This is a genomic window from Nocardia sp. NPDC004711 (assembly GCF_053601595.1).
The window spans coordinates 169,890-227,220 of the sequence record NZ_JBSGCB010000003.1 but is presented as its reverse complement, the minus strand read 5'-3'; the positions used below and the strand labels follow the sequence as shown (position 1 = coordinate 227,220).

Genomic DNA, 57,331 nt, shown 5'->3' with positions numbered 1-57,331 from the left:
TGGAGATCGATCAGATTCATCGGCGGGCGTGCGATGCGGAGCACGGCGACATGCTCCGCCACACCCCGGTCCACGGTCACGAATTCGGCCACAGCCGATCACCCTACTTCGGACCCCGGGCACCGGGACGCTCCGCCCGGGCAGGCACTACTCGGGTCGCTGCGAACCGCGGATACGCGAATTGTCGGGCAGCTCGGCGAAGTAGCGGTCGGCGTGCGGGAACGCCAGCGCCGGACCGCCGCCCGACGGGTCGTACACCGGCATGATCGGGGTGATGTCCCGGCCGGCCGCGAGAATCTCGGCGGTGGAGGCGAATTCGTTCAGCGCCGCGAGCTGGGTCCAGGTCGGCGGCAGCAGCACGTCCACGCCCTCGCGCCAGCGGCCGATGGCCTCGGCGGGGGTGCACCAGGCGACCACCTCGGCCTCGGAGGTGGCGCCGTCGGCGAGCTGCCCCTCCGGCAGCACCGCGACGAAGAAGCGGGTGTCGTAGCGGCGCGGCTCGATCACCGGGGTGATCCAGTTGTCCCACGGGCGCAGCAGGTCGGCGCGCAGCACCAGGTGCTCGCGGGTGAGGAATTCGGCGAACGACAGCTCGCGGCGTTCCAGCTGCCCGCGCGCTTCGGCGTAGACCGCGGTGTCGCTGACGACGCTGTCGGCGGTCGGTCCCGCCAGCAGCACCCCGCACTCCTCGAAGGTCTCGCGCACCGCCGCGCAGACCAGCGCCTGGGCCCGGCCGGCGTCGATGCCGAATCGCTCGGCCCACCAGGCGGGTTCGGGTCCGGCCCAGTCCAGCGCGATGGACGCGTCGGACGGGTCGACGCCGCCGCCGGGGAAGACGGTCATGCCGGCCGCGAAGGCCATGCCACCCACTCGACGCTGCAGGAACACCTCGGGCCCGTGCGCACCGTCGCGCACCAGCATGACCGTGGACGCGTCCTTGACGGGCGCGGCCGCGGGCTGGGATTCGGACTGGGCCATTGCTTCGCTCACCTTTCGCACCATAACCGTTGCCCCGGCTAAGCGATACCACGCGCTGCGGGTTCGCCGGTCACTCGGTCACACGGACTGATGGTCAGTCGGTCACACGAACTGATCCGGTGCGGGTTTCGATGACGGCCCGATCGGCGTCATCGCGCCGGGTCCAGGTGCCCTCCACCTTGCCGGTGCGATAGTCCTGCACCTGACTGATCACCGCGCCGGTGTCGTCGGTCCAGGTAACCAGGAAGATGCCGGCCGCAATGGGCGCGACCGCGACCGGCGTGCTCGACCGGTGCCCGGTGTCGGCGGCGATAGAGGTCAGGGTGCGCCCGTCCGCCGAGAAGACAATGGTTCCGCCCGCGCCGCTCTCATAGCTGAGCTGCACCGTTCTACCGTTCAGGTCCGACGGGACCGTGGCCCGGCCCAGGGTCTCCGCGGCGTGCGAATTCGAAACCCGCTGGGCGGCCGGTGGATCGGCCACGCAGCCGGTGGCGACGACCGCGATGGCCAGAATCGTGATGGCGCCGATGCTCCGGCCCACAGCCAGCTCCCTCCATCCGCGACAGTTGCGGACAGTTTGCCCGGCGGTGGCGGCGGATGCAATCGCAGCGCGCCGCGGTTCGCGAGACAGGTTGCGGGAGGCAGCTTTCAGCGGTTGCGGTGCCGCCCGAAGCGCTGGCTGCGGCGCGCGAAGTAGCGCCCCTCGATACGGTCCAGCTGAATCGACTGGCGGAACGCGTCACTCAGGTTCTCGGAGGTCAGCACATCGGTGAGCAGACCCTGCGCGACCACACTGCCCTCATTGAGGAGCATGCCGTGGGTGAAGCCCGGCGGAATCTCCTCCACGTGGTGGGTGACCAGCACGGTGGCTGGCGCATCCGGATCGGCGGCCAGATCGCCGAGCCGCTCGACCAGCTCCTCACGCCCGCCCAGATCCAGTCCGGCGGCCGGTTCGTCGAGCAGCAGCAGTTCCGGATCGGTCATGAGCGCCCGGGCGATGAGCACCCGCTTGCGCTCCCCCTCCGACAGCGTCCCGTAGGCGCGATCGGAAAGGTGTTCCGCGCCCAGGCTTTCCAGAATGTCGACGGCCCGGTCGGTGTCCATGTCGTCGTAGTTCTCCCGCCAGCGGCCCATCACCGCGTACCCGGCCGAGACCACCAGGTCGGCGACCTTCTCGTCGAGCGGCACCCGGCTGGCGATGGCGGCCGAGGACAGGCCGATGCGCGGGCGGAGCTCGTTGATGTCGACCCGGCCCAGGGTCTCGCCGAGCAGGTTGGCGACCCCGGAGGTGGGGTGCATCTCGGCGGCGGCCATGCGCAGCAGCGAGGTCTTGCCGGCGCCGTTGGGGCCGAGCACGACCCAGCGCTCGTCCAGTTCCACCTGCCAGGTGACCGGACCGACCAGGGTATGTCCGGAACGTCGGACGGTGACGTCGCTGAAATCGATGAGCAGATCGGGATCCGGTTGCGGCACGGGGTCCATCTTGGCCCACCGCCCTGGACGCTCGTCAACGTGGTGGGAAAACTCGGTGCGTGTCCTCTCCGGAATTGCGATGGCGATAAGCGATTTCGTGTGCGCCACCATCGAATTCCGATGGTTCGCGCTCCGGGCCCGCCAACCCGCGGTCCCGCGCATCCGCCCGGGTGGACCGGAACATGCGCGCCAGAATGAGTGCCGCCGGGACCGAGAGCGCCGCCCACACGATGAGAACAACCAGCAGTGTTGTCATTTCGGTGGTTTCCTTTCGAGGAAACGTGAATCGATCCTTGCCGACCCGTCCCGGGAAGTCGATATGCACTGCCCATATAGGTCAGTGCGCCGACCATCCGGTTTCGCTAGTGCGACATCCGCACTACGCCACCGCGATCACGGTCGTCGACCCCGGTGCCACCTCGGTGAAACCGGCATCGCGCACCGCCACCGCGCTGCCCTCGGCCACCCCCCGCTGCAACTCCGCCCAGCGGCCCGGATCGGCCTCCGCGACGGTGCACCGGAATCCCTGTGCGGCCCACGCATACGCCCGCTGCACCGGCAGAGCGCCTGCCAGCAACATACTGGCATGCCCTACCTGCGCCGCGGCCTTCCCTACAGTCATACCCAGTTCCGCGTTCACCCATAGCACCGGAGATTCCGGATCGATTGCGATCTCCTCCTCGACGGGCAGCTCGGTGCCGCTGATCTGGAGGCGCCGGATGCGCGGATCCACCTCGCCGACCGGTCCCGGCACCAGCGCCCGCGCCTGCGCACCCGCGAAATCGACTGTGACACCGTCGACTTCCTGCGCCGCCAGCCACTGCGCCCCGCGCGCCCGCCGCGCCACCTTGCGAATACGCGAGCGTTTCCAGGTCAGATAGCGCTCCTCCCACGCCCCATCGGGCCCGACCCGCTCATCGAGGCACAGCGCCACCACCGCCGAGGCGGCGGCTGCCAGAAGTGCGCTGCGCGCCGGTGGATCGTTCTTCGGAATGTGCAGCACCATCTGCATGGCCTGTACCAGCGCCGGGTCCGCCGGATCGCCTCCGCCGCCATACCCCCGCGCCAATTCCGCGTGCCTGGCCACGAAACCGGCATCGATGGTGGATCCGACGCTCGACACAACCACTCCTACACAACTGTTCGGGCTAATGAACCGTCAGGTTCAGGGTGAAGCTCTTGGCCGGCTCCACACCCGGTTCCCAGGCTCGCTTGTATTCCAGGCTCAATCGGGTGGAACCCGCCGCGACCGCCACGAAATTCGACACCGATGTGCCGCCGACCCCGACCTTGCCGTCCGGATTCGGGTCCTGTTCGTATTCCGGCGAGCCGTTCTGCTTCACCACGTTCTGATCCAGACCGCCCAGCATCCAGGCGTATCCGGTGGTCGGGTTGGCCTCGAGGGTGACGATCAGTCCCTGACCGACCGCGAGACTCACGTCCTTGCCGTCGGAGTCGGCGCCGACGCGCACCGGCTCGTGCTCGGACGAGGTCGAATTGCCGCAGCCGGCCAGCGCCAGCGCGGCCATCACCACTGCCAGCGGCATACGCACGCGCACGGACTCTCCTTCGATCGTGACCGGACTCCCCGACCACGGTACCGAGAGCGGAGCTGCGAGTGCCGCAACCGAATTGGACGCGTTGCGGGTCTCAGCCGAGCGCCTCAGCGCGGCAGCGGCACCCGGCGGATGCCGCCGTCGCGGGCATCGGCCGCCTCGACCTCGTCGCGGGTGACGCCCAGGATGAACAGCACCGCGTCCAGGAACGGATGCGACAGCGCCGCGTCGGCGACCTCGCGCAGCGCGGGCTTGGCATTGAACGCGATGCCCAGCCCGGCGGCATTGAGCATGTCGATGTCATTGGCGCCGTCGCCGACCGCGACGGTCTGATCCATGGCCACCCCGGTCTCGGCCGCGAATCGGCGCAGCGCAACGGCTTTCGCCTCCCGGTCAACGATCTCCCCGACCACCGCGCCGGTCAGCTTGCCGTCGCGGATCTCGAGGGTGTTGGCCTGTACGAAGTCCAGTTCCAGCTCGTGCGCCAGCGGCTCGATGACCTGACGGAAACCGCCGGACACCACGCCGCAGCGGAAACCCAGGCGGCGCAGGGTGCGAATGGTGGTGCGGGCGCCGGGGGTCAGCTCGATCCGCTCGGCGACCTCGTCGATGACCGAGGCGTCCAGCCCGGCCAGCGTCGCCACCCGCTGACGCAGGGATTCGGAGAAGTCGATCTCGCCGCGCATGGCCGCCTCGGTGACCCTGCGGACCTCCTCCTCGACACCGGCGTGCGCGGCCAGCATCTCGATGACCTCGCCCTGGATCAGGGTGGAGTCCACGTCGAAGACGATGAGCCGCTTGGCCCGTCGCGCCAGGCCGGCCTTCTCGACGGCGACGTCCACGCTCTCCTTGGCGGCGACCGTGGCCAGCGCGGTGCGCAGCTCGGTCTCGGCGTCCGCGTCGGCGGTGGGGACGGTGACCATGAGTTCCAGGCCGGTGACCGGATAGTCGGCGATGCCGCGAATGGAGTCGATGTTCACCCGCTGCGCGGCCAGCTTGCGCGCGATGGCGCTGAAGGCACGGGCAGTGACCGGCGAACCCAGCACCACGACCGCGTGGGTGGACAGCTTGGCACCCGAGACAGCGCTCGCGCCGATCTCCACATCGACATCCATGCCGATGGAGGCCATGGCGTCCTCGAGCTGATCCTGCAGCGCTTCGGGATCGGTGGGACACGACACCAGCACGCCCAGGGTGAGCCGGCCGCGAATCACGACCTGCTCCACATCCAGCAGACTGACCGCGCTATTGGCCAGGGCGGCCAGCAGTACCGATGTGACGCCCGGCTTGTCGGGTCCGGTGACCGTGACCAGAACCGTCGTGTCAGCGCTCCGCCTCCCCGCGCTTGCACTCAATTCGATAACTCCGTTCCATGCGACTGCCTGTCCCGCCCGGCATGCGGCGGCAGCTCATTCTGTCAGGTCGGCGCGAACGAGACAGCGCCGACCGCCGCCGACGGTGGCGGGCATCACGCCACCCGAGGTCAGCGACCGGGCCGCCGGAGGTCAGGGCGACCGCCGACCGAGAGTCGGTGCGTCAGCGACCGAGCAGGCGTGCGGCGCCGGAACACATTTCGGTCAGCACGTCGGCGACCGGGCGCACCGCGGTGACCAGGCCGACGCCCTGGCCCGCGTCGACCGGGGCGATACGCGGGTCGTCGGCGGCATTGGCGATGGTCAGCTCGGACCGCGCGGCGGTGTCACCGGCCAGCTCGCCGAGGTGGTCGTGCCAGCGCGCGGTGAAGTCGTTGCGCAGCACCCGGGCCGGAAAGCGCTGCGGCCAGGGCAGTTCCATGCCGACGTCGAAGGTCCGGGTCACGATGGTGTCGGTGTCCTCGGCCGCGAGCAGGGCCCGCCGGCCGCCCGGCGACAGCAGCGATTCGGCACAGGCGGCCAGGGCGGTCCCCAGCCACACTCCCGAGGCTCCGGCGGCCAGCATCGCGGCGATCCCGCGCGCCGACCCGATTCCGCCGGCGGCCAGCACCGGACCCGGCACCGCGTCGAGCACGGCCTCCAGCAGCGGCAGCGTCGCCAGTTCGGGAGCGCCGTGCCCACCGCCCTCCAGACCGCGTGCCACCAGGACATCGATGCCGGCATCGCGCGCACGCCGGGCATCGTCGACGGTGTAAACCTGTGTCGCCGTGCGGATTCCGGCGGCGCGAGCCCGGTCGGCCCACGACAGGTCGGACCCGAAGCTCACCGACAGCAGCGCGGGTGCGGCCGCGAGGGCGAGCTCGAACAGCCCGGGACGGGCGGCCGTCACCCAATCCACCAGACCGATCCCGACGGGACCGGCAGCGTCGGCGACGTACGGCAGTTCCCGCTCGAGGGCCTCCGCCGACCCCGCACTCCCCATCCCGATCATGCCCAGGCCACCCGCCGCCGCGACCGCCGCCGCCAGCCTGCCACCGGCGACCCCGCCCATCGGTGCGTTCACCACCGGCAGCCGCAGCCCCAGCCCACGCGACCACTCGGTGGACAGTCCCGTTTCCGACATCGCTCCCGGATCCTCCATCAGCCAATGTTGCATCGTGGGCCTGTATAGGGAGAGTCGCCCTGCAAACAACGCGGCACCCGTCGTCAGACGGGTGCCGCGTTGGTGTTCAGGTGCCGAGACTAGCTGGAAATCTTCTCCAGCTCCTTGACGGTGTGGGACTTGGAGCCCCAGCCGACATGGGCCTCGGCGCGCATGCGCTCGACCATGTGCGGGTAGTGCAGCTCGAACGCGGGTCGCTCGGAGCGGATGCGCGGCAGCTCGTAGAAGTTGTGCCGCGGCGGCGGGCAGGAGGTCGCCCATTCGAGGGAGTTGCCGTAGCCCCACGGGTCGTCCACGGTCACGACCTCGCCGTAGCGGTAGGACTTGAAGACGTTCCAGATGAACGGCAGCATCGACGAACCCAGGATGAAGGCACCGATCGTGGAGATGGTGTTCAGGGTGGTGAAGCCGTCCGAGGGCAGGTAGTCGGCGTAGCGACGCGGCATACCCATGTTGCCCAGCCAGTGCTGCACCAGGAACGTGGTGTGGAAGCCGACGAAGGTGGCCCAGAAGTGCCACTTGCCGAGGCGCTCGTCCATCATGCGGCCGGTCATCTTCGGGAACCAGAAGTAGATGCCCGCGAAGGTGGCGAACACGATGGTGCCGAAGAGCACGTAGTGGAAGTGCGCAACCACGAAGTAGGTGTCGGACACGTGGAAGTCCAGCGGCGGCGAGGCCAGGATGACACCCGACAGACCACCGAAGAGGAAGGTCACCAGGAAGCCGACCGACCAGAGCATCGGAGTCTCGAAGGTGAGCTGACCGCGCCACATGGTGCCGATCCAGTTGAAGAACTTCACACCGGTCGGCACCGCGATGAGGAAGGTCATGAACGAGAAGTACGGCAGCAGAACGGCACCGGTGGCGTACATGTGGTGCGCCCACACCGCGATGGACAGCGCCGCGATACCCAGCGTCGCGTAGACCAGCGTGGTGTAACCGAAGATCGGCTTACGGCTGAAGACCGGGAAGATCTCCGACACGATGCCGAAGAACGGCAGCGCGATGATGTACACCTCGGGGTGGCCGAAGTACCAGAACAGGTGCTGGTAGAGCAGCACGCCGCCATTGGCCGGGTCGTAGATGTGGCCGCCCAGGTGGCGGTCGTAGGCCAGGCCGAACAGGGCCGCGGTGAGCAGCGGGAAGGCCAGCAGCACCAGCACCGAGGTGACGGCGATGTTCCAGGTGAAGATCGGCATCCGGAACATGGTCATACCCGGGCAGCGCAGGCAGACCACGGTGGTGAGCATGTTGACGCCACCGAGGATGGTGCCCAGACCGGAGACGGCCAGACCCAGGATCCACAGGTCGCCGCCGACGCCCGGGGAGTGGACGATGTCCGACAGCGGGGCGTAGGCGGTCCAGCCGAAGTCGGCCGCGCCACCGGGGGTGATGAAGCCGGCGGTCGCCATGGTGCCGCCGAACAGGTACAGCCAGTAGCTGAACGCGTTCAGACGCGGGAAGGCGACGTCAGGGGCGCCGATCTGCAGCGGCAGGATGATGTTGGCGAAGCCGAACACGATCGCGGTCGCGTAGAAGAGCAGCATGATCGTGCCGTGCATGGTGAACAGCTGGTTGAACTGCTCCGGCGACAGGAACTGCATGCCCGGGCGGGCCAGCTCGGCGCGCATGAGCAGCGCCATGATGCCGCCGACCATGAAGAAGGACATGGCCGTCACCAGGTACATGACGCCGAGAACCTTCGGGTCCGTCGTGGTGACCATCTTGTAGATGAACGATCCCTTCGGACCCGTCCTTTGAGGATAGGGCCGAGCCGCCTCCACAAGGCTGGCCGGCCGCGGTTCTACGGCAGTCACGAAACCTCCACAGGTATGCCATCGTTCGTACGCTGCTTCCGGCGTCCGGTTCGGCATATGACGAACGACGGTGGCTTGCGCTGTGACAGATCGTAAACCGTGTGCCGACAGCGCTCGCTCCGGGTCCTACTCTGTGTCGTAATTGGGAGTCGCCGGGCACGGCTGTAGGCTGCCCCGCATGCCGGTGCGCGAGTCCGCTTCCACCCGAAACACCTTCGCCTCCACCTTCTCCCCCCTGGTCGCTCCCCATTGGCGATCTTTGCGGCATTTGCGCAGTGTGGGATTGGTCTCGGCGGCCACGCTGCTGACGGTGGGCCTGGTCGCGGGATGCGGCAAGACCGATGACAACTCCGCCTCGATCGTGCGCACCACCACGAATATCGCGGGTGCGGGCGTGGTCGGGATCGAGCGCGACACCTCCAAGGCGTGCCCGCTGCCGTCCAGCCCGGACTCGGCCGCGGGCACGAAGACCGTCGCCCATGCCGCGGGCACCTCGGAGGTGCCGGCCGACCCCAAGCGCATCGTGGTGCTCTCCACGTCCGCCTTGGACGCCACCTGCGCGCTGGGGCTGTGGGAGCGCGTGGTCGGCGCGGCCACGCTGGCCGGTCCCGCGCCGCAGCCCGGTTACCTGGGCACCGGCGTCGTCGATATTCCCTCGGTCGGCCTGATGGGCAACCCGGATCCGGCGAAGATCGCGGAGCTGAAGCCGGATCTGATCATCGGCCCGGCCTCCGACAGCTCGCACTACGACGCTCTGAAGGGCATCGCCCCGACGGTGCTGGTCGGTGCGGAGAACGGCTGGCAGGCCACCTTCACCGGTTTCGCGGAGGCCATGGACCGCAAGACCGCCGGGGTCAAGGCGCTCGACGACTACCGCACGGCCGCCAAGGACGCGGGCGTCGCCGCCAATGCCGCCCTCACCCAGGCGTCGGTGATCCGCTTCGAGCCCAATGTCATTCAGGTGCAGGGCGGCAACAGCTTCGCCGCGCAGGTGCTGGGTGACGCGGGCGTGCAGCGGCCGCAGCCGCAGCGCGGGGACTCCTTCGACGTGACCAGCCTGAGCAGCCAGGACGCCCGCAACCGGATCGAGGGCGACCTCATCTTCCTCATGTTCGACGGCAAGGACGGCCTCGACTACGGCAAGTCGATCATGAAGGGCGACAACTGGAAACAGCTCGCCGCGGTGAGCGACCGCCGCGAGTTCGCCGTCGACGACACCATCTGGCACGGCAGCGGCATCACCGCCGCCCGGGCCCTGCTCGACGACGTCCGCAACAACCTCAACGGATACGTCACGGACTGAGCGCTCCCGCCTCCCCGGACCTTCAGCGCGCGGCCGAGAGCCGTGAACCGTTGGGCACGCGTGCCGGCGGTTGGGGAGCAAACCGATTCTGGCCGTACCCGACGAGTTACCCCGAACGTTGCGAAATCAGTTGCTGCGGTCAGCAAACGGCCCCGAGCGAATCGTTGCTCGGGGCCGTTTGCCATGTCTGCCTGTGGGGAACACCCGTGATCACGAAAAGTTCACGATCTCGCTGGTGAACTTGGCGGTCGGTGCTCGGCCGGGTGGCGACTTCCCCGCGTCATCGGGTCGAGCGCCGTGACTTGTCAGAACTCCCAGTCTTCGTCTTCGGTGTTGACGGCCTTGCCGATGACGTAGCTGGAGCCGGAGCCGGAGAAGAAGTCGTGGTTCTCGTCGGCGTTGGGCGAGAGGGCCGAGAGGATGGCCGGATTGACGTCGCACTCGTCCTTGGGGAACAGGCCCTCGTAGCCGAGGTTCATCAGGGCCTTGTTGGCGTTGTAGCGCAGGAACTTCTTGACGTCCTCGGTGAGGCCGACCTCGTCGTAGAGGTCCTGGGTGTACTCGACCTCGTTCTCGTACAGCTCGAACAGCAGCTCGAAGGTGTAGGCCTTGAGCTCCTCGCGCTCGGCCTCGGAGACCAGTTCGAGGCCCTTCTGGTACTTGTAGCCGATGTAGTAGCCGTGCACGGCCTCATCGCGAATGATCAGGCGGATCATGTCGGCGGTGTTGGTGAGCTTGGCCCGCGAGGACCAGTGCATGGGCAGGTAGAAGCCGGAGTAGAAGAGGAACGACTCCAGCAGGGTGGAGGCGACCTTGCGCTTGAGCGGGTCCTCGCCGTTGTAGTACTCCAGCACGATCTCGGCCTTGCGCTGCAGGTTCCGGTTCTCCTCGGACCAGCGGAAGGCCTCGTCGATCTCGCGGGTGGAGCACAGCGTGGAGAAGATGGAGCTGTAGCTCTTGGCGTGCACCGACTCCATGAAGGCGATATTGGTGAGCACCGCCTCCTCGTGCGGGGTCAGCGCGTCGGGGATGAGGCTGACCGCGCCGACCGTGCCCTGGATGGTGTCGAGCAGGGTGAGGCCGGTGAAGACCCGCATGGTGAGTTGCTTCTCATTGGCGGTCAACGTGTTCCAGGACGGGATGTCATTGGAGACCGGGACCTTTTCCGGCAACCAGAAGTTGCCGGTGAGCCGATCCCAGACCTCGGCATCCTTCTCGTCCTGCACGCGGTTCCAGTTGATCGCCGTCACCCGATCGATCACCCTAGTTACACGCTGCTCAGGCGACATGGCTCTGCCCTTCCATCCCGATGCTCGGCACCCGATCGATCAGTTTCACGCCCGCTCACACACCCTTCTCAGCTCACCGGACCCTGCGGAATTCCCTTACCCTGAACACTACTACTGGTAGGTGACATCCCCATGCAGCACAAGAAGTTGTGTCTTCACGTGTCCTCACACTGTCCTGCGAGAATGCGAAAAGGGGATGGGCAAGCACGCCACCGACTGCAGAAAATTACAGCGGTGCAATCCGTCACAGCGACCCGGGGTCGGCGTGTCCGAACCGCCCCTGGTTTGCCGATCAGATGCCCAGCACCACTTTCGCAGTCGTGAAGTAGATGACCAGCCCGGTCGCGTCCACCAGCGTGGTCACCATGGGCGCGGAGATGACGGCCGGGTCGATGCGCAGTTTCTTGGCCAGCAGCGGCATGGTTCCGCCGATGGTCGCCGCCCAGGCGCAGATGATCACCAGCGCGATGCCCACCACCACGGCGATCTTCACGCCCACGAACAGCGTGCCGATCACCATGCCGACCGCGGCCAGCATGCAGCCCAGCAGCAGCCCGACCCGGCATTCCCGCCAGATCACGGCGAACAGGTCCGAGACCCGGACCTCGCCGACCGCGAGCGCGCGCACGCAGGTGGTCGCGGCCTGGGCGCCCGCATTGCCGCCGGAGCCGATGAGCAGGGGGATGAACAGCGCCAGGTGCGCGGCCTGCTCGAGGGTCGGCTCGAAGAAGTTGGTGACGGTGACGGTCAGGGTCGCGGCGACCAGCAGCAGCATCAGCCACAGGGCGCGGTAGCGGGCCAGCTGGAACACGCCCGCCGCCATGTAATGCCCGGACCACGGGGTGGTGCCGGCCTGCCGGGCCATGTCCTCGGAGTCGGCGGCCTCGATGACCTCGACGGCGTCGTCGATGGTGAGCAGGCCCACCAGGCGGTCCTCGCTGTCCACCACCGGCAGGTTGATCAGGTTGGCGCCCTGCATGAGCCGGGCCGCCCGCTCCGCCGAGTCGGTGGCGCGCACCGAGACCGGTTCGGCCGCAACCAGATCCGCGATCATGGCGTCCGGTGAGCCGAGCACCAGATCACGCAGTTCGACCACCCCGATCAGGCGGCGGCCCGCGTCCACGACCGGCAGCGTGTAGACGGTCTCGGCGGTGCCGCCCTTGGTCCGGACGGTCTGCAGCGCCTCGGTGACGGGCAGATTCCGCGGCAGCGCAACGACTTCCGGCGTCATGTAGAACCCGACCGACCCCTCCGGGTAGCCGAGCAGGGTGGCGGTCATCCGCCGCTCGCGCGGGCTGAGCCCCGCCAGTACCTTCTTGGCCACCTTGGCCGGCGCCTCGCGCAGCATGCGGGCGCGGTCATCGGGGTCCATGTCCTCGACGAGGTCCCGGAAGCTCTGATCGCGCAGGCCGGACAGGATCTGCTGCTGGTCGACGGGCTCGAGTTCCTCGAAAACGGCCAGCGCGCGGTCCTTGTCGAGCAGCCGGAAGGCCATGCCGGCGGTGACCGCGTCCATGCGGGCCAGCTGCTCGGCGATGACGTGCGGCGGGTGGTTGTCGAGCCACTCCACGGCGGGGGTGAGGTGGCGGCGGTCGACGATGTCGCACAGCGAATCCCCTTCGGGGCGGCGCACATCGGAGACGACAGGGTGCAGGTCGGTCTGCGTCATGGCGGAGTCCTCGGCCGGACGGCGAGTAAAAGAGTAGATGGGAGGCACCGGGGCACACCGCGGGCACCGCACCCACCGCCGCCAGCGAAGTTAAGGACGGATTCGGGGGGCGATGCCACACGGCCTTCGACTGGGAGGTTCGCCGCGCATGCACCTCACCCCCTCTCGGTAGCCGCTGACAGAAACAACCGCGTTGAGGATACAGCGGGTTGCCTGCGGCCCTCGACCTGGCGGGCGGTTCCGTGAGAGGGTCGGAAGCCGGTGGTAGCGCGCCGGTTTGCCGTCGGATCATTTTCCGATCATTTTTCGCCTATCCGGTCGCCGCAGCCGTTGGGCAGGCGTCCGAGATGCCCTACTCTCTGCCTCTGTGCGTGTTTTGGTGCTAGAGGACGACCACCAGCTCTGCCGTGAGGTGACCGATGGGTTGCGCTCGGCCGGGTTCGCGGTGGACCTCGCCCAGAGCATCGCCGACGCGGATTTCAAGATCGCCATCAATCGCTACGACTGCCTGGTGGTGGATCGCGGACTGCCCGACGGCGACGGCCTGGACCTGGTCGCCGGGGCGCGCAGCGCCGGGCACACGGTGCCCGCGCTCATGCTCACCGGCCGCGACGGGCTCGACGATCGGCTGGCCGGTTTCGAGCACGGCGCCGACGACTACCTGACCAAACCCTTCGCGCTGCCGGAACTGGTGATGCGGGTGCGGGCGCTGTGCCGCCGCCGCGAACAGCCCACCGCGTCGCGAATCGCGGTGGCGGACATCGATATCGACCTGATGCGCCGCCGGGTCACCCGCGCCGGCATCATGCTGATGCTCACCCCCAAGGAGTTCGCGGTGCTCGAGCTCATGGCGACCCGGCGCGGCAGCGTGGTGACCCGCACCGATCTCATCGAGTGCTGCTGGGACGAAATGGCCGAGCCCGCTTCGAATGTGGTGGACGCGGTGGTGGCGAAGCTGCGCCGCAAGCTCGGGGAGCCGAGCGTGATCGAGACCGTGCGGGGTACGGGATTCCTCATCGGCGGCGGGATCTCGTGAGCGCGCACCGCTCCCCCGCCGTGGCCCGGCTGAAACGGGCCCGCTGGATCATGACCGCACTGGTCACCGTGATCACCGCGACGGCTGTACTGGTGTTCGGCTTCGTGGCCGCCTCCATCGACGCGCACGCGCGCCAGACCCGCGCGCAGGATCAGGCCGAGCAGGTGGCGGGTGGGCTGGCCCGGGCCATTCAGCACGACGACAAGCAGGTGCTGGACCTGTCCACCGTCATCGACGACGAGCTGGCCAAGGGGTCGACGGCGGTCGTGGTGACGGTGCGCAAACCGGGCGAGCCGTGGAAGCAGGCGCACACCTATCAGCGTTCGCTCATGCCCGACGACACCCAGATTTCCACGCTCGCAACGCAAACCGAGGATCACGCCGACGGCCTGCTCTATCAGGGCAGCCGGTTCGCGGGCACCGACATCACCGGCCGCTCGGTGACGGTGGCGGGCGCCCCGGTGTTCTGGAACGACTGGGACAGCATCGTGGTCATCCTGGCCGGGACCGAGTCCATGGCAGACGCCGGGGCGCATCGAATCCTGGTGTGGGAGTTGATCGCCGGCGGTGGCCTGCTGGTCCTGCTGTCGGCGGCGGCCACCTTCCTGCTGTCGGGGCGCAGCCAGCGGCAGGCGTTGCGCATGCTGGACGAGCACGAGCAGTTCCTCGGCGACGCCGCGCACGAATTGCGTACGCCGCTCACCACATTGAAGCTGCTCACCGAATCCCGGCCCAAGCCCGAGGAGGTGCAGCAGACGCTGGCCGAGGCGCGCCGGCTCGCGGATCGGATGGCGCGCCTGGTGACCGGGCTGCTGGCCCGCGCCCGCATGCAGTCCGGCATCGCCGAACCCGAGCGCACCCTGCTGCGGCTGGACCAGCTGGCCGAGGCGGTGGCCGAGGAGGCCGCCGACGAGCGCATCGTGGTGACCGCGCACCCGAGCGTGGTGGTGGGCGATCCGCAGCTGCTGAGCCTGGCGATCCGGAACATGCTGGAGAACGGGCTGACCCACGGCGCGGTGAACCGGGCCGCGCCGGTCGAGGTGCACGTGGCGGAGGGGCGGGTCAGCATTCGCGACCATGGCCCGGGCGTCGATCCGGTCATGTCGGCCAGCCCGTTCAATCGCGGCGCGGCCGGGCGCAGCGGGCGCAATGGCATCGGGCTGGCGCTGGTCGCCTGGGTGGCGCAGGCGCACGGCGGCAATGCCTCCATCGAGCCCGCCGTCGGCGGCGGCACCATCGCCACGCTGTGGCTGCCGCCCGCCGACATCACGGTGGGCAGTCCGGTCGCCGCGCACCGGTAGCGAAACCCGGTGCGCGGACGGGGTTCACTCGGCGTCGAGCGGCTTGCGACCGCTGATCGGACCCCAGAGGCCGATGAGCGCGACCATGATCACCAGGGCCACGGTGATGACGGTGAACACCGCGCCGGGCCCGCGGCGGTCCAGCAGCGGCAGCAGCAGGAACGGCTGCACGGCCGTACTCAGCTTGGACAGTGAAGAGGTGGTGCCCGACGCGGTGCCGCGCACGCTGGTCGGGAAGGACTCCGGCAGATAGGTGTGGATGGCGTCGGAGAACACATTGCCGGCCAGCGTGAACAACCCGCCCGATACCAGGATCAGCGGCACGGCGGTGGCGAAACCGAAGACCAGGCCGAACACCGCCATCAGGGCGGCGCTGCCCATCACCAGGTATTTCCGTTCCCCGCGCTCCATCAGCGGAATGGCCGGCAGCGAGCCCAGCACGGGACCCAGCGGCAGTTCGTCCAGTCGCACCGGCGGACCGGTCCGGGCATCGCGGGCGTCACCGAATGTGGGTCATTGCCCACACTCAACATTTCACCGGGCGGACGGCCATGGTTGCGCGCACGATATATGGGTGGACGCGACGGGAGCGGGACTGCAATCACTGACCATGGTGCGGCACGGCCAGAGCACCGTCAATGCGGCGCCGTACACCGGGGCGGAGGAATTCATCACGGACACACGGGATGCCGACGTGCCGCTGACCGAGCTGGGCGCGGCGCAGGCGGCGGCGGCCGGGAGACGGCTGGCCGGGTTCGATCCTGGCTTCGACCTGGTGCTCTGCTCGCCGTATCTACGCACCCGCGAGACCGCCCGCATCGCGCTCGTTTTCCTGTCGACGCTGCCCGTGCACTTCGACGAGCGGATCAGGGACCGGGAGCCCGGGGTGCTGTTCGGGCTCACCAGAATCGGCATTCAGCGCCGCTACCCGGACGAATTCCGGGAGATGCAGCGCTCGGGCGGCTTCTACCATCGCCCGCCGGGCGGCGAATCCTGGCCCGACGTCGCACTGCGGCTGCGGGCCGTGCTCCGCGAAATGCACGGCCATGTCCTGGTTTTCACCCATGACATCGCAATCGTGCTGACCCGCTACATCTTCGGGGATCTGAGCGAGGCCGAGATCAGCGCCCAGACCAGTGCCCAGGTCCGCAATGCGTCCATAACCCGTTGGGAGCGGGGCGATTCCGGGATGCGGCTCACCTCGTACAACGACACCAGCCACCTGGGCTGATCACCGCCCCGGGCATGTCCACCCGGACTGACAGGATTCCGTTCCGAGGTGGAGTCGGATAGATCACCCCGGTGGCGCTCTCACGCCTCGGGCGTGCGCCCGTTTCACCCGCGTATCCACGCGAATTGCCCCGCGTCGACGCTGCCCGGCAGTCATGCGGAGCCGGCCTGGCGCATGTGAGAAGTCACAAGAGCGCCGAAAGCGCATTACTGTGCCTCACAGGAGGGATCGATCCAGCCGCTGGTATCCGCGGCATGCGTTAGCGTTTCAGGTCCCGGAAGGGGCACAACCCGGGGGTGGAAGGGAGTCACGGATGTCCGTGGGAATTCCGGCCCAGGCGGGGCTCACCGTGTCGGGCAACCCGATATCGTCGCCGCTCAAGGATGTGCGCGGGCTCGCGCAGCACATGGTGGGGCATTTCGTCGAAACCGTCGCGCCGTGCGGGACGCTGCCCGGCGACGCCATTCACGGCGACGTCACCGCCATCACCCGCACCTGCCTGGAGCTGGCGGTGGGCATGCTGGACGGGCGCGACATTCCGGAGAAGACCAAGCGTTTGGAGGAGGCCGCCGCGCAGTGGGCGCGGGAGGGCATTCCGATCGACACCATCCACCACGCCATCCACGAGGGCTTCAAGATCGGGTCGGAGCTGGTGATGGCCAATGCCATGGCCGGGCACGTGCGCCGCGAGGACGACGCCGGCGATGTCACGCTGGTCATCGCGGCCGCCGACATGGACAGCATCATGGGCGGGGCCAAACTCGTGGTGGAACTGCTGGACCGGATGACCTCCGCGGTGGCCATGGCCTACGTGCGGGAGCTGCGGTCGGTAGTGAGCGAACACCACACCGCCGTGCACACGCTCACCTCCGCGCTGCTGGGCGGGCACAGCACCTCCACCATGGCGCGCGAATGCGGGATCGAGATCGCCGAGACGTATCACGTACTGGCGCTGGCGATTCCCGAACATCCCGAGGAGCACTCCCCCACCGTGGACGGTGCGGTGGTGGCACGGCGCAAGCTGCGCCGGGTACAGGCCGAACTGGCCCACCGGTATCCCGACCGGGTGCTGTCGCTGCTGAGCGTGGACGGCGGCACGCTACTGGTGCCGGTCACGGCGCTCGCGGACGAGCAGCTGGACGAACTGGTCGAGCAACTGTCGCGGGCAGCCCGGGTGCCGATCACCGCGACGCTGGTTTCCGCTGCGCCGCAACAGATTCCGGATGCCGCCGACCATGCGCACGAGCTGCTCGACATCGTGCACCGGCTGCGGCTGGTACGCGGGCTGTTCCGGTTCGACGAACTGGCACTGGAATATCAGCTCACCCGGCCGGGACCGGGCCGCGATCATCTGGGGTCGCTGCTGGATCCGCTCGACGAGCACGCCGAGCTGCTGGAGACGCTGCAGTCGCACATCAGCAACAACCTGAACCGGCAGCGCACGGCGCGCATGCTGCACGTGCACACCAATACCGTGGATTACCGGCTCAAGCGGATAGGGCAGCTGACCGGGTTCGATCCCACCCAGGCGTCGGGGCTGTGGTACCTGCGCTCGGCGCTGGTGGCCCGCACCTATCAGGCGGCGGGCTGCTGACCTGCGGCGGTCGGCCGGCCCGCCGGTAATCGGCCGGCGGGTTCATCGCCGGGCTGGTGGTCGGCCAGATCGGCGGGGCGGCGTAGGAGGGGTCCGGATCCACAATGGGCACCGTGATCATTTGTGAGCGCGTGTCCAGTCTGGGGTGCCAACATTTCTGTTCCAACGCGTAACAACTACCCTCGCGCGGCGCTTGTGACATTTCCAAGGTCGAATCGGAACACGTTCCCGTGCAAAACAATCCGGTTACTTTCGGTTACAGAGACGCGCAGCCGCCGCAGGTGTCGGCTCGCGTGTCTCCCCGCCACTATTCGAGGAGCAGCACGCATGGCCGGCATCACCGAAGGCAAGGTTCTGTTCGACAGCAGCGGGGAGGCGCTCACCCATCGCGTCACGGTGTACCTGGGCGGGCCCGACGAAGGGGCCGAGCTCACCATGGAATACGCGGCCACCTGGAAAGAGGCGTCGGACTTCACCGTGGCGGCCGTGCATGCCGGACTCGCCGTGACGGTGGACAGCCGGATCCGGCCGGGACTGCGCCGACTGCCACGCTACGGATTCCGGCACTGAGATACCGTGCGCCCCACATGCATTCGGGCGGTGCGATTACCGCCCGGAGGGCGGGGCGAACGCGGTGGCGAGGGTATCCCAGGCCGGGCCCAGCTCGGCGGAGAAGTCCTCCCAGGCGTGAATTCCGGTCGGCTCGTAGTGCACGGTGGCGGGAATTCGCAAGTCGCTCAGTCGATTCGCGAAATGCTCGGTGCAGACGCGGGCGCCGGCCTCCAGCACCACGCCGCCCCCGGCGGCCTCCAGGGCGGCCGGGATGTCGGGCGACTTCAGCACCTGGGCCAGATCGGGCAGGCCCGGGAGACCGGAGGCGGCCGACAGGTAGATCACGGTGCCGCGCAGGGCTTCCGCCCAGACGGTGCTGTCGTGGATCAGCCAGTCGAAGGTGCCGGGCGGGCCCCACAGGTTCATGATGTTGCCGCCGCGTGAGGCGACGGTGAGCGCGGTGATCGCACTGCCGGAAGGGTCGATGGTCGAGTAGCAGCCGCTCAATCCGGCGACGGCGCGGTAGAAGCCGGGGTGACGGTGGGCGAGCATCATCGCGCCCTGCGCACCCATCGAGACGCCCGCGATGGCCCGGCGGCCGTCGGAGTGCAGATAGGGCTCGATGGCGCCGGGTAGCTCGGCGGTCAGGAAGGTCTCCCAGCGGTTCCAGCCGAGCGCGGCGTCGGCATGCAGCCAGTCGGTGTACATGCTGCCGGTCGCGCCCGCGGGCAGGACCACGTCGACGGGCTTGTCCGCGAAGAATTCCGCCGCATGCCCCTTGGTCAGCCAGTCGGATACGCCCTCGGCGTCCACCCCGTCCAGCAGATAGAGGGTGGGCCGGGGGCCCGCGCCGGAGCCGTGCAGCACATCGAGGGCGACGTTGCGGCCCATGGCAGCCGAGGTGACCTCCACTCGCTCCCAGTTCGGGCCGAACTGATGCACCCGGGTCACATCGGCCGGGGACGCGGCCCGGTACGGCATTCCGGCATGGGCGGTCGCGCCCAGCGGCGGGCACGCGAGTATCGCCAGCGCCACCGCGACCCCGGCGGCGGCCCGGGACCTCACGACTCCGCTCCCATATCGGGATTCATCCGAATCATGTTGTGCGACAAGCTAACTCCTCACGCAGTGCGTGATATCCGAAGAACCCACCGAGCGGGTGCGAGGTTGGCCGCTCGGTGGGTCTTCATCCGATGGGAGTGCAGTTGCGACTGCACCGGCAGTACATGTCTCGAACAAGCAGTCCTCGGCATGCGGGGGCAGGAGAGGACTTCTTACTCACCTCCAAAAACGGGAGTCCTGATGCGATTCCGATTCCGGCATCGCCCGCGCAGTTCGGTGATTCGATACCCGAATCACGGCGAGCCTAACCAGGCTTGAACCGTGATCGGCAGGGCGCGAGCCACGTTCTGGAGAGTTCACAACACTGGGCGGCGCGGTCGTGGGATCGGCCACAGCAGCGGTTATCCCCGCCGCGTCGCCTGCTCGTCAATCCCCCGAAACGCGTTGTCAACCAGCCGTTTTCACCTCGAGAATCACGTTGACCAGCACATTGCCGCCGGGCTAGGTTCGTACCGGATTGTTTGGTCTAGACCATCTGGACCGCTACCCGAGCCGGCTTCGATGCAATCGAGAGGAAGATCACGCGTGCAGTCGATGGGATATCCGATCCTGGCGGTCTCCGTCTTCCTGCACGCGGGCTGGAACGTCGCCCTGGGCCGGCTCCGCCGTAGCGACCGGCCCATCTCCTCCACCGCCGACATGCTCATCGCGGGCGGCCTGCTCTTCCTCCCGATCGCCGTGGCCACCTGGCACTTCGAGCTCTACGCCCTCCCCTTCGCCGCCGCCTCGATCTGCTTCAGCACCATCTACTTCGCACTGCTCGAGCAGGCCTACGCCACCGCCCCGGTCGGCGAGGTCTACCCGATCGTGCGCGGCAGTTCCCCGGTCCTGGTCGTCACCGCCTCCGCCATCCTCGGGACGACCATCGGATGGACCCGCTGGCTGGGCGTGGCCTTCATCGCCTCCGGCGTCCTGCTGATCGCCCTCTCCCGAGCCCGGCCGGCCGCTCCGGGCATCACCGGCGGCCGCCGATCCGTCTTGTGGGGTCTCACAATCGGCTGCTGCGTAGCCTCCTACACACTCTTCGACGGTGTGGGCGTTCATCACGCCGCACCCATTCCCTACCTCGTCACGGTCATGGGCGGCTCCGGAATTGCCCTGAAGGTCAAGGACATAGCCCGCGGCGACCACGCCGGCACGCTCTCTCTGCGCCCGCTTCCCCTCACCGCGATGGGTGGTGCGGCAATGCTCGGAGCCTTCGGTCTGACACTGATCGCCATGACCCAGCTGCCGGTGGCGGTCGTGGCCAGCGTTCGAGAATCCAGCATTGTCGTTGGCGCGATTCTCAGCCGAATCCTGCTCGACGAAAGGATTTCTCGACAAGGTGCGATCGGGATCGCAAGTGTATTAACAGGAACGGTGGTCATTGGATTACCGACTTAAAATAGACGCCGGGGGGGTGTTTAGCGAATTATGTTGCGATACTGGACAATTCGAATTCCTTGAATGATCTTCGGGCGGTAGAATGGGGGTATGAATTGGGGTGGGCAGATCATCGACGACATCACCGCGGTGGGCGCGGTCGGTGTGGTGGGTGACGCGCTCGATGTGCTGATTCAGGATCCGCTGGGACCGATCGGTGACGACGACCTGCTGGACGTGATGCGGGAATGGGAAAGCCACCGCCGTCGCATGGCCGCGTTCGAACACAAACTGATTCGTGAGGTCGAGAACCGGAACCTGCCCGAAAAAGCGAGCGTGAGACAGACTTCGACATTCCTGGCTCAAACCCTGCGCCTGGGACACGCCGAAGCCCGCGCGCGATGCAACGCCGCGCAGTTGCTGGGTGTGCGCCAAGAAGCCGGTCGGGTGTTGGAGCCGTGGCTGACCTGGACCGCTGCGATGCAGGAAATCGGTTTGGTGTCGGTGGATTCGGCACGCATGATCGGCAAGATCATGGACCGGATCCCCGAGAGTGTCGACGCCTGCGGCGTGGTGGCCGAGGCCGCGGGCGGTGCAGGCATCCCGGAGGGCCTCACCTTCGGTGAGGCTCGACCGGGGGTTAGGGGCGTGACCACCATCGCAGCGGTGGGCGGGTGCGGTCGCGGATCTGGGCCAGCTTGGCGGCCATCAACTCCCCGGCGTGGTGGCGGTCGTTGACTTGCGGGGTGCGGGTCGGGTCGATATGTGGTGGCGCGATCCACCCTGTCCGCCCGGCGTGTTCGGAATCCGGGGGCATGACAACGGTTTTCCAGCCGCCGGGCCCGTCGTGGATCATCGCGTGGCAGGCATCGCAGGCCAAGGTGAGGTTGTCGATGTCGGTGGGGCACCACCGCCTCCGGCGGCACCGTCCCCTGGAGGAGGTGTTGCGGTTGGCGCAACAGTCCAAGCCGTTCCTCGCCATCTTCGACCACGCGGGCATGCCATTGCACCTGGGACGCAGTGAGCGGCTGGCGAACTCGGCGCAGCGGCTGGCGTTGATCGCCACCGAACGCGGCTGCACCCGCCCCGGCTGCAATGCTCCGGCCACCATGACCGCCGTGCACCACATCACCGAATGGGCCCACGCCGGCCGGTCTCCACGATCATCACCATGAGCCTGGCCGAGGTCGAAGCCGCCGCCGGGGTCGCCCAGGCCGCGGTGCTTGCCGAGTTTGGTCGGGCCCATTTCCGGGCGCAGGAACGCCACCAGCGCGTCATGGTTGCGTTGCGCGGGGGTGCGGGTGTCACGCTTGGCGGCCGCTTCCAACGCTCTCCCCTCCAGGCATCTTTGTCGTTTGTCTCTTTGGGTTTTGGTTCTTTGGCTTTTGTCTTCTGGTCCTTTGTCTTTCAGCAATTCCCGAACCAGTCGAGGCTCTGCCCGTGCGGGCGCGTATACGCCATCGGAACGCCGTTCGATGCAAGTACTAGATGCACGTCTGCCGGTCCAGCCGGGAGCACATCGGTGCCGAAATCAACTACTCCCGGCGGCTCATTGGTAATCCACTCACATGGAAGCTCTCGCATCATGGCCGGGAAAGCCGCACGATCGGCGCGGGCCAGATAGAGCAGGACAGCACTACCGAAAACGATGACGGGTATATCGGAGGGAGCCTCGTGGACCAGGTCCGCCAGGGCATTGCTGAGATCGCCCCGCACCAGATGCGGCGGGTTCTCCCGAGCGATGGCGGCGGCATTGCGCAAGCGGTCCAGGCGGTTTCGCTGTTCGGGCCAGACGAGAGATTCCAGCCAGCGCATGTCCTCGGGATCCCGGACATCGAGCGGGTTGAGGTCGATACCCGCGCGGTGCACGACGTTCGGTAGTTCGGTGGGCAGTGGCGGGTTGCCGGTGGTGGCGCATGGCAGGACGACGGTGGAGCGCCCGTCTCGTGGGTCGAGGGTGGGGCGGTCGTCGTAGGAGTAGCTGTACCGGTCGGGGTACAGGCACAGTCCGGCAGAGGCACCGAATTCTATGAGCGCCACTGGATCCGAGCCATGCCGGGCGAGCAGCGGCAGCAGCGTCGCGGTCCGGCCCACCTCGTTGGTCTGGGTGCGACGGGCCAGGGCGACATCCCGGACCCCGGGCCAGTTGGTGATCAGGAAGTCCTTGAACTCCTCGAACGGCCCCACCGTCACGCCCAGGTAGCGGGCCGCGCCGAGGATCAGGTTGGGCTGGCGCTTGTGTACGGGCAGGGTGTCGATGAGGGCGAGAAGCTCGGTATCCCCGGCAATTCCGAGGCACCAGTGCTCGTAGCAGGGCGAGTAGCCCCGCACCTCCTTCTCGGCGAATGCCCGGTATCGATCGGCGGTTTCCATCCTGCCTCCCCCACATCGGCTTTCACGAAAAAGGGCGTCCGCGGCAGTTGCCGGGACGCCCTTATCGATAGCACCTGTCAGAGCATGCAGCTCACGCAGCCCTCGACTTCGGTTCCTTCCAGGGCCATCTGGCGGATGCGGATGTAGTACAGGGTCTTGATGCCCTTGCGCCAGGCGTAGATCTGGGCCCGGTTGACGTCGCGGGTGGTGGCGCTGTCCTTGAAGAACAGGGTCAGGGACAGGCCCTGGTCGACGTGCTGCGTCGCCGCGGCATAGGTGTCGATGATCTTCTCGTAGCCGATGTCGTAGGCGTCCTCGAAGTATTCGAGGTTGTCGTTGGTCAGGTAGGGGGCCGGGTAGTAGACGCGGCCGATCTTGCCTTCCTTGCGGATCTCGATCTTGGACGCCACCGGGTGGATGGAGCTGGTGGAGTGGTTGATGTAGGAGATCGAGCCGGTCGGCGGGACCGCCTGCAGGTTCTGGTTGTAGATGCCGTGCTCCATGACCGACGCCTTCAGCGCGCGCCAGTCGTCCTGGGTGGGGATGTGGACGCCGGCGTCGGCGAAGATCTGGGCGACGCGGTCGGTCTTGGGCTCCCACGCCTGGTCGGTGTACTTGTCGAAGAACTCGCCGCTGGCGTACTTCGAGTCGGCGAAGCCGCCGAACGCCGAACCCCGCTCCATCGCAATCAGATTCGAGGCGCGGATCGCGTGGTAGGCGATCGTGTAGAAGTAGATGTTGGTGAAGTCCACGCCCTCTTCGGAGCCGTAGTGGACCCGCTCGCGCGCCAGGTAGCCGTGCAGGTTCATCTGGCCCAGGCCGATGGCGTGGGACTCGTTGTTGCCCTGCTCGATCGAGGGCACCGAATAGATGTGGGTCTGGTCCGACACTGCGGTCAGCGCGCGAATCGCGACCTCGACCGACTTGCCGAGGTCCGGCGAGTCCATGGTCTTGGCGATGTTCAGCGAACCCAGGTTGCACGAGATGTCCTTGCCCACCTTGGCGTAGGACAGGTCGTCGTTGAACTCCGACGCGGTGGAGACCTGCAGGATCTCCGAGCACAGGTTGGAGTGGGTGATCTTGCCCGCGATCGGGTTGGCCCGGTTCACGGTGTCCTCGTACATGATGTACGGGTAGCCCGACTCGAACTGCAGCTCGGCGATGGTCTGGAAGAACTCGCGAGCCTTGATCTTCGACTTGCGGATCCGCTTGTCGTCGACCATCTCGTAGTACTTCTCGGTCACATTGATGTCGGCGAACGGCACACCGTAGATGCGCTCCACGTCGTACGGCGAGAACAGGTACATGTCCTCGTTCTTCTTCGCCAGCTCGAAGGTGATGTCCGGAATCACCACACCCAGCGACAGCGTCTTGATACGGATCTTCTCGTCCGCATTCTCCCGCTTGGTGTCCAGGAACCGGTAGATGTCGGGGTGGTGCGCGTGCAGGTACACCGCACCCGCGCCCTGCCGCGCACCCAACTGGTTGGCGTAGGAGAACGAGTCCTCCAGCAGCTTCATGATCGGGATGACACCGGAGGACTGGTTCTCGATCTTCTTGATCGGCGCACCGGCCTCACGAATATTGCTGAGCAACAGGGCAACACCGCCGCCGCGCTTGGACAGCTGCAGGGCGGAGTTGATGGAGCGGCCGATCGACTCCATATTGTCTTCGATGCGGAGCAGGAAACAGGACACCGGCTCGCCGCGCTGCTGCTTGCCCGAGTTGAGGAAGGTGGGGGTGGCCGGCTGGAAGCGGCCGCCCATGATCTCCTCGACCAGCTCGCGCGCCAGGGTCTCGTCACCGGCGGCCAGGGCCAGGGCCACCATGCACACGCGGTCCTCGAAACGCTCCAGGTAGCGCTTGCCGTCGAAGGTCTTCAGCGTGTACGAGGTGTAGTACTTGAACGCGCCGAGGAAGGTCGGGAACCGGAACTTCTTGGCGTACGCCTGCTTGAACAGCTGCTTGACGAACTCACGGGAGTACTGGTCGAGCACCTCGGTCTCGTAGTAGTTCTCGCGCACCAGGTAGTCGAGCTTCTCCTCCAGATTGTGGAAGAAGACCGTGTTCTGGTTGACGTGCTGCAGGAAGTACTGGTGCGCGGCTTCCCGGTCCTTGTCGAATTGGATCTCGCCGTTGGGGCCGTACAGGTTCAGCATCGCGTTGAGGGCGTGATAGTCCAGTCCCTCGGTCGCGGAGTCGCCGCTGACCGGGCGCTCTACGCGGGCAGTCTTTCCGACCGGTGCTGTTGTCGTTGCCAAAACAATCCCAATCCCTCTCGGACGCGCTCGACGTCCTCGGCAGTTCCCATGAGTTCGAAGCGATACAGGTACGGGACCCCTGCCTTACGTGAGATCACTTCTCCCGCATAGCAGTACGTATCGCCGAAGTTCGTGTTGCCGCTCGCGATCACGCCGCGCAGCAGGGCGCGGTTGTGCGGGTCGTTGAGGAACTTGGCCACCTGGCGCGGCACGAATTCCCTGTCGGATCGCTGCCCACCCAAAACGTGCCGACCACCCCCGTAGGTGGGGACGATCAGCACGAAGGGTTGGTCGACGCGAAGCGAGTCGGCGGTGTGAAGCGGTATGCGAACGGCGGGCAGGCCCAGTCGTTCGACAAAGCGGTGCGTGTTCTCCGAAGCGCTCGAGAAGTAGACCAGATTCGGTGTCGCGCTGGACATCTCGGCCATCTCCCCTCCTTTCGATTCGGACGAACCTGCAGGAGGCCGCCGGCCCTGACCGGCGGCGCGGCGTCAGGCGACGGCGACGATGTCGGCCAGAGCCTTGATGCGGTCCGGACGGAAGCCGGACCAGTGATCGTCACCGGCGACGACGACGGGGGCCTGCAGGTAGCCCAGGGCCATGACGTAGTCGCGGGCTTCGGGGTTCTCGGAGATGTCGATGACGCTGTAGTCGACACCAGCCTTGTCGAGGGCGCGGTACGTGGCGTTGCACTGGACACAAGCGGGCTTGGTGTAAACGGTGATGGTCATTGGTATCCCCTTCTCCTTAGCCTTTGATCTGTCTGCAGTGCACGGCTCAAACAAGATCCACGTAGTAAGTGCGCAAACCCCTGGAAGTGGAACCGAAGCCCCTGGTCGCTCGGTGAACTTCGAGGTGTTCACCTAGTGGCCTTCCAGCTCCCAAGACACTACACCTAGTGGCCGACAGATTCATACAACACGACATGTTGCGACTCACAAAGGTGAAATTCCGGTGTCGTAAGTACCTGGACACTCGATTCGCAACTCGACACGACTGCGACGCACATCACAATTTCGACATTCAGTTCATTTCCAGCAAACACACCATCACCGCTGATCAACACCCATCCCACGAGTCACAGCAGACTCGAGCGACCACCCGGTTTGCCACCCCGCCGAGTCCTGCCCCCAACTCCAGGGTCCCCCGGTCCGCTCGGCATGTCGCGGCGTTTCGCCCGCTCTACCGGATGGTGAAGGACGTGCCGTCGATCGGACCGGGCGTCAGCAACCGATTGGTGGCCGCGATCCCGTAGGCCTCGGCGTCGTAGGCCGCCAGGGGCAGACCGTCGATGGTGATGTCGGTGAAGGTGATCGGTTCGAAACCGGGCAACGCGCCGCTGAGATGGCCCTCGACGATGATCTCCGCGGTGTGGGCGGGCACGGAAGAGGCGGAGACCGTGGTGCGGGACCACTTCGCGGTGCGGTTCTCCAACGTCATGACGTAGCGCCCGTTGTCCCAGCTGACCACCGAATGCATGATGTCGCCCGGCCGGACCACCACGTCGTCGTAACTCACCGGCGCGTCGGGGTAGCGCTCCCACCAGCCGTCGACCTGCGTATCGGGGGTGCAGGAACCACCGAAGAGACCGAGCGAGCACAGGCCGTCCGCGGCCGCGCCCAGCAGGTCGGACAGCTTGCCCCCGGCGTTCATGACCGTCCCGGCCAGATCCGGATCGGCGTACGCCAGGCCCGCGGCGGCGGATTCGACCTGCAGACCCGGCAGGGCCGCGTACACGGCCACGTCACTGGCGCACAGGGATTCGACGCCGGTCTGGACGAGCGGGAGTGCGACCTGGCCGTCGAGCCCGGCGGCGCCGTTCAATCCCACCCAGGGCACCACGCGCTGCAGGATGCCCGGATCGAGACAGTCCACCCGCGGCTGCACCCAGGTGGCGCTCACCTCCCGGAACTCCCCCCGCACCACGTATCCGGCCCAGTTGCCGAGGTAGAGACGGACATACGACTCGGCCGCCGCGTCGGCGGCATTGACCACCACCGAGGCGGCGGAGACGGCCAGGGTAACCGCCATGAAACAACGGCCTAACAGAGTGTTGCCCGTTGATAGCTTCATGGTGTGACGGTAGCCCGATTTGTCCGGGAAAAGCTATAGGCCACGGCTGAAAAGCCGTGGCCTTGCGCTGAATTCAGCGAGTAATCACTGCGTGTGCCGGGCGTTTGCCCAAACTGTCAAGCGTTGACCCGCGCCTGAGTGGTCTCCGCCAGCAGGTGCACGGTGGCGGCCAGCTGGGTCAGGGCCTCCGCATCGTCGGCCGGGTGGGTCTCACCGAAGCGCTGGCCGATGACGCCGAAGTTCAGCGACGCCTCCTCGACCACCTTCGCACCGGCCACGCCGAGCGCCTTGACGGCGTCGTCGTGCGACCACTTGGCGGCGTTCGGGCTGATGGACGCGGAGATGACCGCGGCCGGGAAATCCTTGAGCGCGCCGGCGCCGTACGGACGGGAGGCCCAGTCGATGGCGTTCTTCAGCACGGCCGGCAGGGTGCCGTTGTATTCGGGGGTCACCAGCAGCAGGGCGTCGGCGGCGCCGACGGCGTCACGCAGCGCCTGCGCAGTCGCCGGGACCTTGCCCTCGGCGTCGATGTCCTCGTTGTAGAAAGGAATCTCACCGAGGCCCTCGTAGATCGCGAGCTCGACGCCCTCCGGGGCGGCCTTCGCGGCGGCCTCGGCGAGGCGGCGGTTGATCGACGCGGCGCGGAGGCTGCCGACCAGAACGAGAATGCGGGTCTGCGACATGATGATCACTCCAAGGGTTACTGATTCAGCAGCGGAACTTTCGATAGACTGTAACCGGACTGCAGTCCGCTTACATTCCCGGGTAGGAGCAGACAGCCTGTGACACGCGACACCTCACCGGATGAGGTCGTTCCGGCCCTGCCGAGCATCGCGCTGCCGATCGAACCCGTCGGCACGCAGCGGCCTCCCGCGCACTCGGTGCCGCTGCTCATGCCCGGCAGCAGCCATGAGCGCAGCGACGCCGCCCGCAACCGGCAGCTGCTGCTCGACGCCGCCGAACAGCTGGTCCGCCAGTGCGGCGCGGACGGCGTCACCATGGACGCGGTCGCCAAGCTGGCCGGCGTCGGCAAGGGCACGGTGTTCCGGCGCTTCGGCAATCGGGCCGGGCTCATGCTGGCACTGCTCGACCAATCCGATCAGAAACTCCAGTGGGCCTACATGTTCGGGCCACCGCCGCTGGGCCCGGGCGCGCCGCCCGTGGAGCGGCTGATCGCCTTCGGGCGCGCGCGCCTGGCCCTGGTCGAGGTGGAGGGCGACGTGCGCAAGAACGCCGACATCGGCGGGCAGTACTCCGGCCCGCCCTACAACATCGCGAAAACCCATGTCGCCCTGCTGCTCCGGCAGGCCGGCGCGCCCGGCGACATCTCGCTGACCGCCGACACGCTGCTGGCCAGCCTGGACGCCGGGCTGGTGCTGCACCAGATCCGCGAACTGCGCTACACCCTGGACCAGGTGGGCGATCACTGGGAACACCTGGTCCGGCAGGTGACCGCTCCCGTCGGTCAATAGAGCCGCCGGCCGTTCAGTACAGTGTGGCCATGGGGAACCTGCGCGCACAGATCATCGCCGAATTGGGCGTCCTGCCGGACATCGAACCGAAAACCGAAGTGCGGCGGCGCATCGACTTCCTCAAGGATTATCTGCGCTCCACGCCCGCGACCGGTTTCGTGCTCGGCATCAGCGGCGGCCAGGACTCCACCCTCACCGGCCGCCTGTGCCAACTGGCCGCCGAGGAACTGCGCGCCGAGGGCCACGACGCCACCTTCGTGGCCGCGCGCCTGCCCTACGGTATCCAGTTCGACGAGGAAGACGCCCAGATCGCCCTGCGGTTCATTCAGCCCGATCGGTCGGTCGTGGTGAACGTCAAGCCCAGCGCGGACGCCGCCGCCGGAGAAGCCGCCCTCGGCATCGTGGAACTGCACGAGGAGCCCCGCCTGCGAGACTTCGTGCGCGGCAATATCAAAGCCCGCGAACGCATGCTGCTGCAGTACGCCATCGCGGGTCAGCTCAATATGCTGGTCGTCGGCACCGACCACGCCGCCGAAGCGGTCACCGGCTTCTTCACCAAGTACGGCGACGGTGGCGTCGACATCACCCCGCTGACCGGTCTCACCAAGCGTCAGGGCGCGGCACTGCTCCAGGAACTCGGCGCACCGCCGAGCGTCTGGCAGAAGGTTCCGACGGCCGACCTCGAGGACGATCGCCCCTCCCTTCCCGACGAGGAAGCCCTGGGCCTCGCGTACTCCCAGATCGACGACTACCTCGAGGGCAAGCCCGTCGCCCCCGAGGTCTCCGAGCGGGTCGAGACCATCTTCCGGAACACCCGCCACAAGCGCACCGTCCCGGTGACCCCGCTCGACACCTGGTGGAAGTAGCCCACTCCGGACCTCGTGCCCGCCGCGCTCAGGCGCCGCGGGCACATCTGTGAATCGAGCAGCGGGCGCTGCTCATTTCTGATCCGCGTCCTCGATGAGGCGGCGGTGCAGTTCGGCCGTCATGGCGTGAATGGCCCGGGTCAGTTCGGTATTGGTCTTGAGCTCGAGTTCCTGTTCCCGGAAATCGTGATCGGCCTTGGCCTGCTGGAAATCGGCCTGGCGGTTCTGGCCGATCATGACGAAGGTGGACAGGAAGATCGCTTCCAGGGAGACCACCAGGGTCAGGGTGGGCCAGGGGCTCTTCTCGAGGAAGATCATCCACACCGCGAAGCCGATCGCGTGGATGTAGACGAAGGGCATCGAGCCCGCGAACTTCGTGATCCAGTCGGCAACGCGCAGCTGGAGACTGGCGGCACGATCCTGCCGCACTTTCGCGACGGCGGGGTGCTGGGGCCGGGGGGCGTGCGTCATTCGGATCGGTCTCCTGGCGAGGGCGTGCGGGGACCGGCGAATGTTAGCGCCCGGCAGTGAAATTCACGGAGGCGCGGCGCCGCGCCACAGGTCAGCCGCCCGCGAACGGGGGCAGCACGTCCACGCGCGGGGAGAGCGGGGTGGCGGCGTCGCGGGTGAGTTCGTCGCCGATGAGGTAGGCGCAGACCTTCAGCATGGGGTCCAGCTTCGGGCCGTAGACCGCCGAGAGGGTGGTGCGCAGGTCGGCGACGGTGGCCCCGGACGGCAGGTCCAGGGTTTCCTTCTCCTTGCCGACCGCATCGGCGATCGCGGCGAAATAGCGGACCTCAACCACCGATGGCTCCCATCGTTCGTTCGGGCGGGACGAAGCCGGCGGCGTCGATGCCGTGCCCGGCCGATTTGTTCCACATGGCGCCACGCCACAGTCCGGCGATATCGGCGTCGGTCGCGCCGGACCGCAGCGCGCCGCGAATGTCGTACTCCTGATCGCTGAACAGGCAGGAGCGGATCCGGCCGTCGGCGGTCAGGCGGGTGCGGTCGCAGTCGGCGCAGAACTTGCGGGTCACCGAGGCGATGATGCCGACGGTGGCCGGGCCGCCGTCGACCAGCCAGCGTTCGGCGGGCGCGGACGGATCCTCGCGGCCGGTCTCGGTCAGCTCGAAGCGGGTGCCGAGCACGTCGAGGAGTTCGGCGGCGGTGATCATATTGGCGCGCGCCCACTCATGGTCCGCGTCCAGCGGCATCTCCTCGATGAACCGCAGCTCCGCGCCCTCGTCCAGGCACCACTGCAGCAGATCGGCCGCGCCGTCCAGGGTTTCGCGCATGAGCACCGCGTTCACCTTGAGCGGGGCGAGCCCGGCCGCGATGGCGGCGCGGATCCCGGCCAGCACCGAATCGAGGCGATCCCGGCGGGTGAGCCGGTGGAAGCCGTCGCGGTCCACGGTGTCGAGCGAGACATTGATGCGCCGCAGCCCGGCCGCGGCCAGCCCGCGCGCCCGATGCTCGAGCCCGACGCCATTGGTGGTCATGGCGAGCGGCGTATCCGGCAGTGCCGCATGGCAACCGGCGATGATGCTTTCCAGATCGCGCCGCATGAGCGGTTCGCCACCGGTGAATCGCACCTCGTGCACGCCCAGTTCGCGGACCGCGAGCGTCACCAGGCGCACGATCTCCTCGGTGGAGAGCAGCTCGTCGGCGGGGATGGGCGGCAGGCCCTCCTCCGGCATGCAGTAGGTGCAGCGCAGCGAGCACTTCTCGGTAATGGATACCCGCAGGTCCCGCGCGACCCGGCCGAAACGGTCCAGCAGCAGGGGCGTGTCCGGGCGTCCGTCCATCGCGGGCCGCCCGGTTCGCACAGCGGGCATACCCATCGCGACCACGGTCATTGCACCATTATTGCCGGGACCGCAAGTGTTCGTAGATTCCTACGAGGCGAGCCCGGCGAACAGCCGGTCACGGCCTGGAGGATCCACCCGCGTATAGGCTCACCGGCATGAGTTCCCGGCACGCGCTAGCCCCGGCCCGACCCGTCGACGACCACCGCCGACGCATCGAGGATGTACTCCGGCCGCTGGCCGGACGCGCTGCCGAGACGGTGCCGATGGACCGGGCGCTGGGGCGGCGGCTGGCCGTGGATGTGTACGCGCCCCTGGATCTGCCGGTGTTCCGGAACTCGGCCATGGACGGGTACGCGGTGCTCGCGGAGTCGGTGGCCATCGTCCCCGCAACCCTGCCGCTGGTCGGCGTGGTGGCGGCCGGGCACACCGAGCAGCTGGCGCTGCCCGCGGGCAGCGCCGTCAAGGTGATGACCGGCGCACCTGTGCCGCCCGGGGCGGACTGCGTGGTGCCGGTGGAGCACACCGAGTCCGACGGCGTCACCGTGACGATCCGAACCAGCCGTGCCAGTGGCGATTTCGTACGCGAGCCGGGCACCGACGTGCGCGCCGGGCAGTTGCTGGCGGCCGCGGGCACCCTGCTCCGGCCCCGGCACATCGCGGCGCTGGCGGCGGTCGGGCTGGGCGAACTGCCGGTGCGGCGACCCGTGTACGCGGCGGTCCTCACCACCGGTGACGAACTGCGGCCCGCCGGGGCGACCCTGCTGCCCGGCCAGATCTTCAACTCGAACGGCATCGCACTGGCCGCGGCCCTCACCGACAACGGGGTCGAGGTGGTGTCGGTGGCGCATTCGACCGACGACCACGACGAGTTCCGGGCCCGGCTGGCCGAGGCCGTGGCGCAGGCCGATGTGGTGTTCACCTCCGGCGGCGTCTCCATGGGCGACTTCGAGGTCGTCAAGGAGGTGCTGTCGGCGCGGGGCGGCGAATTCGGCTCGGTGGCAATGCAACCCGGCGGCCCGCAGGGGCTGAGCATGGTGGACGGGGTGCCGGTGCTGAGCTTCCCGGGCAATCCGGTGAGCACCATGGTGTCCTTCGAGGTCTTCGCCCGTCCCATCCTGCGCGAGCTGGCGGGCCTGCCCGCGCTGCCGATTTCCGAACTGCCGCTGCTGGAACCGGTCCGCTCCCCCGCCGGGAAGCGGCAGTTCCTGCGCGGCAAGCTCGCCGAGGGCGGGGTGGCGCTGGTGTCGGGTCAGGGGTCGCATCTGATCGCCGCCATGGCCCACGCCGATGTCCTCATCGATGTTCCGGCGACCGCGACCGAGCTGCCGGCGGGCACGATTGTCGAGGTCCGGCCGCTGTGAACGACACGTTCTCGCTGTGCCAAGGTGGTTGTCATGAGTGAGTTGTCGCATGTCGACCGTGAAGGTCGCGCCCGCATGGTCGATGTGAGCGCGAAGGCCGACACCGCGCGCATCGCGGTCGCCGCGGGCGAGCTGCAGACCACCGCCGAGGTCGTCCGGCTGGTCCGCGCCGACGACATGCCCAAGGCCGATGTGCTCAGCACCGCGCGCATCGCCGGGATCAACGGCGCGAAGAAGACCGCCGAGCTGATTCCGCTGTGCCATCAGCTGGCGCTGTCGTCGGTGACCGTGAACTTCGGTTTCACCGACACCACCATCACCATCGAGGCGAGCGCCAAGACCAAGGGGCCGACCGGCGTCGAGATGGAGGCGCTGACCGCGGTCGCGGTCGCGGGCCTCACGCTGCACGACATGGTGAAGGCGGTGGATCCGGCGGCCACCCTGAACGGGGTGCGGCTGATCACCAAAGAGGGTGGGAAGCACGGACATTGGGTGCGGCCGGAGGCCGAGATCCACCACGGCGAGCACCGCCACCGGCACGAGAAGCACGAAAAGACCGCTGCTGCAACGACTCCACTCGCGGGCGTGGGCCGGACGGCCACCGTCGTGGTCGCTTCGACCGGGGTCGCCGCCGGTAGCCGCGAGGACACCACCGGCCCCGCCCTGACCGAATGGCTGGGCGCGCAGGGCTTCTCGGTGCGCGGGCCGCTGGTGTTCGCGGACGCGGATATCGCCTTCGGCCTCGCGGACGCACTGTCCACCGAGCCGGATCTGGTCATCAGCACCGGCGGCACGGGGGCCTCCCCCACCGACGCCACCCCGGAGGCGACGCTGGCTCTGCTCGATCGGGAGCTGCCGGGCGTGGCCGATGCCATCCGCCAGGCGGGCACCGCCAAGTTCCCGCTCGCCGCGCTCAGCCGGGGTGTGGCCGGCCTGGCCGGACGCACCGTGATCGTCAATCTGCCCGGTTCGCCGGGCGGGGTGAAGGACGGCATGGCCGTACTGACACCGCTTCTCGAACATCTGCTGGCCCAGGTGGCCGGAGGAGGCAGCCATGAGTGAACTGCTGGCCCGGATCAGCGATCAGGCGCTGGACCCGGCCGAGGTGGAGCAGGCGGTGAGCGGGCCGGAGCACGGCGGCATCGTGGTGTTCACCGGCAAGGTGCGCGATCACGATGGCGGGCAATCGGTTTCGGCGCTGGAGTACTCGGCGCACCCGCAGGCCGAGGAGTTCCTGCGCAAGGTGTGCACGGAAGTCGCGGAGTCCTCCGGACTGCCGGTGGCGGCCGTGCACCGCGTCGGCCCCCTGACCATCGGAGACCTCGCGATCGTCGTCGCCGTCGCCGCGCCCCACCGCGCCGAAGCCTTCACCACCTGCGCCGCACTGGTCGACCGCATCAAGCACGAGGTCCCCATCTGGAAGCGCCAGTTGTTCACCGACGGCCTCTCGGAATGGGTCAACGCCTGCGGCTGATCGGGCCGGCAAACCGAAGCCGCGGATCCCGGACGGAATCCACGGCTTCGGTCTCCCCGATGAGGAGGGGGGCTCAGGTGGCGGGTACCGCGTCAGGGGCATCGGGGTCGGCGGTCGCCGGCGCGGGATTCCATGCGCCCCGCGCCATTTCGCCGAGTCCGGTGTGGTTGAAGACGAGGTTCAGGGTGAAAGCCGTTGCGGCGGCGAGGCTGATGCCGCTGTTGAGCAGGATCTGGGCCGAGGACGGGAATTTGTCGAACATCCCCTTGGTCAGGACCGGGACCAGGCCGACGCCGACCGAGACGGCAATGAGGGTGAGGTTCACGCGATCGGAGAGGTCGGCCTTGCGAAGGGTGTCCACGCCGATCACCGCGATGGTCGCGAACAGCACCAGGCCGACGCCGCCGACGACCGGCTGGGGGACGGCGGCGACCAGCGCGCCGAAGCGCGGAACCAGGCCCAGGACAACCAGAATCGCACCACTGACCGCCGTCACATAGCGGCTGTGCACGCGGGTGTTGGCGACCGCGCCGACATTCTGGTTGAAGATGGTGTCCACGAACGAGTTCAGGACACCGGCCAAAACCGCCGAGAGTCCGTCGCCGATCAGGCCGCGCGCCAGATCGGCTCGGGTCAACGGCTTTCCGGTGATCTCGCCGATGGCCAGCATGCTCGCGGTGGATTCGGCGAAGACGACGGCCATCACGATGGTCATGGCCACCACCGCCGTGACCGGGAACTGCGGCGCGCCGAAGTGGAAGGGATGGGGTGCGCCGAGCCATGCCGCCCGGGAGACGCCGTCGAGTTCGATCAGACCCATGGGGACGGCGATGACGATGCCGACGATCAACGCGATCAGCACACCCAGCTGCGACCACACTCCCCGCCCGAGCACCGTGCACACCAGCGCGACGATCAGCACCGCCGCGGCCAGTGCGATATGTGAGGGCGCTGCGAAGGTGGACGCCTTGGGATCACTGCCCACGATCAGGCCGCCCGCCACTCCGATCAGCGAAATGCCGACCACGGTCAGCACGGTCCCGCTCACCAGCGGCGGGAAGAACCGCACGATCGAAGCGAACGGCCACGCCAGGGCCATCCCGATCACGCCGCCCAGCAGCATGGATCCGTACATCGCCTGGAGCCCGTAATCCTTGGTGATCAGGATCATCGGGCTCATGGCCACGAAGGTCGCGCCGGTGACGATCGGCAGCCGCGCGCCGGCGAACCGGCCCAGCCCGAGGCTCTGCACCATGGTGATGACGCCCGCCACCAGCAGGTCCGCGCTGATCAGCAGGGCGACGGTGGACGTGTCGAGCCCGGCGGCCGCACCGAAAACCAAAGGCACCGTGACACACCCGGTGTACATGATCAGCACGTGCTGAATTCCGAACGCCAGCAGCCGATGCCACGGCAGCCGCGTGTCGACGGCATGGGGCGAAGTCGTGTCGACGGGATCGAGCGAAGGCATGGCCCTGTCTTCCTTCCGGGTCGGTTGATCGTCAGGCTAGGCAGCGCCGGCACCGCGGGGCTTTGTCCGATTTGCCCAAACGTCCCGGGTGCGGAGTACGGCGTTTTGTCCTCGGAACCAGCGTGTGCGGCGGCTCCCGTCCGTCACAGTGGGGCACAGTGATCAGCGACGACGGGAGGCGACCATGAGCGAAGCCGGCGGCCGGATCGTGCTCGGCCCGCACCAGTACGGCAAGGCCGAGAACCGGGTGGTGCGCATCTACCGCGACACCGCCCGGCACGAGATCCGGGACCTGAACGTGTCCTCGTGCCTGCGTGGCGCGTTCGACGACGCGCACACCGTCGGCGATCAGGGCACGGTGCTGCCGACGGATTCGCAGAAGCAGACCATCTACACCTACGCCAAGAGCCACGGCGACGGCAGCATCGAGGAGTACGGGCTGGCACTGGCCCGGCATTTCGTCGACGACATCGGGCCCGTGGATTCGGCGCGTCTCGAGATCGAAGAGTATGCGTGGCAACGGGTTCCGGTCGGCGGCAGCGGGCACGGCCACACCTGGACGCGGGTGGGGCCGGAGGTGCGGATCGCGGCGGCCACCGTGAGCGGGACCGGTACGGACCGCCGCGAGTGGGTGATCGGGGGCGTCAAGGATCTGGTGATCCTCAAGTCCACGGGTTCGGAGTTCGCGGGTTTCCTCGAAGACCCGTTCACCGTCCTCGAACCCGCCTACGACCGGATCCTGGCCACCAGCCTGATCGCCCGCTGGCGCTTCGCCACCCCACCCTCGGACTGGGATGCCGCCTACCACGGGATCCGCGCCGTCATGGTCGAGACCTTCGCGACCCTGCACTCGAAGGCCTTGCAGCAGACCCTGTTCGAGATGGGCCGGGCGGCGCTGACGGCGTATCCGTGCCTGGCGGAGCTCCGCATGTCGGCCCCCAACAAACACCACTTCGCCTATGACACAGACCGTTTCGGGGTCCCGAACCAGGGCGAGGTCTTCCACGCCGACGACCGCCCCTACGGCCTGATCCAGGCGAGTGTGCTGCGCGAGGGCGCCCCGGACGCCGGAACCGCCTGGGATCCCTACACCGGCGCGGTCTGACCGGCCAGCGTGCGCACCGCCAGATACAGATCCAGCCGATCGTCGAGCCGCCCGAGATCGCGCCCGGTGAGCTCCTCGATCCGGCCGATCCGATAGCGAACGGTATTGAGGTGCAGGTGCATTCGATCGGCCGCCTGCCGCCACGAGCCTTCGCACCCGAGAAACACCGCCAGCGTCTCCAGCAGTCCGGCCCCGTGCCGCCGGTCGTACTCCAGCACCGGACCCAGTACCCGTTCGGCGAATCGCCGCTGGAGACCGCCGGGCACCGCGGTGAGCAGGCCGACGGCCGAATCGATATCCGCCACCCGCAGGCTGACCGGGGCCGTGTCGTCGCGGGCCGCGGTGGCGGCGGCGGCCGCCGCGCCGATCGCACCCGCCAGGGTCTCGTCCGGCTGCCGGGCGCTCACGCCGACCGCGAGCCGAATCTCGGTGAGCGCCGGTGCGATTCGCCCGAGACGGCGGACCACGGTGGCCGCGATGCCGTCCTGGGTTCCGGCCGTCACGCCGACCAGCCTGCCTTCGCGGTCGATCGATGTGGCGATATCCGGCAGGGCGTCGTGCAGAGCCGCACGTACGGCCAGCAGTCCGGCGGACGAATCGGCCCAGCTCGAAACCTGCCGCGGTGCCACAGGTCCCGCAGCGTGAGCCGGTGCTCCCGCCCGTTCGATGGCGCCCGCGACACCCCCGGACAGCGATCGGCGCTGCGGCACATCCGGTTTCGATCCCGGGCCGGTCAGCCCGTCGGTGGCGTGGACCTCGCAGACGAGGGCCACCTCGCACCGGTCCGCCCGTTCGGCGAACGGCACCGGGAAGCGATCGGCCAGTTCCCAATCCAGGTGCTGCCGGTCGGCGCGACGCTGCCGATACAGCTCCGCCACGGCCGCCAGATCCGCGCCGAACGGGTCGAGTTCCGGGGCTGACGGGCGGATCACCAGGTACCAGGCGGTAATGCGGTCGCCCGCACCGACCTGGAGGACTCGCATCGCGCCGGTGGTGACCGCGGGCAGGCGCGGCGCGGTGAGCGAGGTGGCGACGATGCGATCGATGTCCGGCTCGGCCAGGTCCTCGGTGCCGGCGATGACCGTCCCGGTCGAGGTCAGGATCCAGGCCGAAACCCGCTGTTCCGCCGCGAAATCCGCGACCAGGGTCTCGATGCTCGTCCCGGCGGCGACCGCGGTCAGCAGTCTGCGCTGCCGGTCGGCGCGCGATTGCACCCGCCGCCAGCGCACCTCCGCCGCCTGCTCGGCCAGGTATTCGATGATCCGGCTGAACGGCACGCTCTGCGGTGCGGACAGCAGCGGCAATCCGTGCCGGCGGCAGGCCTCGACCACATCCTCGGGCACGTGCCCGTGCAGCGCCTGCCCGGCCACCACGCCGGCTACCCCGGCTCCCGCCAGCAGGCCCACATAGCGGTCCGCGTCCGTCGCCTGCTGCCGCCACACCAATCCGGTACACACCAGCGCACCCGGTGTCACGAAGGGCCGGGGGTCGGGCATGTCCGTCGCACAGACCCTGGCGACCGGCCGATCCAGTTCCCCCGCGTCCCCGTGCAGCAGCCGCATCCGCAACTGCGGCGCATCGAGAATGTCGCGCACCCGCACAGCGCACCTCCCGTGGTCGGTCCGGATAGTCCGTCACGGTAGGAGGCTGTTATTTCCACGCGGTTTCCGGCATGCTGCGGCGGGCTCACAGCCGGTCGGTAGGGTGGTCGCCGTGAGCCGCCGCATTCCAGTCCTGATCGTGGCCGGATTCCTCGGCGCCGGGAAGACGACGCTGCTCAACCGGCTGCTGCGGACCCGGAGCACGCGAATCGGGGTGGTGGTCAACGACTTCGGCGCGGTCAATATCGACGCCATGCTGGTGGCCGGGCAGGTCGACGCCATGGTCTCGCTGGGCAACGGGTGCGTGTGCTGCGCGGTGGATGTCAGCGAACTGGACGACCTGTTCGACCGGCTGGCACATCCCAGGCAGAAGATCGACGTCATCGTGGTGGAGGCCAGCGGACTGGCGGAGCCGCGCAATCTCATTCGCATGGTGGTGAACAGCGACAATCCGCGCATCCGCTACGGCGGGCTGGTCGAGGTGGTCGACGCCGAGCACTTCCCCGCGAGCCGCGAACTGCACCCGGAACTCGCGACCCATCTGCGCATGGCGGATCTGGTCGTACTCAACAAGGCCGACCGCGTCGAGCCGGCCGCGCTGGAGCGGCTGCGGTCGGAGATCACCGGCCTGGTCGGTCAGGTCCCGGTGTATCCGACCAGCCACGGACGCGTCGACCCGGGCCTGCTGTTCGACGTCCCCACCCGCGAACCGAACCGGCCGCGTGTCGGTGAACAGCTGAGCTTCGACGAGCTACTGCTCGACGAGCACACGGATGACGGGCGCGGAGACCACCACCAGCACCGAGACCACTGCCACGAGCCCGGCGGGGACTGCCGCGACCACCGGCACCTGCACGACGACTACGACAGCGTCTCCTTCACCTCCGACACGGACCTGAACCCGCGCGAACTCATTGCGCTACTGGAGGATCCGCCCGCCGGCCTGTTCCGCGCCAAGGGCGTGCTGGCCTTCGCCGTCCCCGACGACCCGCGAAAGTTCGTGCTGCACATGGTCGGCCGCCACATCACCATCGAGCCCACCGCCTGGACCCGCCACGAACCCCGGGTCAGCAACCTGGTCCTGATCGGCTCCGGTCTCGACGCCGGCGACGTCACCGCCCGCCTCCGCGCCACCGCCCATCTCGCCGGCGACCCCCTCGACGACCACGCCCTCCTCCCCGTCTGGCGCTACGTCGCCGATGACGACGCGCTTGTCGGCGAGGGCTGATTCCGCCTCGAGTTCCGCCCGCAGCTCCGCGACCTCGGCCGCCAGCTCGTCCCGCATCTGCTCGCGTTCGGCGAGGGCGGCCCGCATGGTCTCGACACTGTCGTTCATGGCGGCCAGCCGCTGGTCGGCGCCCCTGAGCAGCCACTCCACCACGTCCCGCCGGCCGACGGCGGCGCTGGCGGCCTGGACCCACCCGACCACGTAGTCCACCCACTCCTGCGGCTTGGGCATGTCCTTGGGCGCGTCCCAGCCCTTGCGCTGGGCGGCCTTGGTGGACAGCACCAGCTCTGCCCGCTTCCCGCGCCCGGGCGAATTCAGTTCCGCCAGGGACAGTTTCCCGGCGCTGGTCACCACCGCCGTGAACCGGTACTTCCCCGCCAGGTGCATGCGCAGCTCGGCGGTCCCCCGCCCATCGGAATCCATGGCCCCCAGCCACGGCCCGTCCGCCGCCTCGATGATGGCCGCCAGGATTTCCAGCTGCCCCACCCCGCGCCGCAGCCGCGCCGCGGCCGTCCGCAGCGCACCCGGCGTGGCCGTCATCTGATCCCAATGCATGCCCCGAACATAGCCCCCGCCGGCCTCGCCGCCATGTTCGACTGGCCCGGTGAGTGATATGCCCGACCATCCGAATATCGAGCTGGCCGTCCGTTATCACCGAGCCGTCGTGGCCGGCGCCACCGGAGCGGCCCTGGCCGCCTACTTCCACCCGGACGTCGTGCAGCGGGAGCTGCCGAACGCGCTGGTCCCGCAGGGTGCGACCCGGAATCTGGACGAGATCCTGGCCGCGGCCGAACGCGGGCAGCAGGTGATTCGCCGGCAGCGGTTCGAGTTTCACCACGCCGCGGCCACCGGCGATCAGGTGGCTCTGGAGGTCACCTGGATCGGGGTACTGGCCGTGCCGGTGGGCGCGCTGGCCGCGGGTTCGGAGATGCGGGCGGAGATCGCCACCTTTCTCACCATCCGGGACGGATTGATCGTCGAGCAACGCAACTACGACTGCTACGTCACGAAGTTCTGACCGTTCCGGGTGATTCGTGCCATAGCCTGGCGGCGTGCGAGTTGTGGAGCCTGGCGGCGTGCGAGTTGTGGTGGCGAATCGTGGTGAGGTCGCGGTCCGGGTGGTGCGGACGGCCCGGGAGCTCGGGTATGTGACGGAGGTGCTGCACACCGCCGAGGACAGCGGAAGTCTGGCGGTCCGGCTGGCCGACCGGGCGCTCGTACTGCCGGGCAGCGGTGCGGCGGGATACCTCGATGTCGAATCCGTGGTGCGGGCCGCGGCGGCCTGCGGACCGGGCGCGCTCGTGCACCCGGGGTACGGATTCCTCAGCGAGAGTGCGGAGTTCGCGGCGGCCTGCGCGGCGGCGGGGCTGACCTTCGTCGGGCCCGCACCGGACACGCTGCGGATCTTCGGGGACAAGGTCGCGGCGCGCGATGCGGCCGCGCGGGCCGGGGCGGCGGTGCTGCCCGCGACCCGGGCCGGAGCCGGAACGGACGAGATCGTCGCGCTGCTCGCCGCACATCCCGGCGGCATCATGGTGAAGGCCGCGGCGGGCGGCGGCGGCCGCGGCATGCGGCCCGTGACCGAGGCGGCGCTGCTGGCGGAGGCCGTCGAACGCTGCCGGGCCGAGGCCCTTGCCGGGTTCGGCGACGACAGCGTCTACGCCGAAGCCCTGCTCGACCGGGCGCGGCACATCGAGGTGCAGGTGGTGGCCGACGGGCTCGGCGCGGTGGCGTTGGGCGACCGCGATTGCAGCGTGCAGCGCCGGCGGCAGAAGCTCATCGAGATCGCGCCCGCGCCGGAACTGCCCGCGGCCGTGCGGGATCGGGTGCACCGGGAGGCGGTGCTGATCGCCGAGGCGGTGGGCTGCCGGGGCGTCATCACCGTGGAGTTCCTGGTGGACGGCACGAATGTCTGGTTCCTGGAGGTGAATCCGCGCCTGCAGGTCGAGCACACCGTGACCGAGGCGGTGACCGGCGTGGATCTGGTCGCGCTGCAACTGGATCTGGCACAGGGCCGCACACTGGCCGAACTCGACCTGCCCAAGAACGAGACCCGCGGCTACGCCGTGCAGGCGAGGGTCAATGCCGAATTGCTCGCGGCCGACGGCACGGTGCTGCCCAGCACCGGCGTGATCAGCCGCTTCGACGCCCCGACCGGCGCGGGCGTGCGGGTCGACACCGCCGCCCAGGTCGGGACGCGGCAAGGGGTGCAGTTCGATTCGCTGCTCGCGAAGATCATCGCGTCCGCGCCGTCGTACCGCGCCGTGCTGCAACGGTGTGCGGACGCGCTGGCCGAGACCGTGATCAGCGGCGTCGACACCAACCTGCACCTGCTGCGCGCCGTGCTGGCCGAGCTCGGCGACGCGGGCCCGGTGACCACGGCCTGGTTCGAGCAGCGCCTCGACGACCTGCGCTCCCGGGCAGAGGGTTTCGAGGATCCGACCGGACCGCAGCCGGTACGGCAGGCCGCTGCCGCCGAGCTCGATCTGGACGAAAACGAACAGGCCCTGCGCTCCCCGATGGGCGCCACCGTCGTCTCGCTCTGCGAGCCCGGGACGGTTCTCGCCGCCGGAGCCGAGGTCGCGGTCCTGGAGGCCATGAAGATGCAGCACGTGCTGCGCGCGACCGAACCGCTGCGGGTGCTGCGGCACGCGGTCGCACCGGGTGACGTGGTCGACCCGCACACCATCCTGGTCACCTGGGTGGCCGCCGATCACGACGGCCCGGCCACGGAATCGGCCGTGGTGGACCTGGATTCGGTGCGCACCGACCTCGCCGAGGTGCTGGACCGCCACGCCATCACCCTCGACGCCCGGCGCGAGACCGCGGTCGCCAAGCGGCATCGGCTCGGCCGCCGCACCGCCCGCGCGAACATCACCGACCTGGTCGACCCCGGCAGCTTCGTCGAATACGGCGCGCTGGCGGTCGCCGCCCAGCGCAGCCGCCGCAGCCTCGAGGACCTGATCGCCAACACCCCCGCCGACGGCCTGATCGCGGGCGTGGCGACCATCAATGCCGGCCGCTTCGGCCCGGACCGCACCCGCGCGCTGGTCATGTCCTACGACTACACCGTGCTCGCCGGCACCCAGGGCATGCGCAATCACGCCAAGACCGACCGCATGCTGGAACTGGCTCGCGAGCAACGGCTTCCGGTGGTCTTCTTCACCGAGGGCGGCGGCGGCCGGCCCGGCGACACCGACCACGGCGGCATCTCCGGCCTGGACGTCACCACCTTCCGCGCCATGGGCGCGCTGTCGGGCACCGTACCGCTCATCGGCATCGCCTCCGGCCGCTGCTTCGCCGGCAACGCCGCCCTGCTGGGCATGTGCGATGCCGTGATCGCCACCCCCGACGCCAATATCGGCATGGGCGGCCCCGCCATGATCGAGGGCGGCGGACTGGGCGTGTACGCGCCCGAGGACATCGGCCCGATCGAGGTGCAGCGCCGCAATGGCGTGGTCCACATCGTCGCCGCCGACGAAGCCGAGGCGGTCGATCTCGCCCGCCGCTACCTGTCGTACTTCCAAGGGGCGGACGCGGAGTGGGAAGCACCCGACCCGCGCCTGGCCCGGCACGTGGTACCCGAGAACCGGCTGCGCGCCTTCGACATTCGCGCCGCCATCGACGCCATCGTGGATGTCGGGTCGGTGCTGGAACTGCGCCGGGACTGGGGTGTCGGCATCGTCACCGCCCTGGTCCGAGTCGAGGGCCGCCCCTTCGGCCTGATCGCCAACGACTGCCACCACCTGGGCGGCGCCATCGACGCACCGGCGGCCGACAAGCTGTCCGCCTTTCTGCAGCTCTGCGGCGCTCACGGCCTGCCCATCGTGTCCCTCTGCGACACACCGGGTTTCATGGTCGGCCCCGAGGCCGAGGAGCACGCCACCGTCACCAAGTTCAGCCGCCTGTTCATCGACGCCGCCGCCCTCGACGTGCCGTTCGGCACCGTCATCCTGCGCAAGGGCTACGGCCTGGGCGCACAGGCCATGGCGGCGGGCTCCTTCCGCGCACCCCGCTTCGTGATCGCCTGGCCCACCGGCGAGATCGGCGGCATGGGCCTGGAGGGCGCGGTCCGCCTGGGCTTCGCCAAGGAGCTGGCCGCCATCGAGGATCCGGCGCAGCGGCAGGCCGCCTTCGACGCACTGGTCCAGGCGGCCTACGACAGCGGCAAGGCCCTCACCGCCGCAACGGTTCTCGAACTCGACGACGTCATAGACCCGGCCGACACCCGGCGCTGGGTGCGGACCCTGCGCTGAGAGAACTCCGCGCGGTGAACCGGCACCGCTACGCCCATCGGTCCCGGATCCTCCGGTAACAGGCGTAGGCCATGGTGAGCGCCGCGACTCCGCCGAGGGAACCGCCGGCGCTCACGTACCGGCGACGGCGCGACCCGGACGTCCGGGCCCGCAGGCGTTCCTCGGTGAGATCGGCGTACCGGCCGGGTAGCAGGGTGTCGAAGTACTCGGTGACGAAGTTGTCGGTACGCCGGGTGGGCAGACCCATGTCGCCCATCAGCTCGTCGATGTGGTGCGTCAGGTATGGGCCGAGGTAGTAGCCCTCGGGCCGTTCCGGCATGACCTCGCCCAGCCACGTCCCGACACGCGCTATCTCCCTGTGCATGTTGTCGACGCCCGGCAGCGCGAGCTCACCCAGGAAATGCTGGGACAGCCAGTGCGCCGACACCTCCGCGGTGAGCTGGCAGGCGTCGGAGGAGCCGTATCCGATGAAGCCGAGCCGCGGCAGCATCGGCGGCAGGATGTGCCGGTAGAGCTGGAACCGGCCCTCGACCCGGACGGTCTTGGCCAGCTCGGGCGCCAGGAATTCCAGCTCCTGCCGCCAGCCGGTGGCGAAGACGACGACATCGGCCTCGAGCCGATCACCCCCGGCCAGTTGGACCGTGGTGCCGCCGGGGAAGGCCGCGATGGTGTCGCGCCGCAAGGCGATTCGCCCGCGCCGGGCCATCCGGAAGAACTCGTCGCTGACACCCAGATTCTCGATCCCCGCCGGTAGCGGCGCGTCCGGCACCATGCCCTTCGGTGCCCGCAGCAGCAACCGCATCGAGGCCGAGACCGCCCGCCAGTAGCGTTCGGTGAACTTCTTGCCCCGCCCGTGCAGGAACCGCTCGATCAGGGTCTGGCGGTGATAGCGGAAGAACGCTTCGGTGCTGCGGTTCAGGATGATCCGGTCCGAGGGCACCCCGCCCGGCAGAAACCGCGGCAGCATCGGATGGGCCCGGCGGAACACCAGCGTGCACTGCCGCGCATGCTCCCCCGCCCAGGCCGCGCAGTCCAGCGCCGACTTCCCGGCCCCGACCACCACCACCCGCCGGCCGGTGAACAGCCGCGGATCGGTGGCCCGGCTGGAATGCAGCCGCACGCCCTCGAACTCGTCCTCGCCCTCGATGACCGGGAGATGCGGGGTGGAGAACACGCCCGCGCACACCACCACGAAGTCGAACCGCAGCTCCTCGACCCCGTCCGGGCCGCAGATCTTCAGCTCGAAGCCCTCGTCCACCTCGGACACCCGGATCACCTCGGTCGACAGCCGCAGCAGCGGCGACAACCCGAAGCGCTCCACATAGGACGCCAGGTAGTCCCGCACCTGCGCAGCCGTCGGAAACACCTCGGCCGACTCCGGATACGGGTGATCGGCGTAGGCGTAGGTATCGCGGGAGTTGTTGGTGCGCAGGCCCGGATAGGTCCGTGCCTCGATCCACACCCCGCCCGCTGCGCCCTCCTTTTCGAAGATGACGACCTCGAATCCGTCGTCCCGCAGCACTTTCGCGGTAACCAGCCCCGCGATACCGGCCCCGATGATCCCGGCCCGTTTTCCACCCGCACTCGTCACGTCCACTGTTTCCCCTTTGGACCTGCACGTTTCGAGGCTCACGCTACTTCAGCACGAGACCCGGCGTACCTGCGTCGGGGCAACTCGCCAATCGGTGGATCAAATTGGGCGTGTCGTGACTTCTCACCGAAATCGCTTAAACGGAACTAACTTACGAGACCGGAAGCTCCGGGATCTGGGTGGCACGGGCGTACACGGTTTCGCCCTCTGCCAGGTGCAACGCAGCGGCGTCACCGCGCGTCACCTGCGCGGTGAACAGATCACCGGTGGCCGCGTTGCGCAGCTCCACCCGCACCTCGAACCCGAGCTGCACGACCCGCTCCACGGTCGCGCGGGTGACACCGGCGGATTGCGCGGTGCCCTCGTGCGCCGCCAGCGCCATGCTCGGATCCCGGCCGACGCGAATATCGTGCGGCCGCACCAGATGCCCGTTCAGTTTGGCCACCGCGCCCAGGAACGACATGACGAATTCATTGGCGGGCCGGTCGTACACGTCCTCCGGAGTGCCGACCTGCTCGATGCGGCCCTTGTTCATGACCGCGATGCGGTCGGCCACATCCAGCGCCTCCTCCTGGTCGTGGGTGACCAGCACGGTGGTGACGTGCACCTCCTCGTGCAGCCGCCGCAGCCAGGTGCGCAGGTCCGCACGGACTTTCGCGTCCAGCGCGCCGAACGGCTCGTCCAGCAGCAGCACCTGCGGGTCCACCGCGAGCGCCCGGGCCAGGGCCATGCGCTGACGCTGACCACCCGACAGCTGCGCCGGATACCGGTGCTGGAAGCCGTCCAGGCCGACGATCTCGAGCAGGTCGTCGACCTTCTTCTTGATCTCCGCCTTGGGCCGCTTGCGGATCTTGAGCCCGAAGGCCACATTGTCGCGCACGGTCATGTGCTTGAACGCGGCGTAATGCTGGAAGACGAAACCGATATCGCGCTTCTGCGGCGGCACATTGGTGACGTCGCGGCCCGCGATGGTGACCAGGCCGTTGTCGAGCGTCTCCAGTCCCGCGATCGAGCGCAGCAGCGTCGACTTGCCCGAACCGGACGGGCCCAGCAGCGCGGTCAGCTCTCCCGACGGGATGTCGATGCTGACATCGTCGAGAGCGGCGAAGGTGCCGTACCGCTTGTTCGCATTGGTCACGGTGATCATTTGGCAGTGCCCCGCTTGCGTTCGAGGAGGGTCATGAGCAGAAGGACGACGAGGGCGATGCCCATGAGCAGCGTCGCCGCACAGTACGCGCCGAAGGTGTTGTGATCGTTCACGTATCGCCCGTTCACCAGCAGGGTGAGCGTCTGTGACTTTCCGGGCAGGCCCGTGGACACCATGATCACCGCGCCGAATTCACCCAGCGCCCGCGCCACGGTCAGCACGATGCCGTAGGTCAGACCCCAGCGGATGGCCGGCAGCGTGATGCGCCAGAACGTCTGCCAGCCCGATGCGCCCAGGGTGGCCGCGGCCTGTTCCTGATCGTCGCCGATCTCGTGCAGCACCGGCTCCACCTCGCGCACCACGAACGGCAGCGTCACGAAGATGGTGGCGATCACCATGCCCGGCAGGTTGAAGATGATCTTCAACCCGTGGTGGTCCAGCCCGCCGAACCAGCCGTTGGCGCCCCACAGCAGGATCAGCGAAACGCCCACCACCACCGGCGAAGTCGCCATCGGCAGATCCACCACGGCCTGCAGCAGATTGCGCCCGGGGAACTTCCCGCGCACCAGGGCGAGCGCGATGATCACACCGAAGATCACGTTCACCGGCACCACGATCGCCACGATCGTCAAGGTCAGATTGAACGCCGAGATCGCCGCGGGTGTGGAGATCGACTCGTAGAACGCGCCGAAACCGCGTTCGAAGGTGCGCCACAGGATGATGCCCAGTGGCACCAGCAACAGCACGAACAGATACGCCAGCGCCACCGTGCGCAGCGAGATCCTGGTCCAGAAGCCGAGTTTCATCTACGCCTCCCGTTCCTTGCGCGCCAAGCGGTCCGAGGTGACCCGCAGGACGAACAGGGTGACCAGCGAGATGGCCAGCAGCGCCACGGAGACCGCGGCGGCGTTCACCGGGCGGTCCACCTCGATCTGCTGCTGGATGTACTGCGAGGCCATCTGCGTCTTCTTCGGGATGCCGCCGCCGATCAGCACCACCGACCCGTACTCGCCGATGGCGCGCGCGAACGCCAGGCCCGAGCCGCTCACGATGGCGGGCGCCAGCGTCGGCAGGATGATGGTCCGGAAGGTGGTCCAGTTGTCCGCGCCCAGCGACGCGGCCGCCTGCTCCACATCCTGGTCGGCCTCGATGAGGACCGGCTGCACCGACCGCACCACGAACGGCAGCGTCACGAACGCCAGCGCCACCACCAGACCCGGCTGGGTGGCGTTGAGATGAATATCGAACGGCGACTGCGGCCCGTACAGCGCCAGCAGCACGATGCTGGCCACGATGGTGGGCAGGGCGAACGGCAGATCGATGAGCCCGTTCACGAAGCCCTTGCCCGGGAACTCGTCCCGCACCAGCACCCAGGCGATGAGCGTGCCCATCACCACATTGATCAGCGTCACGACGATCGACACGAAGACGGTCACCTTCAGCGCGTCCAGCGCGCCGGGCGCGGTGACCGCGTCCCAGAACCCGGACCAGCCGTCCTCGAAGGACTTGACGGTCAGCGCGGCCAGCGGCAGCAGCACGATGATGCTGAGCCACAGCACGGAGGTGCCGATGCCGAGCGGGCCCACCGACCCGCTGACCCGGAACCAGGAACGGATCCGGCCCGGACCCGCCGCCTTACGCGGGGTGTCGTCTACCGAAACGCCGGGATCATGATCGATCCCGGCGTTCGAACTGCTGTCACTCACGGTTTCGAGTATCGCTTGTGTCGCAGGTCACCCGGCTACTTGGTGGCCTTGTCGTAGATCTGGGCCACCGTGCCGGTGTTCGGCGTGAACAGATCCTTGTCCACGACCTTCCAGCCACCCAGATCGTCGATGGTGTACAGCTTCTGCGGGGTCGGGAAGTCCTTGGCGTGGTCCGCGCGCACCTGCGGATCGACCGGGCGGAAGCCCGCCTCGGCGAACGCCTGCTGCGCGTCCTTGGTGTAGAGGAAGTCGCGGAAGGCGATGGCCTGCTTGAGGTTCTTGGCGTTCTTCAGCACCGCGACCGGGTTGTCGATCCGGAAGGTGGTGTCGGGCACGATGTGCTCGATCGGATCGCCCTTGGTCTCGGAGAAGATGGCCTCGTTCTCGTAGCTGATCAGCACGTCACCGGTGCCCTGCAGGAAGGCGTCGGTGGCCTCGCGGCCCGACTTCGGCTGCACGTGCACGTGGGTGAGCAGCTGGCTCAGGTAGTCCAGACCGGCCTGCGGGTTCTTGCCGCCCTCGCTCTTGGCGGCGTACGGGGCCAGCAGGTTCCACTTGGCCGAGCCCGAGCTGAACGGGTTGGGGGTGACCACCTCGATGCCTGGCTTGAGCAGGTCGTCCCAGTTCTTGATGCCCTTCGGATTGCCCTTGCGGACCGCGATGGCCACCACCGAACCGAACGGGACACCCTTGTTGGCGTCGGAGTTCCAGCCCGCGTCGATCTGACCGGAGTCCACCAGGCGGGTGATGTCGGGCTCGACGGAGAAGCTCACCACATCCGCCTCGGCGCCGTCCTTCACCTTGCGGGACTGATCGCCGGAGGGACCGTAGGAGGCCTGGAACTGGGTGCCCTTGCCGGCGTCGGTCTTGTTGAAGACCGGAATCACCTTGTCGTAGGCGGCCTTCGCCACCGAGTAGGCGTAGAGGTTGATATTGCCGCCGCCTCCGCTGGCCGGACCGCTGTCCTTGGTGTCGCTCGCGCCGCCGCTGCAGGCGGTGAGCACGGTGGCCGCGACCGCGGTGAGGGCGACGGCGAACGTAGATCGGCGGGAGAGACGAATATTGCGCGACATCGGCGTGGACCTTTCGGGGCACCCGCCGGTGGGACGTCGACCGGCGGGAATGAACGTACTGCCGTAGACCCGTCGCGTGGGATGCCGCGACGGTGGCGCTCCGGCCCGAGGGCCGCCGGGGGACGAACACGAACTGCGAAAAATGCGCGCGCCAAGTCTACTCAGACGTGCAGCAGTGCCCGATCGGCCATCAGCGACAGTGAATGTCCGCGACCGCGAGGCAACCCACAGCGATCAACGCCAATTCATGGCGGACCTGGGGCACAACACTCGAAGGCACCCGGCGACTTTAGCAGAGCAGCACGTCAGGTGGCGAATTTCGGACGGCGGTTGGAATCGGCTCGAGCACAACCCTGGACGGACGCGGCAGACTGTATCGAGCGGCCCGATACCGCGTCGCCTGCTGAGAACACATGGGGGATCGATGACCACACCCGCTCGTCTCCGCCGGGAGTTCCCCGGCATCTCCACTCGCGCCTGGGAGCATCCCGCCGACCGCACCGCACTGGTCGGGCTGCGGCAGCTGAGTGGATTCGACACCCTGCTGCGCACGCTGTCCGGGTTGTTGCAGGAGCGGCAGCACCGGCTCATGTACCTGGCGACCGCGGTACGGGTCGACGAGCGGCAGTTCAAGAACATCCATCAGCTGCGCCAGGACGCGGTGAAGATCCTCGACGCGCAGCGCACACCGGAGATGTTCGTGTTGCAGCAGCCGGAGGCCAATGCCTTCACCATCGGGATGGACCGGCCGTTCATCGTGCTGACCACCGGGCTGCTGGATCTGCTCGATCACGAGGAACTGCGATTCGTGGTCGGCCACGAGCTCGGGCACGCCCTGTCGGGGCACGCGGTCTACCGGACCATGCTGATGCACCTGATGCGGCTGGCGGCCAATGTCGGCTGGATGCCGGTGGGCGGCTGGGCTTTACGCGCCATCGTGGCGGCGCTGCTGGAGTGGAGCCGCAAGTCCGAACTGTCCGGCGACCGGGCCGGGCTACTGGTCGGACAGGACGTGGACGCGTCGGTCCGGGTGCACATGAAGCTGGCGGGCGGATCGCGGGTGGACCAGATGAGCCATGCCGCCTTCCTGGCCCAGGCCGATGACTACGACCGGGCCGGCGACCTGCGCGACGGTGTGCTCAAACTCCTCAATCTGGAGCTGCAGACCCATCCGTTCTCGGTGCTGCGGGCCGCCGAACTGCGACGCTGGATCGCGAGCGGTGACTACGACCGGATTCTCGACGGCCAGTACCCGCGCCGGGACCAGGACAAGAACGCCCGCATCGGCGAGGAGATCAAACACGCCGCCCGGTCCTACCGGGAGAACTTCGACCAGTCCGAGGACCCGTTGATCCGCACCGTGCGCAACCTCGGCCGCGATGTCGGGGCCGCGGTCGGCACGGTGGGTCAGGAAGTCAGCGACACACTGTCGAAGCTGGGCAAGCGAATCCGCGGATCCGACGACTGACAAGGAAATGGGGTGCGGGAGCCGAGCGCCCACACCCCCATTCGAGTCGAAGCTCGGTAACCCGCCGGGTTACTCGTCGCCCTCGACCACGGGCGGGGTCTCGAGGATGTCGAGGATCCACTCCTCGGTGGCGCTCTCGGCATCCTCCTCGTCGGGACGGATGCGGTTGGTGAGGCGCACGCCCAGGCCCAGCAGCTGGGCGGCCTTCACCATGTCGATGGCCTCGTCGGGGCCGCAGAAGTGGGTGGCGATCAGACGGGGCTCGTCCTCGAAGTCTTCTTCGGACAGCACCAGTTCCAGGCCTTCATCGGTTGACATGGGTCTGCACAGTACGCCGAGAATTCGCCCAAGTGGTACCGAAACTCGCTCAGCGAGTGAACAACCAGGCGACGACTACGAGAACAAGAAGTGCGATCAGGGCGAGCTGGACACGAGAGCGAGGCATCTCAGGCGGCTTCCTTCCGGATGCGGCGCGACGGCGCGGCGGGGATCGCGGCCTCCCGGGCGGCGATCCGATCACGGCCGAGCACGTGCAGCACCGCCCGCAGCGTCCGGTCGAGCAGGTAGGCGATGGCCAGGCAGACCGGCACCATGGCGGCCAGCACCACCGCGAACTGGGGAACGAAGGGCAGGCCGGCCACCCAGAGTTCGACGCCGTCCCACCATCCTGCAATCGCATGCACGACCCCAGCCTAGGCCGACTACGCCATGGTGGACGATTCGGGCCGTTCAGACCGATCATGGTGGTATGGATGTGTACGACGAACCCGAATCCGCCGACCGTCCGCTCGGCAGCGAGACAGGCATCGATCCCGACGAGGACTTCGACGATCCGTCCGAGATCGATGCCCCGCGGGACCCCCTCTCGCCCGAGGACCCCACCCTGGCGGACGCCTTCCTGCCCACCTCGACCGGTGGGATGCATCATTCCGTGTTTCCCCCCATCGACGATTACGCCTTCCTGTCGGACTGCGAGACCAACTGCCTCATCGCCCGCAATGGCTCGGTGGAGTGGATGTGCATCCCGCGGCCGGACTCCCCGAGCCTCTTCGGGGCCATGCTGGACCGCAGCGCGGGCCACTTCCGCATCGGCCCCTACGGCCGCAAGGTGCCGGCCGCCCGCCGGTATCTGCCCGGCGGTCTGATCGTGGAGACCACCTGGCAGACCGAGACCGGCTGGCTCATCGTGCGTGATGCGCTGGTGCTGGGTCCGTGGCACAACAACCGGTCCCGCAGCCGCAGCCACAAGCGCACGCCCATGGACTGGGACGCCGAGCACATGCTGCTGCGCACGGTGAAGTGTGTGAACGGCGTGGTCGAGCTGGAGATGAGCTGCGAACCCGCCTTCGACTACCACCGTGGCCCGGCCACCTGGCACTACAGCGGCGACGTCTACGAAAGGGCCAGTGCCACCTGCGATATCGAGGGCGCCCCGAGCCTCACGCTGACCACGGATCTGCGGCTGGGGATCGAGGGCCGCGAGGCCCGCGCCCGCACTCGTATGAAGGAGGGCGACGAGGTGTTCGTGGCCCTGTCCTGGTCGGACCTGCCGCCGCCGCGCACCTTCGCCGAGGCGGCGGACAAGATGTGGCAGACCACCGAGTGCTGGCGGCAGTGGATCACGCTGGGGCGCTTCCCCGATCACCCGTGGCGCGGCTACCTGCAGCGCAGCGCGCTGACCCTGAAGGGCCTCACCTACGCGCCCACCGGCGCGCTGCTGGCGGCGGCCACCACCTCGCTGCCGGAAACCCCCGGCGGCGAACGCAATTGGGACTACCGCTACACCTGGGTGCGCGACTCCACCTTCGCCCTGTGGGGTCTGTACACCCTCGGCCTGGATCGGGAGGCCGACGACTTCTTCGCCTTCCTGCACGATGTCGCCACCGACGACAACGGCAAACCGGTGTCGCTGCAGGTGCTCTACGGCATCGGCGGGGAACGCCGGATCACCGAGTCCGAACTCCCCCACCTGTCCGGTTACGACGGGGCGCGGCCGGTCCGCATCGGCAACGGCGCCTACAACCAGGACCAGCACGACATCTGGGGCACCATCCTGGATTCCGTGTACCTGCACGTGAAGTCGCGTCAGCAGGTGCCGGAAACGCTGTGGCCCATGCTCGAACGACAGGTGCAGGCGGCAATCGAGAACTGGCGCAGCCCCGATCGCGGTATCTGGGAGGTCCGCGGCGAGCCGCAGCACTTCACCTCCTCGAAGGTCATGTGCTGGGTGGCGCTGGACCGTGGCGCGAAACTGGCGGAGCTGCACGGGGAATTCGACTATGCCCGGAAGTGGCACGAGATCGGCGAGGAGATCCGCGCCGACATCCTCGACAACGGCGTCAACTCCGAGGGCGTGTTCACCCAGAGCTACGGCAGCGACACCCTGGATGCCTCACTGTTGCTGGTGGTGCTGCTCCGCTTCCTGCCGCCCACCGATCACCGGGTGCGGGCCACCGTGCTGGCCATCGCCGACGACCTGACCGAGAACGGCCTGGTGCTGCGCTACCGCACCGAGACCACCGACGACGGCCTGTCCGGCGAGGAGGGGTCGTTCACCATCTGCTCGTTCTGGCTGGTGTCGGCGCTGGTGGAAATCGGTGAGCTGCACCGCGCCCGGCAGCTGTGCGAGCGGCTGCTCGGCTATGCCAGCCCGCTCAAGCTGTATGCCGAGGAGATCGATTCGCGGACCGGACGGCACCTGGGCAACTTCCCGCAGGCCTTCACCCACCTGGCCTTGATCAACGCGGTCATGCACGTGATCCGGGCCGAGGAATCCCATCACGTGGGCCAGTTCCATCCGGCGCACCCGGGGCGCTGACACGACAACCGGGACACACTGAAAAGACAGCCGGGAAAAAGGAATCGGCCGCTCTCGCGGCCGATTCCTTTCGGTACCAGGGGTTCTCGTCAGTACGAGGGGTTCTCGCCGATCGCGTCCGCGTGCTCGCGGATATCACGCAACCGGACCAGCGAGCGCTCGATCTCGGTCAGCCGCGCCTCTCGCCCCGCACCCGAGTGCACGGTGGCCGCCTCCTCGGCGGCGCGCAGCGAGGCGTCCACCGAACGCAGTGTGGCCGTGGCGATCTCGGTGAAGTGATCGCGCAGGCTGCGCTGCACCGCGCGCAGCCGGTAGCGGGACTCCTTGCTCACCTGGAAGATCACATCGTCCATGAGCCGGGCCACCGCCATCTTGGCCTCGGCCTGGCGGCGCTGGCGGCGGGCCTTGCGGTCGTCCCACAGCGCGTTCACGCCCAGCAGCACGGCCGCGCCGCCGGAGTACCAGTTCACCAGCGACATGTGCAGCAGGCTGGTGATCAGGCCGACCATGAGCAGGCCGCCGTAGGAGCCGCGCAGGGCGGTCAGCACCTGCTGGGTGATGCCGTGCTTGGCGCTGTCCAGATTGTCCAGCGCGGCAACGGGTTCCAGCACCGCGCCGACATCGCCCGGATTGTCGAGCTTGAGATCGGGGGTGGGGATGCCGCTGTCGGGGAACTTCGCCGCCACCTGCTCGGCCAGCTCCACCGACCGGTAGTGGGCGATGACGAAGTTCTCCTCCACCGCCTCACAGATCTTGGCGTCCAGATCCGCGCCGAAATCCGCCCAGCGCCGGGCCGGATCGCCTTTCATGATGTCGGCCTCGGCGTCGCGGATCAGGCTGCGCAGCCGGTGCCGCAGATCGTGTTCGGTGTCGGCCATCAGCTCGCCCGCGCCATCGGCCAGGGTGACCTGCCAGTTGGCCGAGCGCTGGCGGAGCTGCTCGGCCTCCTCGCGGGTGCGGCGCAGCTGCTCGGTGATGACGGTCAGCCGGCGCGGATCCCGCAGCGTCTCGGCCTCACTGCGCAGGGCCAGCGACAGATGGTCGGTGATGAGCCGGATGTCGCGCACCGCGGCCTCCACCGCGACGGCGTCCGCGCGGCCCAGCACATAGGAGCGCAGATGGTCGAGCAGTTGCGGCACACCGGATTCCAGATCCAGCTGCGCGTCCCTCGCGGCGGCGGCGTGCTCGTGCAGCCGCGCCGAGGCCGGGGCCACCGCGAAGGCCAGCCCGGCGTCGTCGAGCAGCTGTCGGTCGTGCTGCTGCACCTGCGGCCACTGCGGACACTGGTCGATCTTGTTGAGCACGCAGACGACCGTCGGGCAGACCTGCTGAATCCGCTGCAGCTGCTCGATCTGCGCCGGGGTGAACGGCGCCCGGGCATCGGCCACGTACAGCACCGCGTCCGCGGCGGCGATCAGCGACCAGGTCGCCGGCGCCTCGGCGGGCGCGCCGGGTGCGTCCAGCACCACGAAGCCCTCCGCCAGCAGCGGGCTGGGCTGGGTGAACTCGGCCCGGATGACGTCCCCGGAATCCAGCTCGGCCAGCGCCGCCTGCGGATCCACGGCGGTGCGCTGGGCGGTGCCGCCCGGGCTCGCCTTCACCAGGGTGGCGCTGGGCTGCGGACCGTACTCGGCGATCACCGGGACGCTGGCCTGGCCCTCGGTGGCGCTCACCGCGGCCCCGACCAGGCTGTTGACCAGCGTGCTCATCCCGCTCTTGGATTCGCCCACCACGACCAGCCGCACCCGCGGGTCGGCCAGGCGCGCACGCGCGATGCCCAGCCGCCCGGACAGATCGAGCCGGCCGGAGGCGTGGGTCAGTTCGAGCAGCCGGTCGAGCAGGTCGACCAGCGGACCCAGCGCATCGGGATTCTTCACCGCTACCTGATGACCGGCGGCGCTCACAGCAGCAGCATGTGATCGCCCGGACCCTGCACCGGGGAGTGGGCGTCGATGAACGAGGCATCGGGACCGAGGCCGGAGAACAGCCCGGCATCGTGCACCAGCAGACCGCCGTCGTGCACCGAGAGCGGGTGCAGCGCGGAGTCGTCGGCGATCGGCAGCACGTGGTTACCCGAATCGAACTGGTCCGCTATGGGTTTCACCGGCTGCGGCGGGTCGATGTGCGGCGCCGTGGTGATCGGCTGCGGCACGGTCGGCGCCGGGGCGACGGTCGGCACGGGCGCGACCGAAACACTGGGCTGCCCACTGTGATCGGGCACGGTCGGCACGGTCGGCTGCGCGGTCGGGTGCGGCGGGTTGGTGACGGTCGGCTGATGGGTCGGCACGGGCGCGTCGGTCGGCACCGTGACGGTCGGCGTGCTGCCGTGGGTACCGGAATCGTCGACCGGCTTCTGCGGCTTGACGGTGACGTCGGTGTCGCCACCGGAGGTCACCGGCGGAGTCACCACCGGGGTGCTGCCGCCCTTGGTCAGATCGGGGTCCAGGCCCGGGATCTTGGTGGTCGGAATCGGCGGCACGGTGGTGAGCACCGGCGCGGGATCGGTCTTGGCCGGCACGCTGACGTGCGGGGCGGGTGCCGGCGTGGCCACCGGCTGGACCGGCTTGTCCGTCAGCGGCGCTGAATGTACGGGCGCGGTGGGCTCACCACTGGCCAGCACCGGCTGGCGACCATGATCGAACAGTGCGGGGGCCACGGCCGCTGGCGCGGTCAGCGGCGACGGACCGCCGTGTGTCGACAGCAGATTCGCGATCGGCTGGTTGGCGGCATCGGGCTGAATGGTGGTCTGCAACGGCGTCACCGCGACCGGCTGCGCTATGGACACCGGCGCGACCGCGACGGGCGCGGTGGCCACAGGCACCACCGGTGCGGCGACCGGCGTCGAGACCGGAGTGACGGCGGCGGGCGCGACCGGAGCAGTCTGCGCGGCCGGAATGGTGGTCAGCGAGATCGGGTTCGACGGCGCCGCGGCGGCACCCGGCAGCGTGAACGCGCCGCCCGGCGAACCGGCCCCCGGAAGCTGCGAATTCGTACCGGGCACAGCGGAAGTGGGGGCTCCGGCTCCGCCCGCCGGGGAATCGGCCGGGCCGTGTCCCTGCCCCGGAAGGGCTGGGGTGCCGGTGGTGGCCGACGAGTTCGAGGAGCCGAATGGCTGGCCCATATTGTTGGGCTTGTCCGCACCCGGCAAGCTGGGCGCGCCGCCGTTGTTGGGCAGTGTGGTGTTCGCCGGGATGTGCGAAATTCCCTGTCCCAGTTGCTGACCGAAGGCATCGAGCTGATGCCCGACCGCACCGACACCCACGTTCACCGACAGATTCGAGTGCACCCACGCGCCGTCCAGCCCGACATGGGCGTCGAACGACCAGTCGGTGCCGACGAAGACACCGTTGCCCTGGCCGGC

The 57,331-nt window shown here is 68.4% G+C and carries 54 protein-coding genes and 1 pseudogene (2 of these 55 only partly in view); 20 read left to right on the top strand and 35 right to left on the bottom strand.

Features of this window, described 5'->3' with window-relative positions:
• From ACWEKS_RS04110 to ctaD, 9 genes are all read right to left on the bottom strand, one after another.
• Nucleotides 1-92 carry the 5' end (the start) of an enoyl-CoA hydratase-related protein gene (locus ACWEKS_RS04110; RefSeq protein ID WP_452338695.1) on the bottom strand. The gene continues 676 nt to the left of window position 1, outside the view, so only the first 92 of its 768 coding nucleotides appear in the window; it begins with the start codon at nt 90-92; its stop codon lies beyond the left edge, outside the window.
• A gap of 55 nt (nt 93-147) precedes the next feature.
• On the bottom strand, nt 148-1,002 hold the full coding sequence (locus tag ACWEKS_RS04105; RefSeq protein ID WP_452338694.1) for an NUDIX hydrolase: 855 nt from the start codon (nt 1,000-1,002) through the stop codon (nt 148-150).
• A gap of 70 nt (nt 1,003-1,072) precedes the next feature.
• On the bottom strand, nt 1,073-1,519 hold the full coding sequence (locus ACWEKS_RS04100) for a MoaF-related domain-containing protein (RefSeq protein ID WP_452338693.1): 447 nt from the start codon (nt 1,517-1,519) through the stop codon (nt 1,073-1,075).
• Between the two features lie 107 nt (nt 1,520-1,626).
• On the bottom strand, nt 1,627-2,460 hold the full coding sequence (locus ACWEKS_RS04095) for an ABC transporter ATP-binding protein (protein WP_452338692.1): 834 nt from the start codon (nt 2,458-2,460) through the stop codon (nt 1,627-1,629).
• Between the two features lie 370 nt (nt 2,461-2,830).
• Nucleotides 2,831-3,574, bottom strand: coding sequence for an aminoacyl-tRNA hydrolase (locus ACWEKS_RS04090; RefSeq protein ID WP_452338691.1), 744 nt, complete (start codon nt 3,572-3,574; stop codon nt 2,831-2,833).
• 25 nt (nt 3,575-3,599) lie between these two features.
• Entirely contained in the window at nt 3,600-4,010 is a 411-nt protein-coding gene (locus ACWEKS_RS04085) for a protease inhibitor I42 family protein (RefSeq protein WP_452338690.1), read from the bottom strand.
• Between the two features lie 104 nt (nt 4,011-4,114).
• Nucleotides 4,115-5,362 carry a phosphoserine phosphatase SerB gene (gene serB, locus ACWEKS_RS04080; RefSeq protein ID WP_452338689.1) on the bottom strand — a complete coding sequence of 416 codons (1,248 nt, stop codon included), beginning with the start codon at nt 5,360-5,362 and terminating at the stop codon, nt 4,115-4,117.
• A 181-nt stretch (nt 5,363-5,543) separates the two neighbouring features.
• A complete protein-coding gene (locus tag ACWEKS_RS04075; RefSeq protein WP_452338688.1) occupies nt 5,544-6,503 on the bottom strand; it encodes an NAD(P)H-dependent flavin oxidoreductase in 960 nt (319 codons plus the stop codon).
• Between the two features lie 119 nt (nt 6,504-6,622).
• Entirely contained in the window at nt 6,623-8,359 is a 1,737-nt protein-coding gene (gene ctaD, locus ACWEKS_RS04070) for an aa3-type cytochrome oxidase subunit I (protein ID WP_452338687.1), read from the bottom strand.
• A 178-nt stretch (nt 8,360-8,537) separates the two neighbouring features.
• Here ctaD and ACWEKS_RS04065 point away from each other — a divergent pair, with 178 nt between their 5' ends.
• A complete protein-coding gene (locus ACWEKS_RS04065) occupies nt 8,538-9,662 on the top strand; it encodes an ABC transporter substrate-binding protein (protein ID WP_452338686.1) in 1,125 nt (374 codons plus the stop codon).
• Nucleotides 9,663-9,967: 305 nt separating this feature from the next.
• On the opposite strand, the gene nrdF is transcribed toward ACWEKS_RS04065, so the two are convergent.
• Together nrdF and mgtE are read right to left on the bottom strand one after the other, a co-directional pair.
• On the bottom strand, nt 9,968-10,951 hold the full coding sequence (gene nrdF / locus ACWEKS_RS04060; RefSeq protein ID WP_452338685.1) for a class 1b ribonucleoside-diphosphate reductase subunit beta: 984 nt from the start codon (nt 10,949-10,951) through the stop codon (nt 9,968-9,970).
• Between the two features lie 292 nt (nt 10,952-11,243).
• The gene (gene mgtE, locus ACWEKS_RS04055; protein ID WP_452338684.1) at nt 11,244-12,620 is read right to left on the bottom strand and encodes a magnesium transporter; all 1,377 of its coding nucleotides are present in this window, start codon (nt 12,618-12,620) and stop codon (nt 11,244-11,246) included.
• A 367-nt stretch (nt 12,621-12,987) separates the two neighbouring features.
• Between mgtE and ACWEKS_RS04050 the strand changes: the two genes are divergently transcribed.
• The gene (locus ACWEKS_RS04050; protein WP_354835110.1) at nt 12,988-13,656 is read left to right on the top strand and encodes a response regulator transcription factor; all 669 of its coding nucleotides are present in this window, start codon (nt 12,988-12,990) and stop codon (nt 13,654-13,656) included.
• Nucleotides 13,653-14,957: a sensor histidine kinase gene (locus ACWEKS_RS04045; protein ID WP_379437695.1), complete on the top strand. Its 1,305-nt coding sequence runs from the start codon at nt 13,653-13,655 to the stop codon at nt 14,955-14,957. Before ACWEKS_RS04050 ends, ACWEKS_RS04045 begins: the two co-directional genes overlap by 4 nt.
• 24 nt (nt 14,958-14,981) lie before the next feature.
• On the opposite strand, the gene ACWEKS_RS04040 is transcribed toward ACWEKS_RS04045, so the two are convergent.
• Nucleotides 14,982-15,428, bottom strand: coding sequence for an MFS transporter (locus ACWEKS_RS04040; protein ID WP_452338683.1), 447 nt, complete (start codon nt 15,426-15,428; stop codon nt 14,982-14,984).
• Between the two features lie 103 nt (nt 15,429-15,531).
• Here ACWEKS_RS04040 and ACWEKS_RS04035 point away from each other — a divergent pair, with 103 nt between their 5' ends.
• From ACWEKS_RS04035 to ACWEKS_RS04025, 3 genes are all read left to right on the top strand, one after another.
• On the top strand, nt 15,532-16,188 hold the full coding sequence (locus ACWEKS_RS04035) for a histidine phosphatase family protein (RefSeq protein WP_452338682.1): 657 nt from the start codon (nt 15,532-15,534) through the stop codon (nt 16,186-16,188).
• A gap of 313 nt (nt 16,189-16,501) precedes the next feature.
• Nucleotides 16,502-17,782, top strand: coding sequence for a PucR family transcriptional regulator (locus ACWEKS_RS04030; protein WP_452338681.1), 1,281 nt, complete (start codon nt 16,502-16,504; stop codon nt 17,780-17,782).
• A gap of 327 nt (nt 17,783-18,109) precedes the next feature.
• On the top strand, nt 18,110-18,352 hold the full coding sequence (locus ACWEKS_RS04025) for a hypothetical protein (protein ID WP_452338680.1): 243 nt from the start codon (nt 18,110-18,112) through the stop codon (nt 18,350-18,352).
• 36 nt (nt 18,353-18,388) lie between these two features.
• Here the strand turns inward: ACWEKS_RS04025 and ACWEKS_RS04020 are convergent, their stop codons facing one another.
• Nucleotides 18,389-19,399 (bottom strand): alpha/beta hydrolase, encoded by a 1,011-nt coding sequence (locus tag ACWEKS_RS04020; RefSeq protein ID WP_452338679.1) that lies wholly within the window; start codon nt 19,397-19,399, stop codon nt 18,389-18,391.
• 591 nt (nt 19,400-19,990) lie between these two features.
• Here ACWEKS_RS04020 and ACWEKS_RS04015 point away from each other — a divergent pair.
• The 3 genes from ACWEKS_RS04015 (at nt 19,991) to ACWEKS_RS04005 (ending at nt 21,993) form a co-directional block, all read left to right on the top strand.
• Nucleotides 19,991-20,839: an EamA family transporter gene (locus ACWEKS_RS04015; RefSeq protein WP_452338780.1), complete on the top strand. Its 849-nt coding sequence runs from the start codon at nt 19,991-19,993 to the stop codon at nt 20,837-20,839.
• A 129-nt stretch (nt 20,840-20,968) separates the two neighbouring features.
• Nucleotides 20,969-21,556 (top strand): DUF222 domain-containing protein, encoded by a 588-nt coding sequence (locus tag ACWEKS_RS04010; RefSeq protein ID WP_452338678.1) that lies wholly within the window; start codon nt 20,969-20,971, stop codon nt 21,554-21,556.
• 77 nt (nt 21,557-21,633) lie between these two features.
• Nucleotides 21,634-21,993 carry an HNH endonuclease signature motif containing protein gene (locus ACWEKS_RS04005; RefSeq protein WP_452338783.1) on the top strand — a complete coding sequence of 120 codons (360 nt, stop codon included), beginning with the start codon at nt 21,634-21,636 and terminating at the stop codon, nt 21,991-21,993.
• Nucleotides 21,994-22,040: 47 nt separating this feature from the next.
• On the opposite strand, the pseudogene ACWEKS_RS04000 reads toward ACWEKS_RS04005, so the two are convergent.
• From ACWEKS_RS04000 to ACWEKS_RS03970, 7 genes and pseudogenes are all read right to left on the bottom strand, one after another.
• Nucleotides 22,041-22,145: pseudogene (locus tag ACWEKS_RS04000) on the bottom strand (DUF222 domain-containing protein); the annotation flags it as partial.
• Between the two features lie 80 nt (nt 22,146-22,225).
• Nucleotides 22,226-23,191, bottom strand: a complete 966-nt coding sequence (locus tag ACWEKS_RS03995) for a DUF2332 domain-containing protein (RefSeq protein ID WP_452338677.1) — start codon at nt 23,189-23,191, stop codon at nt 22,226-22,228.
• Nucleotides 23,192-23,268: 77 nt separating this feature from the next.
• Nucleotides 23,269-25,350 carry a class 1b ribonucleoside-diphosphate reductase subunit alpha gene (nrdE, locus tag ACWEKS_RS03990; RefSeq protein WP_452338779.1) on the bottom strand — a complete coding sequence of 694 codons (2,082 nt, stop codon included), beginning with the start codon at nt 25,348-25,350 and terminating at the stop codon, nt 23,269-23,271.
• A gap of 59 nt (nt 25,351-25,409) precedes the next feature.
• Complete coding sequence (nrdI, locus tag ACWEKS_RS03985; protein ID WP_452338676.1) at nt 25,410-25,880, bottom strand: class Ib ribonucleoside-diphosphate reductase assembly flavoprotein NrdI; 471 nt, start codon at nt 25,878-25,880, stop codon at nt 25,410-25,412.
• A gap of 63 nt (nt 25,881-25,943) precedes the next feature.
• Nucleotides 25,944-26,183, bottom strand: coding sequence for a redoxin NrdH (locus tag ACWEKS_RS03980; RefSeq protein ID WP_040860114.1), 240 nt, complete (start codon nt 26,181-26,183; stop codon nt 25,944-25,946).
• Between the two features lie 451 nt (nt 26,184-26,634).
• Entirely contained in the window at nt 26,635-27,483 is an 849-nt protein-coding gene (locus ACWEKS_RS03975; RefSeq protein ID WP_452338675.1) for a G1 family glutamic endopeptidase, read from the bottom strand.
• A 158-nt stretch (nt 27,484-27,641) separates the two neighbouring features.
• The gene (locus tag ACWEKS_RS03970; protein WP_452338674.1) at nt 27,642-28,208 is read right to left on the bottom strand and encodes an NAD(P)H-dependent oxidoreductase; all 567 of its coding nucleotides are present in this window, start codon (nt 28,206-28,208) and stop codon (nt 27,642-27,644) included.
• 210 nt (nt 28,209-28,418) lie between these two features.
• On the opposite strand from ACWEKS_RS03970, the gene ACWEKS_RS03965 reads away from it, so the two are divergent.
• Nucleotides 28,419-28,997, top strand: coding sequence for a TetR/AcrR family transcriptional regulator (locus ACWEKS_RS03965; protein ID WP_354835348.1), 579 nt, complete (start codon nt 28,419-28,421; stop codon nt 28,995-28,997).
• Between the two features lie 29 nt (nt 28,998-29,026).
• Nucleotides 29,027-29,863 carry an ammonia-dependent NAD(+) synthetase gene (nadE, locus tag ACWEKS_RS03960; protein ID WP_452338673.1) on the top strand — a complete coding sequence of 279 codons (837 nt, stop codon included), beginning with the start codon at nt 29,027-29,029 and terminating at the stop codon, nt 29,861-29,863.
• 72 nt (nt 29,864-29,935) lie between these two features.
• Here nadE and ACWEKS_RS03955 read toward each other — a convergent pair whose 3' ends face one another.
• From ACWEKS_RS03955 to moaA, 3 genes are all read right to left on the bottom strand, one after another.
• Nucleotides 29,936-30,334 (bottom strand): DUF1003 domain-containing protein, encoded by a 399-nt coding sequence (locus tag ACWEKS_RS03955; RefSeq protein ID WP_379382304.1) that lies wholly within the window; start codon nt 30,332-30,334, stop codon nt 29,936-29,938.
• Between the two features lie 91 nt (nt 30,335-30,425).
• Nucleotides 30,426-30,668: a MoaD/ThiS family protein gene (locus ACWEKS_RS03950; protein WP_354835084.1), complete on the bottom strand. Its 243-nt coding sequence runs from the start codon at nt 30,666-30,668 to the stop codon at nt 30,426-30,428.
• Nucleotides 30,661-31,719 carry a GTP 3',8-cyclase MoaA gene (moaA, locus tag ACWEKS_RS03945; protein ID WP_452338672.1) on the bottom strand — a complete coding sequence of 353 codons (1,059 nt, stop codon included), beginning with the start codon at nt 31,717-31,719 and terminating at the stop codon, nt 30,661-30,663. The genes ACWEKS_RS03950 and moaA overlap by 8 nt, the downstream gene beginning before the upstream one ends.
• Before the next feature lie 107 nt (nt 31,720-31,826).
• Here moaA and ACWEKS_RS03940 point away from each other — a divergent pair, with 107 nt between their 5' ends.
• The 3 genes from ACWEKS_RS03940 to ACWEKS_RS03930 are packed head-to-tail and all read left to right on the top strand — an operon-like array spanning nt 31,827 to nt 34,506.
• Nucleotides 31,827-33,032, top strand: coding sequence for a molybdopterin molybdotransferase MoeA (locus tag ACWEKS_RS03940; RefSeq protein WP_452338671.1), 1,206 nt, complete (start codon nt 31,827-31,829; stop codon nt 33,030-33,032).
• 33 nt (nt 33,033-33,065) lie between these two features.
• Entirely contained in the window at nt 33,066-34,094 is a 1,029-nt protein-coding gene (moaCB, locus tag ACWEKS_RS03935; protein ID WP_452338670.1) for a bifunctional molybdenum cofactor biosynthesis protein MoaC/MoaB, read from the top strand.
• Nucleotides 34,087-34,506 (top strand): molybdenum cofactor biosynthesis protein MoaE, encoded by a 420-nt coding sequence (locus ACWEKS_RS03930; RefSeq protein ID WP_452338669.1) that lies wholly within the window; start codon nt 34,087-34,089, stop codon nt 34,504-34,506. The genes moaCB and ACWEKS_RS03930 overlap by 8 nt, the downstream gene beginning before the upstream one ends.
• 73 nt (nt 34,507-34,579) lie before the next feature.
• On the opposite strand, the gene ACWEKS_RS03925 is transcribed toward ACWEKS_RS03930, so the two are convergent.
• Nucleotides 34,580-35,977, bottom strand: coding sequence for a uracil-xanthine permease family protein (locus tag ACWEKS_RS03925; protein ID WP_452338668.1), 1,398 nt, complete (start codon nt 35,975-35,977; stop codon nt 34,580-34,582).
• 184 nt (nt 35,978-36,161) lie between these two features.
• Between ACWEKS_RS03925 and pucL the strand changes: the two genes are divergently transcribed.
• Nucleotides 36,162-37,082 carry a factor-independent urate hydroxylase gene (gene pucL / locus ACWEKS_RS03920; protein ID WP_452338667.1) on the top strand — a complete coding sequence of 307 codons (921 nt, stop codon included), beginning with the start codon at nt 36,162-36,164 and terminating at the stop codon, nt 37,080-37,082.
• On the opposite strand, the gene ACWEKS_RS03915 is transcribed toward pucL, so the two are convergent.
• The gene (locus tag ACWEKS_RS03915; protein ID WP_452338666.1) at nt 37,064-38,677 is read right to left on the bottom strand and encodes a helix-turn-helix domain-containing protein; all 1,614 of its coding nucleotides are present in this window, start codon (nt 38,675-38,677) and stop codon (nt 37,064-37,066) included. The two genes, pucL and ACWEKS_RS03915, sit on opposite strands and share 19 nt — an antisense overlap.
• Nucleotides 38,678-38,795: 118 nt before the next feature.
• Here ACWEKS_RS03915 and ACWEKS_RS03910 point away from each other — a divergent pair, with 118 nt between their 5' ends.
• From ACWEKS_RS03910 to ACWEKS_RS03900, 3 genes are all read left to right on the top strand, one after another.
• Complete coding sequence (locus tag ACWEKS_RS03910) at nt 38,796-39,911, top strand: CobW family GTP-binding protein (RefSeq protein ID WP_452338665.1); 1,116 nt, start codon at nt 38,796-38,798, stop codon at nt 39,909-39,911.
• A gap of 613 nt (nt 39,912-40,524) precedes the next feature.
• Nucleotides 40,525-40,929 (top strand): nuclear transport factor 2 family protein, encoded by a 405-nt coding sequence (locus ACWEKS_RS03905; RefSeq protein ID WP_452338778.1) that lies wholly within the window; start codon nt 40,525-40,527, stop codon nt 40,927-40,929.
• A gap of 34 nt (nt 40,930-40,963) precedes the next feature.
• On the top strand, nt 40,964-44,167 hold the full coding sequence (locus ACWEKS_RS03900; RefSeq protein WP_452338664.1) for a carboxyl transferase domain-containing protein: 3,204 nt from the start codon (nt 40,964-40,966) through the stop codon (nt 44,165-44,167).
• Between the two features lie 28 nt (nt 44,168-44,195).
• On the opposite strand, the gene ACWEKS_RS03895 is transcribed toward ACWEKS_RS03900, so the two are convergent.
• The 6 genes from ACWEKS_RS03895 to ACWEKS_RS03870 all read right to left on the bottom strand — a co-directional run bounded on the left by ACWEKS_RS03895 (nt 44,196) and on the right by ACWEKS_RS03870 (nt 49,964).
• Nucleotides 44,196-45,764: a flavin-containing monooxygenase gene (locus ACWEKS_RS03895; protein WP_452338663.1), complete on the bottom strand. Its 1,569-nt coding sequence runs from the start codon at nt 45,762-45,764 to the stop codon at nt 44,196-44,198.
• A gap of 145 nt (nt 45,765-45,909) precedes the next feature.
• Nucleotides 45,910-46,905 carry a sulfate/molybdate ABC transporter ATP-binding protein gene (locus ACWEKS_RS03890; protein ID WP_452338662.1) on the bottom strand — a complete coding sequence of 332 codons (996 nt, stop codon included), beginning with the start codon at nt 46,903-46,905 and terminating at the stop codon, nt 45,910-45,912.
• Nucleotides 46,902-47,711 (bottom strand): sulfate ABC transporter permease subunit CysW, encoded by an 810-nt coding sequence (cysW, locus tag ACWEKS_RS03885; RefSeq protein ID WP_452338661.1) that lies wholly within the window; start codon nt 47,709-47,711, stop codon nt 46,902-46,904. The genes ACWEKS_RS03890 and cysW overlap by 4 nt, the downstream gene beginning before the upstream one ends.
• Nucleotides 47,712-48,521 (bottom strand): sulfate ABC transporter permease subunit CysT, encoded by an 810-nt coding sequence (gene cysT / locus ACWEKS_RS03880; protein ID WP_452338777.1) that lies wholly within the window; start codon nt 48,519-48,521, stop codon nt 47,712-47,714.
• Nucleotides 48,522-48,646: 125 nt separating this feature from the next.
• Entirely contained in the window at nt 48,647-49,684 is a 1,038-nt protein-coding gene (locus ACWEKS_RS03875; RefSeq protein WP_452338660.1) for a sulfate ABC transporter substrate-binding protein, read from the bottom strand.
• A 190-nt stretch (nt 49,685-49,874) separates the two neighbouring features.
• Nucleotides 49,875-49,964, bottom strand: coding sequence for an Ms4533A family Cys-rich leader peptide (locus ACWEKS_RS03870; RefSeq protein ID WP_452338659.1), 90 nt, complete (start codon nt 49,962-49,964; stop codon nt 49,875-49,877).
• A gap of 144 nt (nt 49,965-50,108) precedes the next feature.
• Here ACWEKS_RS03870 and ACWEKS_RS03865 point away from each other — a divergent pair, with 144 nt between their 5' ends.
• On the top strand, nt 50,109-51,152 hold the full coding sequence (locus ACWEKS_RS03865; protein ID WP_452338658.1) for a M48 family metallopeptidase: 1,044 nt from the start codon (nt 50,109-50,111) through the stop codon (nt 51,150-51,152).
• Nucleotides 51,153-51,221: 69 nt separating this feature from the next.
• Here ACWEKS_RS03865 and ACWEKS_RS03860 read toward each other — a convergent pair whose 3' ends face one another.
• Together ACWEKS_RS03860 and ACWEKS_RS03855 are read right to left on the bottom strand one after the other, a co-directional pair.
• Entirely contained in the window at nt 51,222-51,470 is a 249-nt protein-coding gene (locus ACWEKS_RS03860) for a hypothetical protein (protein ID WP_379382328.1), read from the bottom strand.
• Between the two features lie 128 nt (nt 51,471-51,598).
• Nucleotides 51,599-51,835: a hypothetical protein gene (locus ACWEKS_RS03855; RefSeq protein ID WP_452338657.1), complete on the bottom strand. Its 237-nt coding sequence runs from the start codon at nt 51,833-51,835 to the stop codon at nt 51,599-51,601.
• Nucleotides 51,836-52,071: 236 nt separating this feature from the next.
• On the opposite strand from ACWEKS_RS03855, the gene ACWEKS_RS03850 reads away from it, so the two are divergent.
• Nucleotides 52,072-53,970, top strand: a complete 1,899-nt coding sequence (locus tag ACWEKS_RS03850; protein WP_452338776.1) for a glycoside hydrolase family 15 protein — start codon at nt 52,072-52,074, stop codon at nt 53,968-53,970.
• An 89-nt stretch (nt 53,971-54,059) separates the two neighbouring features.
• Here the strand turns inward: ACWEKS_RS03850 and ACWEKS_RS03845 are convergent, their stop codons facing one another.
• Entirely contained in the window at nt 54,060-55,874 is a 1,815-nt protein-coding gene (locus tag ACWEKS_RS03845) for a hypothetical protein (protein ID WP_452338656.1), read from the bottom strand.
• Nucleotides 55,871-57,331: the 3' portion of a hypothetical protein gene (locus tag ACWEKS_RS03840; protein WP_452338655.1), read on the bottom strand. The gene runs 735 nt beyond the window's last position; the window shows 1,461 of its 2,196 coding nt (coding positions 736-2,196); its start codon lies off the right edge, out of view; the stop codon is at nt 55,871-55,873. The genes ACWEKS_RS03845 and ACWEKS_RS03840 overlap by 4 nt, the downstream gene beginning before the upstream one ends.

Coding starts and splice junctions, on each gene's coding strand:
- ACWEKS_RS04030 (WP_452338681.1), top strand. CDS start 16,502: ATGTCCGTGGGAATTCCGGCCCAGGCGGGGCTCACCGTGTCGGGCAAC.
- ACWEKS_RS04105 (WP_452338694.1), bottom strand. CDS start 1,002: ATGGTGCGAAAGGTGAGCGAAGCAATGGCCCAGTCCGAATCCCAGCCC.
- ACWEKS_RS04025 (WP_452338680.1), top strand. CDS start 18,110: ATGGCCGGCATCACCGAAGGCAAGGTTCTGTTCGACAGCAGCGGGGAG.
- ACWEKS_RS03865 (WP_452338658.1), top strand. CDS start 50,109: ATGACCACACCCGCTCGTCTCCGCCGGGAGTTCCCCGGCATCTCCACT.
- nrdF (WP_452338685.1), bottom strand. CDS start 10,951: ATGTCGCCTGAGCAGCGTGTAACTAGGGTGATCGATCGGGTGACGGCG.
- ACWEKS_RS03930 (WP_452338669.1), top strand. CDS start 34,087: ATGAGTGAACTGCTGGCCCGGATCAGCGATCAGGCGCTGGACCCGGCC.
- ACWEKS_RS03905 (WP_452338778.1), top strand. CDS start 40,525: ATGCCCGACCATCCGAATATCGAGCTGGCCGTCCGTTATCACCGAGCC.
- ACWEKS_RS04095 (WP_452338692.1), bottom strand. CDS start 2,460: ATGGACCCCGTGCCGCAACCGGATCCCGATCTGCTCATCGATTTCAGC.
- nadE (WP_452338673.1), top strand. CDS start 29,027: ATGGGGAACCTGCGCGCACAGATCATCGCCGAATTGGGCGTCCTGCCG.
- cysW (WP_452338661.1), bottom strand. CDS start 47,711: ATGAAACTCGGCTTCTGGACCAGGATCTCGCTGCGCACGGTGGCGCTG.
- ACWEKS_RS03980 (WP_040860114.1), bottom strand. CDS start 26,183: ATGACCATCACCGTTTACACCAAGCCCGCTTGTGTCCAGTGCAACGCC.
- ACWEKS_RS03965 (WP_354835348.1), top strand. CDS start 28,419: ATGCCCGGCAGCAGCCATGAGCGCAGCGACGCCGCCCGCAACCGGCAG.
- nrdI (WP_452338676.1), bottom strand. CDS start 25,880: ATGGCCGAGATGTCCAGCGCGACACCGAATCTGGTCTACTTCTCGAGC.
- nrdE (WP_452338779.1), bottom strand. CDS start 25,350: ATGCTGAACCTGTACGGCCCCAACGGCGAGATCCAATTCGACAAGGAC.
- ACWEKS_RS03860 (WP_379382328.1), bottom strand. CDS start 51,470: ATGTCAACCGATGAAGGCCTGGAACTGGTGCTGTCCGAAGAAGACTTC.
- ACWEKS_RS03940 (WP_452338671.1), top strand. CDS start 31,827: ATGAGTTCCCGGCACGCGCTAGCCCCGGCCCGACCCGTCGACGACCAC.
- ACWEKS_RS03955 (WP_379382304.1), bottom strand. CDS start 30,334: ATGACGCACGCCCCCCGGCCCCAGCACCCCGCCGTCGCGAAAGTGCGG.
- ACWEKS_RS03875 (WP_452338660.1), bottom strand. CDS start 49,684: ATGTCGCGCAATATTCGTCTCTCCCGCCGATCTACGTTCGCCGTCGCC.
- ACWEKS_RS03925 (WP_452338668.1), bottom strand. CDS start 35,977: ATGCCTTCGCTCGATCCCGTCGACACGACTTCGCCCCATGCCGTCGAC.
- ACWEKS_RS04015 (WP_452338780.1), top strand. CDS start 19,991: ATGGGATATCCGATCCTGGCGGTCTCCGTCTTCCTGCACGCGGGCTGG.
- pucL (WP_452338667.1), top strand. CDS start 36,162: ATGAGCGAAGCCGGCGGCCGGATCGTGCTCGGCCCGCACCAGTACGGC.
- ACWEKS_RS03890 (WP_452338662.1), bottom strand. CDS start 46,905: ATGATCACCGTGACCAATGCGAACAAGCGGTACGGCACCTTCGCCGCT.
- ACWEKS_RS03995 (WP_452338677.1), bottom strand. CDS start 23,191: ATGGAAACCGCCGATCGATACCGGGCATTCGCCGAGAAGGAGGTGCGG.
- moaCB (WP_452338670.1), top strand. CDS start 33,066: ATGAGTGAGTTGTCGCATGTCGACCGTGAAGGTCGCGCCCGCATGGTC.
- ACWEKS_RS04005 (WP_452338783.1), top strand. CDS start 21,634: ATGACAACGGTTTTCCAGCCGCCGGGCCCGTCGTGGATCATCGCGTGG.
- ACWEKS_RS03975 (WP_452338675.1), bottom strand. CDS start 27,483: ATGGCGGTTACCCTGGCCGTCTCCGCCGCCTCGGTGGTGGTCAATGCC.
- ACWEKS_RS03970 (WP_452338674.1), bottom strand. CDS start 28,208: ATGTCGCAGACCCGCATTCTCGTTCTGGTCGGCAGCCTCCGCGCCGCG.
- ACWEKS_RS04065 (WP_452338686.1), top strand. CDS start 8,538: ATGCCGGTGCGCGAGTCCGCTTCCACCCGAAACACCTTCGCCTCCACC.
- ACWEKS_RS03850 (WP_452338776.1), top strand. CDS start 52,072: ATGCATCATTCCGTGTTTCCCCCCATCGACGATTACGCCTTCCTGTCG.
- ACWEKS_RS04075 (WP_452338688.1), bottom strand. CDS start 6,503: ATGTCGGAAACGGGACTGTCCACCGAGTGGTCGCGTGGGCTGGGGCTG.
- moaA (WP_452338672.1), bottom strand. CDS start 31,719: ATGACCGTGGTCGCGATGGGTATGCCCGCTGTGCGAACCGGGCGGCCC.
- mgtE (WP_452338684.1), bottom strand. CDS start 12,620: ATGACGCAGACCGACCTGCACCCTGTCGTCTCCGATGTGCGCCGCCCC.